Below are 57,671 nucleotides of genomic sequence, written 5' to 3' on the forward strand. Positions count from 1 at the left end.
TATATCTTTTACTAACACAGCATAATAACGGCAGTTTCTATAAAGTAAAAAGTATCATTTACCTTGTAGATAATGCATCTTAACGATTTTGAAGGTAGCTGTGAAATTCTTTAGAGGTCTAACAAATTTTAAAGCTTTTTATATTGTTAGATTTCTCTAAAGATAATAAAAACCGGCGGCCCAAACATAAATAATAACTATTTGATTTTGTTAAATATATGGTAGGCAAATAATGAAAGACTGTATATATTTAGATAATAATGCAACTACGCAAATAGACAGTGAAGTACTCACAGAAATGATGCCTTACCTAAATTTTTATTATGGTAATCCATCTAGTATGCACTCTTTCGGAGGTCAGGTTGGAAAAGCCGTCCGTACAGGAAGAGAGCAGGTTGCATCTTTATTAGGTGCTGAACCATCCGAAATCATTTTCACAAGTTGCGGTACTGAAGGAGATAATGCAGCTATCAATGCAGCATTAATAGCTCAGAAAAATAAGCGTCACATTATTACAACTGAAGTAGAGCATCCAGCTATTTTAAGCCATTGTAAACAACTTGAAAGACAAGGCTATCAAGTAACATATCTATCTGTTGATCAGCAAGGTCAGCTTGATTTGAATGAATTGAAAACGTCCTTGACTGGTAATACTGCATTAGTGTCAGTTATGTATGCTAATAATGAAACTGGTGTTATCTTCCCTATTGAAGAAATAGGTCAAATGGTTAAAGAGTATGGTGCTTTGTTTCATGTAGACGCAGTACAAGCAGTAGGAAAAATACCTTTAAACATGAAGACAAGTACCATCGATATGTTGACCATATCTGGTCATAAAATTCATGCTCCTAAAGGGATAGGTGCTCTATATGTTCGTAAAGGTGTACGCTTTCGTCCTCTTATAATCGGTGGACATCAAGAGCGGGGACGTCGAGGTGGGACAGAAAATGTATCTGGAATAGCTGCTTTAGGTAAAGCAGCAGAACTAGCCCAGTTAAACTTACCTCATATACACCTTGAACAAGAGCTAAGAGATTATCTAGAAGATAGTATCTTAAATTTAATTCCTGATACTGTTGTTAACGGTAACAAGACAAATAGATTACCAAATACAACAAATATAGGTTTTAAATACATAGAAGGGGAAGCAATACTTTTATCTATTAATAAGTATGGTATTTGCGCTTCTTCTGGATCAGCATGTACTTCAGGTTCTTTAGAGCCTTCTCATGTATTAAGAGCAATGAAAGTACCCTACAGTGTACTTCATGGATCTATTCGCTTTAGTCTTTCCCGATATACAACTAAAAGTGAAATTGATCGGGTGATAGAAATTTTACCGGATACAATTGGCCGCCTTCGTGCCATATCGCCTTTTAGTAGTGATAATTCTACTTGGTTACAGGAAATGGAGAAAGAGGCTTTAGCCAAATAGCTAAGAATTAAAGTACTGAAAAATATCTTTTCTTTTTAAAGATAACTAACAATCAATATTCAAATATATAGTAATCAATTATGTGGGAATATACAGACAAAGTAATGGACTTTTTTCATAACCCCAGAAATCAAGGGGTTATCGACGAGAAAGAAAGTGGACAAGCAATTACAACTGGAGAAGTAGGTAGTATTGCCTGTGGTGATGCATTAAAGTTACATCTTAAGATTGATGAAAAAAGTCAAACTATTCTTGAAGCTCGTTTCCAAACTTTTGGATGTGCTTCTGCTATAGCCTCTTCTTCTGCATTAACCGAATTATTAGTAGGAAAAACTTTAGATGAAGCTCTTAGTCTTACAAACAAAGAAATTGCAGATTATCTAGGAGGACTACCAGAAGAGAAAATGCATTGTTCTGTCATGGGACAAGAAGCTTTGGAAGCTGCAATTTTTAACTACAGAGGTATTCCCTTAGATAATCATGAAGACGACGAAGGAGCATTAATTTGTCGTTGTTTTGGAGTAACTAGTACAAGAATTCGCCGCATTGTTCTTGAAAATAGTTTAACTACTGCTGAGCAAGTAACCAATTATGTCAAAGCCGGTGGCGGATGTGGTTCTTGTCTAACCGATATTGACGATATTATCGTGGATGTTGCCGAAGAAGGATTCACATTAACAGAAGACTTATCTTCAGAAGCTAATATACCTGAATTAGAAGTAAAAACATTAACTAATTTACAGAAAATTACGCTCATACAACAAGTTTTAGAAGAAGAAGTTAAACCTGCTTTAGCTAAAGACGGTGGAGACGTCGAGCTATTTGACATAGAAGGTAACTTGATTAAGGTTGTCTTGAAGGGGGCATGTAGCTCCTGTAGTAGTAGCACGTTTACTTTAAAAACTGCTATCGAAGCTAGGTTACGAGAACGAATTTCTAAAGACTTAACTGTCATTGCTGTATAGATATTTAACGCAGCAAATATATTACTAACTTAACACGAGGTAAAACGTATGATTAGTCAGAAGAAAGGTGAGGAGCGATCTCCACCATGAGCATTGCTCCTCACATAGAAGAATATAGTTGTAGATAAAAAATAATTGTGTAATTAACCTTTTATTTATCTTATCTAGACTAATCATTCTTTCATTTTTTACATACTCACCTCTAATTAGGAGAATCCCAAATGCGTCAAATTGCATTCTACGGAAAAGGCGGTATCGGTAAATCTACCACATCTCAAAATACTATCGCAGCATTATCTGAAAACAACCGCATCATGATCGTTGGTTGTGACCCTAAAGCAGATTCCACACGTCTAATGTTGCATTGTAAAGCACAAACCACTGTTTTACATTTAGCTGCAGAAAGAGGAACTGTAGAAGATATTGAACTTGATGAAGTAGTAATTCCTGGCTATAACAACGTTTTATGCGTTGAGTCCGGTGGTCCTGAGCCTGGAGTTGGATGTGCTGGTCGTGGTATTATTACTGCTATCAACTTCCTTGAAGAAGAAGGTGCTTACGAAAACCTAGATTTCGTATCTTATGATGTATTAGGAGACGTTGTTTGTGGTGGTTTCGCTATGCCTATCCGTGAAGGAAAAGCACAAGAAATCTACATCGTTACTTCTGGTGAAATGATGGCAATGTACGCTGCTAACAACATTGCAAGAGGTATTCTTAAATATGCTCACACCGGTGGTGTTCGTTTAGGTGGTTTAATCTGTAACAGTCGTAATGTTAACTGTGAAGCTGAATTAATCACAGAATTAGCTCGTCGTCTTGGTACTCAAATGATTCACTTCGTACCTCGTAGTAAACAGGTACAAGAAGCTGAATTACGTCGTATGACAGTTATCGAATATACTCCTAACCATCCTCAAGCTGATGAGTATCGTACTCTAGCTAACAAAATTGAGAAAAACGAAATGTTCATCGTTCCTACTCCTATTTCCATGGAAGAACTTGAAGAACTATTAGTTGACTTCGGTATCCTTGGTGGTGAAGACGAATACGAACAAGCTATCGCTGCTGATAAAGCTAAATAGATCTAATCAAATAGATAGATCTGAAAATATTTCAGGGCAAAAGTAAATAGGAAATGGTGGATAGTTTTATTGTTAATTATTAACTGAAAGCTACACCGGTTCTTTTGCCTTCATCTTTCCTTACTAAATTGTCCTTTGTCCAAAACCTTAAAGAGGATCATTATGGCAACAGTTGAAGAAAATAAGAAACTCATCGCAGATGTTTTAGCAACTTACCCTGCAAAAGCTGCTAAAAAACGCAACAAACACCTTGGTGTTTATGAAGAAGGAGCTGATGATTGTGGTGTTAAATCCAACAAAGTATCTCTACCTGGTGTAATGACCGCTCGCGGTTGTGCTTATGCTGGTTCTAAAGGGGTAGTTTGGGGTCCTATTAAAGATATGATTCATATCTCTCATGGACCTGTTGGTTGTGGCTACTACTCTTGGTCTGGTCGTCGTAACTACTACATCGGAGTAACCGGAGTAGATAGTTTCGGTACCATGAACTTCACATCTGACTTCCAAGAACGTGATGTTGTTTTTGGTGGAGACACAAAACTAAGTCAATTAATTGATGAAGTTGAAATATTATTTCCTCTTAACGGTGGTATCTCAGTTCAATCAGAATGCCCCATTGGTTTAATTGGAGATGATATTGAAGCAGTAGCTCGTACAAAAACAAAAGAACTTGGCAAGCAAGTTATTCCTGTTCGTTGCGAAGGATTCCGTGGAGTTTCTCAATCTTTAGGACACCACATTGCTAACGATGTAATTCGTGATTGGGTTTTCCCAGTTGCTGATAAAGAAATCGCTGAGAAAGGTAACGAAGGTACTCCTTATGACGTTGCTATTATCGGTGACTACAACATTGGTGGAGATGCTTGGTCCAGTCGTATTCTTTTAGAAGAAATGGGACTACGTGTTATCGCTCAATGGTCTGGTGATGGTACTTTCACTGAAATGAAAGCAACACCTAGTGTTAAATTAAACCTAGTTCATTGCTATCGTTCTATGAACTACATTAGTCGTCACATGGAAGAAAAATACGGTATTCCTTGGTTAGAATACAACTTCTTTGGACCTAGCAAAATCATTGAATCTCTAAGAGCAATTGCTGAGCGTTTTGATGACACAATCAAACAAAAAGCTGAAGCAGTAATAGCTAAATATAAAGAGCAAGCTGATGGTATTGTAGCTAAATATCGTCCACGTCTAGAAGGCAAAACCGTCATGATGATGGTTGGTGGATTACGTCCTCGTCACGTTGTTCCTGCTTTCAAAGATTTAGGAATGGAAATCATCGGTACTGGTTATGAGTTTGCTCATGGTGATGACTACAAACGTACTACTCACTATGTTAAAGACGCTACTCTTATCTATGACGATGTTACTGGTTATGAGTTCGAAGAATTTGTTAAAGAACTTAAGCCTGATTTAGTAGCTGCAGGAATTAAAGAGAAATATGTCTTCCAAAAGATGGCTCTTCCTTTCCGCCAAATGCACTCTTGGGATTATTCAGGTCCTTACCATGGTTATGATGGCTTTGCTATCTTTGCACGTGATATGGATTTAGCCCTTAACAATCCTACCTGGGGATTAGTCGGAACCCCTTGGAATAAATAAGAAAGGCTGAATATGGAGGATGAGGAGATTTTTTATCCCCTCTCCCTTCCCCTCATTCCTTTTTCAAGGATTCTTTTTCTGAGACACACATCCATACGGAGTTACTAAAAGATGGCCCAAAACGTAAATAAAATCAAAGATCACGTCGAACTATTTCATCAGCCTGAGTATAAAGAACTGTTTGCTAACAAAAAACAGTTTGAAGGAATGCCTACTGCTGAAAAAGTTAAAGAAGTTGCTGAATGGACTAAAAGCTGGGAATACCGTGAGAAAAACTTCGCACGTGAAGCTCTTACCGTTAACCCTGCTAAAGGATGTCAGCCTCTAGGAGCTTTACTTGCTGCAGTTGGATTTGAAGGAACTTTACCTTTCGTTCACGGTTCTCAAGGTTGTGTTTCTTACTTCCGTACTCACTTAACTCGTCATTTTAAAGAGCCTGTCAGTGCTGTATCTTCTTCTATGACTGAAAACGCTGCTGTTTTCGGTGGATTAAGCAACATGGTTGATGGTCTACAAAATGCTTATGCTCTTTATAAGCCTAAAATGATTGCTGTTTGTACTACTTGTATGGCAGAAGTAATCGGAGATGACTTAGGTTCTTTTATTGGAAATGCTCGTGTTGACGGTGTAATTCCTCAAGACCTACCTATTCCTTTCGCTCATACTCCTAGTTTTGTTGGATCACATGTTAACGGTTACGACCACATGATGAAATCCATCTTAACTACTCTAGCTAACAAGAAAGATACTAGCAACGGTAAAATTAACTTCATGCCTGGATTCGAAACCTATATGGGGAATCTTCGCGAGCTTAAAAAGTTAATTGCTGCTTTAGGTGTAGATGGAACTATCTTAAGTGATACTGAAATGTACTTAGATTCTCCAAACTTAGGAGAGTTCTCTATGTATCATGAAGGAACATCTTTAGAAGATGCTGCTGATAGTTGTAATGCAAAAGCTACTATTGCTCTTCAAGCTTACACAACTACCAAAACTCTTGCTCACATGAAGAAAAAATGGAAGCAAGAAACTTTAGTTCATCGTCCTTGGGGTATTAAAGCGACTGATGAGTTCTTAATGAGCTTATCTAAAATGACCGGAAACCCCATTCCTAAAGAGCTTGAAATCGAGCGTGGACGTGCTGTAGATGCTATGACCGATACTCAAGCATGGCTTCATGGTAAGACTTCTGCTATCTTCGGTGATCCTGATACAGTAATGGGAGTATTACAGTTTATGCTAGAGATGGGTGTTGAGCCTGTTCATATCCTAGTACATAACAGTAATGACGAATTTGAAGAAGAAGCAAGAGAACTTTTAGCTTCTAGTCCTTACGGACAGCAAGCAACAGTTTGGGGCTATAAAGATTTATGGCACTTACGTTCTTTACTATTTACTGAACCTGTTGATTTCATGATCGGAAATTCTTACGGTAAGTATTTAGAAAGAGATTGTGAAATTCCTCTAATTCGTATAGGCTATCCTATCTTTGATCGTCATCATTTACATCGTTATTCAACCATTGGATACGGAGGTGCTATCAACCTTCTTAATTGGATTGCTAACGGAATTCTTGATGCACTAGATCGTAAGACAGATATTGCTGGAGAAACAGATATCTCCTTCGATTTAGTTCGTTAATTTCAAGGAAGTTTGGACATGAGGGAGACTAGGAGTAATTTAGAGAAGCGTATATATTAACACTTCTCCTCTCTCCTTTCTCCTCTCTCCTCTTCCTATTATGATTTTTTATATAAAATTATAAATTGATCGAGCTACCAAACTTTTGTAATAAGTTATTTTACTAGCTCCTCTTACAAACTAAACAATAATTTTTAAAAAATCACTAGAACTTTATCTATTTACAACTGTTACCAAGTATTGATAACAAAAACATGACTTATTAACAAAAGGTACATTTGTTATTTTTTGACAAATTATTTGTAACTTTGTTATGTCAACTAAATGATAAGTTTAAGCATTTCTGTAGTAGTTATAGGAAATTTACATGAAACTTACAAAAGCAAAAATTAATGAGCTACTGACACAACCAGAATGTGAGCATAATCTTAATAAGGGAGGGCAAGGTAAGAATAAAGCTTGTGCTCAGCAATCTCAGCCTGGCTCTGCTCAAGGAGGATGTGCTTTCGATGGAGCGTCTATTACACTTGTACCAATTACTGATGCAGCTCATTTAGTTCATGGTCCTATTGCTTGTTCCGGTAACAGCTGGAATAGTCGTGGTAGTTTATCTAGTGGTTCAACACTTTATAAAATGGGATTTACTACTGATATATCTGAAAATGATATAATTTTTGGAGGTGAAAAGAAGCTTTACAAAGCTGTTGTACAAGTTATTAATAATTTTAACCCATCTGCAGTTTTTGTTTATTCAACTTGTATTACTGCTCTTATAGGAGATGATCTAGATGCAGTGTGCAAAGCAGTAGTAGAAAAATATAAAATACCTGTTATTCCAGTTCATTCTCCAGGATTTGTGGGCAGTAAGAATTTAGGTAACCGTTTAGGTGGAGAAGCTCTTCTGCAGCATGTGATTGGAAGTAAAGAACCAAAATATACAACTAATTACGATATCAATATTGTTGGGGAATACAATATTGCCGGAGAAATGTGGGCAGTTACTACTTTACTTGAAAAGCTGGGAATTAGAGTTCTAGGAAAGATGACAGGGGATGCAAAATATGAAGATATTTGTTTTGCACATAGAGCAAAATTAAATGTAATGATTTGCTCTAAAGCTCTCATAAATGTAGCATCTTCAATGAAGGAAAAATATGACATACCTTACATTGAAGAATCTTTTTACGGGGTAGATGATATGAGTCGTTGCTTACGTAACATAGCAAAATTTTTTAATGATGCTCAGCTAATTGATCGTACTGAAAAAATTATCGAAGAAGAGATCTCTAGAATGAATATTCAGCTAGAGCCTTATAGAAAAAAATTAAAAGGGAAGCGAATGGTCCTATATACTGGAGGTGTGAAAAGCTGGTCTATCGTTTCAGCAGCACAAGATTTAGGTATGCAAGTAGTAGCTACCAGTACTAAAAAAAGTACAGAAGAAGATAAATCACGTATTAAAAAACTCTTGGGTAAAGATGGAATCATGCTTGAAAAAGGTAATCCAGAAGAGTTATTAAGAGTAATAAAACAAACAAAAGCCGATTTATTGGTAGCAGGAGGTAGAAATCAATATACTGCCCTTAAGGCAAAAATACCCTTTTTAGATATTAATCAAGAACGCCATCATCCCTATGCAGGTTATATAGGCATGGTTGAAATGGCAAGAGAACTATGTGAAGCAGTTTATAGTCCAATTTGGAGACAAGTTAGAAAAACTGCACCTTGGGATCAGTGTGAAGAACAAAAGGAATAAAGCACTATGACCTAAATCTTGCATAGAGTTCCGTAACGTTTGAATGAAAATACTAAACCCCTGGAAAAGGAGCAACAGATAGTGACTACGATTGTAAATCCAGATAAATCTTTATCAATCAACCCATTAAAGATGAGTCAACCTTTGGGAGCAGCTCTAGCTTTTTTGGGTTTAAACAAAATGATGCCATTGTTTCATGGATCGCAAGGATGTACTGCCTTTGCTAAAGTCGTACTAGTACGTCATTTTCGTGAATCTATTCCTCTTTCAACAACTGCTATGACAGAAATTAGCACAATTTTAGGCGGAGAGGATAATGTTGAGCAAGCAATTCTAACTATTATAGAAAAGTACAATCCTGAAGTAATAGGACTTTTGACTACTGGCTTAACAGAAACTAGAGGAGATGATATGAATCGTATCCTTTTAACTATTAAAGAAAAACATCCACATTTGCGTTCTTTTCCAATTATTTTAGTTTCTACTCCAGACTATAAAGGTTCATTGCAAGATGGTTATAGCGCTGCGGTTGAAAGTATTGTATCTACTAACTATGACGATTTTACTCAGAAGACATCATGTTTAACAAATGTAAAATCTCAAGTTAATGTTCTCTGTGCTTCTTATCTTTCTCCTGGTGATGTAGAAGAAATTAAATTCACTATTGAATCATTTGGTTTAACGCCGATTATGATTCCTGACTTATCTTGTTCCTTAGATGGTCATTTGGAGGATGAGTATCATACTACAACAACTGGAGGAACTACTTTACAGCAACTGCAGCAATTGCGAAACTCTTGTTATACATTTGCAATTGGTGAAAGTATGACAAAAGCCGCAATGATTTTAAAGAAACGTTTTGGTACAGAATATGAAGTTTTTCCTAGTTTAGCTGGTTTAGACGCAGTAGACTCTTTCATATGGAAGCTTTCTCAAATTGTTACAAGTGATAATGATGATCAATTGTTATCGTCAACAGTTCCTCAACGTTTTGACAAACAGCGCCGCCAATTACAGGATGTTATCCTTGATACTCATTTTTATTTTGGCGGAAAAAAGATTTCTCTTGCCTTAGAACCAGATTTGTTATACCAAACATCATGGTTGCTAACAAGTATGGGTGCAGAAATTCAAGCTGCTGTAACTACAACTGCGTCACCAATATTAAAAGAACTACCTTTTGATACTGTAACTATTGGTGATTTAAAAGACTTAGAAAATTTAGCACCTAATAGTGACTTGATAATTACAAACAGTCATGGTACTTCTTTAGCTAATCACCTTAAAGTACCTCTATATCGTATGGGATATCCTGTGTATGATCGTTTAGGCATGGGTCAACGCTGCTTGATAGGATACCGTGGTACTATGAGGTTTCTATTTGATGTCGGCAACCTTCTTATGGAAGAAGAAGCTAAACATAGTCCTATCAACTTACATTAAAATAGGAACTAGGTTCCCCTTTAATTTTATTTATCTGAGAGGAAGAATATGAAAGTCGCATTTACAACTAGTGATAATCTTCACGTTAACGCTCATTTTGGATGGGCAAAAAATATTGATTTATACGAAGTATCACCCAGTGGTTTTAGCTTTGTTAGCACATTAGACTTCGGTGGTGATTTAAAAGAAGATGGCAATGAAGATAAGTTAGTGCCAAAAATTGAAGCACTAAAAGGTTGTACTTTACTCTATGTTTCTGCTATCGGGGGTAGTGCTGCTGCTCGCCTAATAAATAGGAATGTTACACCTATTAAGGCACGGACAGATCAAGATAAAATTGACGATATCTTAAATGAATTAGTCAAAACACTAAAAGGTAATCCTCCTCCTTGGTTACGCAAAGTTCTTCGCCAAGATAGCGAACCTGTAAACTTTGAAGATGACTAATCAACATAAATGGAACAGATCATTCTTTAGGAAAAAATACTTGGAATCCCTTATCAGATAGACTTTAAGCCTTTATATATAGGTATATGTTTAACTTGTATTGGATTCGGAGTAATAGAAATACACCACTATTACTAAATAAAAAAGTAATAGAGTTTATCCAAGAGAAGAATTTATTTCTGTTAACATTTCAAAAATTATTTATTTCTTATGCAAAATTTATCAATTGATTAGCATGGAAATAAATATGCTACGTCAATTCTTGTAAGCAGATACTATAAAGATTTAACTAAACAGTTTAATAGAACTATTTAGTAATAACTTAGATTGTCGCAAAAGAGTTTCGTCTTAGAAATTTAAGAAAATGAAGTAGTTTAGAATTAAAGATGACAATCTTTAGTATTTAATTAATACATAAAATCTTAATACTTTAATTTCAATTGGCGATAATTTACAAAAAACTAGGTATAGTTTTTATCTACATCTTTACTAGTTTACTAGATTATAATTCGAGAATAAGGTAAATGTAATGTTTACTTTCAAACTTCTCATTTTAAGTAACTGGTTAATATCTTATACACTATTCTATGAGGAAAATATTGTGGTAAATGATAATCCTACCCCTACTCCTGATGAAATAGCAGACTTGAAAAAAGCAGTTCGAAAATTAAATTCAAGGGCTGGCGAAATGAAAATGGATTTACATGACCTTGCAGAAGGATTACCTGTAGATTATGAGCTTCTTGTGGAAACTGCGAAAAGAACTTACGATATATTTAATGATTTAGATCAATTAAAGAGAAAACTTACTTCTTGGGAGAAGAACCTAAAATGACTATTCCTACTAATACACCAAAAACATTGGCTAATTTTATCAAACTTACCAATACAGAAGATTTTTTACAGTTTTTTGATATTGATTATGATCCAACTTTTGTTAATGTAAATCGTCTTCATATCTTAAAACAATTCTCTATATTAGTAGCAGAGATAAATAGAGTTTTTCCAGATATAGATGACATGGAAAAATTAGCAAAATATAAGGTGGCATTCGAAGAATCTTATCAACTATTTAAGACTTCTACCCCTCTAGATACCAAGTTGTTTAAAGTTTTTAAAGATGCCCCTAATAATGTTGTTTTATTGGAAGATTTAAGTATCGATGAAACAGATTGGACAAAAGATTCTGGTATTCTCTAATTAATTAATATTTATGGAACTTACTCCTAGTGAATTAGAACGTTATTCTAGACAAATTCAAATTTCTGGTTTTGGAGAGAATGGACAAAGACTCCTGAAAAACACAGTTGCTGTTGTTACAGGTGTAGGTGGATTAGGAGGAACTGTTGCTCTATATCTAGCTATCGCTGGGGTAGGTAAAATCATTTTGGTTCGTGGAGGAAATCTGCGTGTTGATGACCTTAATCGTCAAATATTGATGACTAACAGTTGGGTGGGTCAGCCTAGGGTCTATAAAGCCAAAGAAACTATTCTAAATATTAATCCTGATATTGAAGTTGAAGTAATTCCTGAATTTGTTACCTCTGAAAATGTTGATAGTCTGGTAAAAAATTCTAATATTGCTTTTGATTGCGCTTTTGATTTTACAGAAAGGGATTTATTAAACACAGCTTGTGTTCGCTGGAGAATTCCTATGGTGGAGGCAGCAATGAGTGGTATGGAAGCTTATTTAACAACTATCATTCCTGGTGAAACATCCTGTTTGTCATGTATTTTCCCAGAAAAGCCTAAGTGGGATAAATGGGGGTTTGGAGTTTTAGGAGCAGTTTCTGGTACTTTAGCTTGCTTAGCAGCGTTGGAAGGTATTAAACTTTTAACAGGAGTTGGAGAAACTTTAAAAGGTCAATTGTTAACAATGGATCTAGGAAATACAACTTTTACTAAACGTCGTCTTTATCATGATCCTGAATGCCATACTTGTGGTGGCTTAAGTCAGGATCATCATAACGATGCGATACAATAAAAGATAGATATTGAGGATAAGTATTTATTCTCATGATAATTATTTGATTTTACTTCTTCATTACCCTTATATTCATAAAAAAATGACTGTAACCCTAACTGAAAAAGCTACTATTCGACTTCAGTCCTTTCTGAAAAAACAATCAAATAAAGTTTCCGGCATTCGTGTTGGGGTTAAAGATGGTGGTTGTAATGGTTATGAATACACCCTTAATCTAGTAGGGAAACCAAATGAAAAGGATGTATGTTTTAATCAGAACAATATCTCTATCTATGTTGACCCTAATAATATATCCTTACTAGAAGGGGTAGTTATTGATTTTGTAGATAGTCTAACTAAAAGCGGATTTATTTTTACAAATCCTAATGCAACAGGTACTTGTGACTGCGGTAAGTCTTTCTCTACAGCAAACTGCGGACAATCTACCCCTTGTAGCTAATCGATAATTAAGAGTAGCTGATAAAAAATTTGGTTATTAGATATTATTCTTTTTCCAGAATCATACCGAATAACCAATAACACACATTCAATGTATAAGGAGAAACACTGATGCCTAAAACTTATGAAGTTCGATTGATTAAAGGGAAAAAAATAAGCCTCCAGAAATGGATGTTACTCTTACACTTCCTGATAATGTTTATATAGTTGATTCTGCTGAAGACAATGGGGTTGAACTTCCTGCGACTTGTCGAACAGGTAATTGCTCTAATTGTGTTGGCCGAATGGTTGAAGGAGAAGTTGATCAACTAGATCAAGCTTTTTTAACAGATAAACAGGTAAAAGATGGTTGGGTACTTCTTTGTGTTGCTTATCCTCGTTCTAACTGCACAATTAAAACTCATCAAGAGGCTTATTTAGTCTAAAGTATTAGATAATTTATCCTCATCTATTCGCAAAGGAAGCCGTAGAATTTGCTACGGCTCCATACCCTTCATTTTTGGTCGAAACAATCTATTTAATATGATTAATAACTAGGCAATACTATTTTCATCGAGGTTTATCATGAATCTAAAATGGAAAACATTTGTTTCGAAAACAGTATTTTGGATGATGGGAGAAGTATTTTTAAATTTCTTAGGTCTAGATAATGTAGCCGATTATAGTACTTTTTTGTTTGAACATGAGCTAGAGTTGTCTAAAAAAAATCATAAAACAGTTAAATTATCTTGCTTTAACCCTAAATTTTGTCACAAGATCAATAATAAATGTCCTATTGATGAAGTTGCTCTTCAATTCTCAAAAAATCCATTAGATGATTGTATAGTTAATCATGATATTTTTTCTAATAGATGTGTAAAAGTTAAGCATAGCTGTATAAAAGCTGCTTTGTTTTCCGATTTATCATATGGTTATAAATAAAAATTATAGAATAATAAAATATGGATTTATTCACATACAGTAATAAGATTTAATGCTGTAGTATTAAATTTTACGTAAACAAAAAATTTAAAAAATTGTTAAATATTTCGCAAAAATTATTGGATTTTATGTTGTTCCTATAAAAGAAGCTTCAGTAATCTAAATTTATGTATCTCTAGTTACTGTTTATAAAAACGTTAAAAACTACACTAGTAATTACTGAAAAATATAAATTATTTAACAGTTTCTATAAATATTAAATAATCTATAAAACATTAGTCTTATTAAAAACAGTGATAGTTAATTTTTCAGTGAATTTAATATTTTTCTGCCAATTATTTAATAATTTCATAACAAAATTAAATACTAAAAAATATTAAATAGTTTTTCCTCTTACCATAAAAAGGAACATCATGGCTTTAGATTTTTCTCCTATTTGGATCTCATTAAAAATTGCAACTTTTGCTACATTTTTTGCATTTTTTTCTGGAACAATATCAGCTTATTGGATGTTTAAATATAATGGAAAATGGAAAAGCATAATTGATGGATTTTTAACAATTCCTTTAGTACTTCCTCCTACAGTAATTGGATTTTTACTATTATTATTACTAGGAAAATATGGACCTATCGGTAGACTATTGTGGTTGTTTAATGTTAATATAATATTTACGTGGTATGCAGCTGTTATAGCAGCAATAGTTGTTGCTTTTCCTTTGATGTATAAAACATCATTAGGAGCATTTCAACAAATAGACTTTAACCTAATATCTAGTGCTAAAACTCTGGGAGCCTCAGAAATAGAGCTTTTTTGGCGGATCATACTGCCTTTAGCTAGACCGGGTCTTATATCAGGATTATTGTTGTCATATGCACGGGCTCTCGGTGAATTTGGAGCAACCTTGATGCTGGCGGGTAGTATTCCTGGAAAGACTCAAACTATTCCGATAGCAATCTTTTTCGCCACAGAAAGTGGTGACATAGAAGAAGCCCGGCTATTAGTAATAATAATGGTTCTTCTATCGCTTAGCATTACCATTAGTATAAATTTTTGGAATGATAACTATTCTATTAAACGTCTAGGGAAAAAGTTCTCGAAGATTAAAACATTTAAAGTTAGTAAGACTTTGAAAAGTGAAAAAAATTCTCTACCAGTTGTTGAGGCTTCAGAGAATTTTCACCCTTCAACACTATGTGATTCTAATCAATTAGTTGTCAACATAAAGAAAAAATTAACTAACTTTGAGTTAAATGTTTCCTTCTCAATTAATCGAGGCCAAACACCATTAGGTTTGTTAGGAGCTTCTGGAGCCGGGAAAAGTTTAATCTTAAGATGTATCGCTGGGCTGGATACTCCTGATCATGGCTATATATCTTTAAATGGTAAAGTCTTATTTGATTCTCAAAAAGGTATCAATGTTCCAATTCGTGAACGTAAAGTCGGATTTTTATTTCAAAACTATGCTTTGTTTCATCATTTAACAATTTTTCAAAACATAGCTTTTGGGTTACCTAAAAATCTTCCCTCTTCTATTGTTCATCAAAAAGTTGAAAAACAGTTGGTAACAGTTCAGTTACAGGGGTTTGAACATCGTTATCCTAATACACTTTCTGGAGGACAAAAACAAAGAGTTGCATTAGCTAGAGCATTAGCTAATGAACCCGACATCTTACTGTTAGACGAACCTTTTTCTGCACTTGATACTTATCTACGAGATCAATTAGAAAAGCTTTTAAAGCTAAGCTTAAATAATTACGCAGGAATAGCATTGTTTGTTAGCCATAATTTGGAAGAAGCCTATCGTATTTGTCCTAATCTTTTAATACTAAATGAAGGTATAATACTTACAAAGGGTTTGAAACAAAAAGTTTTTGATAATCCACGCTATCTTAAAGCAGCACAAATCACAGGATGTAAAAACTTTTCTAGAGCTCTTCCATTATCGAAAAATAAAATTGCTGCTCTTGATTGGGGATGTACCTTAAAAATTAATGAATCAACTTTTCCTGATTTAACTCATGTCGGAATTCGTGCTCATCAGATATCATTTATCGATTTTGGAGTAAATCTTTTAGAATATAATCAACTTGAGAATTTCTTTAAATGCTGGTTAGCAAGTATAACTGAAACTCAACACAGGATAACGTTATATATAAAATTAAACTCTCCTCCAACCAGTTTTTTTGACTATCATCTACAAGTCGAAGTCTTCAAGGATAAATGGGATGAGCTAAAAAAACTTCCAATACCCTGGCCAGTACAACTTGAACCTTCACGCCTCATGTTACTACAGAATTCAAGCGACTCTATATCCCTTGAATATACAACTAGTGATTTTTCAAAAGTTACTAGTAAACATAACTCTAATTAATAACTTTCCTGATACATAATAGGAGAACACTTATGGCAAACTTAACTGGCTTAACTTTTGGACAAAAAGAATGGACTCCAAAGTTTGTTGAAGATATCAATAAAGAAACCTGTCTTGGTTGTGGACGTTGTTTCAAAGTCTGCGGTCACAATGTCTTAACTTTGTTAGGAGTTAATGAAGACGGTGAAGTCGTTGATGAAGATGAAGATGATGATGATGTAGAACGTCAAGTCATGGGTATTATTAATAAAGATAATTGCGTTGGTTGTGAAGCATGCGCAAAAATTTGTCCTAAAGGTTGTTATACTAACGTACCTCTAGCTATATAATTGGATTTATAAAGGAGTAGCTGCAGTTCAAGCTAAGGCGGCTACTCTTTTATAAATATGTACTCATTAAATAGTAAAAAACTGTAATAATTAAAATATTAATCGTAATAGAAAGTAATGTTATGGTTGAATCTTATCTATCTTAAGTAAGAAATAAAATGACACAATCTCGTCAAGAACAATATTACACTTTAATTGATGAACTACTTCGTTGCCCTAATGGAGAAGAGCCTGACCTTTTACATACAAATAGAGAATTACTAGATAGTAAATTCATTGAGTCACTAGTCCAGGTTTCAACTATGATGGCTCACGAAAATAATCCTGATGGAGCTAAGTTCTTGATTCATATTGCAAGACAATTGGCAAAAGAATTAGGGCTATATCCTGAAATTAAAAATGATAAATAGTTGACTCATTTTTGATTTTATAGATATGAATTAAGAACCTAGGACTTAATAGTATCAATTTCTCCAACAATTCAAACTTTATTTTTATTACTTTGATCTTAAATTGTTTTATGTCTTAGACATATATTCCTTCTGTATATGTTTGAATTTTTTTATTAAACTATGATTAGTAATATTCTAGAGGGAGATCACGGCTTTGGAGTAGTCCAGAATAATTCTAGTAGTAGAGATATAGAGAATACCAGTGTATGTGTTGAGGTAATTCTTTTTTAACGTTCTTCTGACAATTTTATGAAGCTTATAGTTCTAGGCCGAAAACGCTTTTGTGTATTGAAATACATAACAGAAAAACCTTATAAAGTAAGTTTGGTAGGATACTTAAGAGATAAATTAACTGATAAAAGTTTTTATAGATTATCTACAAAGTTAATTAACTAGCAAGTAAATTTACTAGATAAATAACCTACAATTTCCTTAGAATTATATTACTTAGTGACTAGTATCCTTTGCGATTTGGAAACAGAGCAACAGACATTTTAGATAATTAAGAAACTGAAAATTGTCTGCGAAGGAAATTAGAAATCTTAATAATTACACGTAACCATTTAGTTACTAAAGTTACCTTAAAAGATATCCTCTAGTATGAAATTTTTTATTACTAAAAACTCATTGTTAAATAGAATTGGATAATTAAATTTATATATTTTCAATTTAATCTCCAGTAATAGATAAATTATCAACCCATATCTTAGGGCAAATTCCTTTAGGTGTAATCTCTGGTTCAGATTCCACATGAATAATAGAATTTAGTAATTTTAAAAAGTCACCTGCTATTGTTGCAGAATCAATACTAACAAAATTTCCATTGTTAACTAACCATCCTTCAAAAGGTAAAGAAAAAGAACCTTGTAAACTATTCACCCCAGCATGAAGAGCTTGTAATTTATCAATAAAAACTACATTTTTCACCATGTTAAGGTTACATTCAAAATTTGCTTGTTGATTAGATATGACATGGTAATAATGAGGCCTAATATTTACTTTAGAACCAATATTTGCATGGCCGGTAGGCTTGGTATCTAAACGTTGAGCAGTTCTCTCGCTATGCAGCAGGCCTGTAAGAATACCATTATTAATTATTTCTACACGACGTGTAGGAGTTCCTTCTTCGTCAAAAGTTTCTATACCAACATTATTACAATTCCTAGCATCGTCATATAAAGAAAGAAATGGAACAGAAATTCGTTTCCCTAAAGAATTTATTGTAGAAAGACTTTGCTTATCTAAAATATTCTGAGCGTTAAATAAATTAGTAAAAGAATTAATTAGACTTAGAAATGCCGTAGGAGAAAATACTACAGTATACTTCCCTGAAGTAATACTCTGATAATTAACATGACTAAGAGTTTTTTTAATTACTTCTCGTAAACAGCCTTCAATATCTAGAGTTGAAAAATCTCGACTAGTTTTTATAGAACTTGCTCCTCTAGGTTTTTTCCCTTCTTCCTCTGTACGACTATAAAAATAAATAGCATTATATGAAAGATTTTCTTGGCGTAAAGAATAAGTGCTATTAAGATAAAATCTATTAATATTTTCTTGAGATAGGCCGTTATAAGGAACACTCTTAATAATAGAGCTTGATTCCAATAAAGTTTTTTCTGCTGCAATTAACGTATCTATCAGTATAGGAATTGGAGTTGGACTAGATATTTTAGTAGATGTGCTTTCAATTACAGTATTAGCTTCTGGACTAAAATCTGGTACATGTTCTTGAGTACCAAAGTAACTAGCATCTTTAGCTGTTTGCAAAGCTAACTTTATACCAATTTTATCTAAATCAGTAGTAGTAGTAACTCCAATATTTCCACTTTTATTCCAAACTCTAACAGTAATACTTGATCTATTAGATGCTTGAAGTTGTTTTGGTTTACCACTATCAACTTCTATACTAGTTTCTTCTATGGCAGCACCATATATATCGTACTTAGTAATGTTAAGTTCTTTTGAACTCTTTTGGGCATAATCAGCAACTTGTTCAATATGGAGCATTACTATTTACTTTATAAAGTATAAAAATATCTTTTAGATAAGTTTTCTATATTAATATTCTATCTTATTAAATTATGTTCTTAGAATTTTAATTTGTATGAAAAATATAAATTAAAAAATATAATATTACTTGATAAGTATTTTAAAATCTAAGATAAAGTCTTAAAAACAAGGTGTTAAATAAGATACAAATAAATAATTCAGCTGTAAATTATCTATATTAATAAATTAGAAGTGATATCTAATAAATTAAGAAAAAAATAAATACCATAATCTAATATTTGTTAATTATCTAATGAAATCTTTAAATTATAAATATTAACAATAAGCTTTTTAATTGTTCTCAAATATTGAAAAAAACATTTAACATATAAAAAACTTAGATATTTTTTGTAACTATAATTCTATCAATATGGAAAAATTAAACAAACTTTAGATAGAGATATTGTAAACTAGAAGGTGAGCTGATATATTCTAAAAATCATGAATCTGTTAAACATAGCATATTGGGCTTTAAGTATACTTTTAGCTATAATGACTTTCTTGTTTATTTTTCGTATTGTCTTAACTTGGTACCCTCAAGCAGAAATGAATCGATTTCCTTGGTTTTTAATTGCTTTGCCAACAGAATTTTTATTAGTCCCAATCAGAAGTTGGATATCTCCAATTGGAGGAGTAGATATTAGTCCTATTATATGGGTTGGAATTTGTAGTTTGTTAAGAGAAGTATTAGTTGGGCAACAGGGATTAATATCTATGGCACTATATAGATAAATACTGATTATCTCTTGAGAAACAATGGAAATTAGTAAATTATCAAATTTTGACAAAAAATTCTAGCATCACTCTTAATTAATAAGAATAAAAAAACAACATATAGAAACAGATATTTTTTATATACTGTGTCAGTTATTTAAAAGCTTTAGCATGAGTTGTTGCTTTGAAAAGCTATATCACCTAAATATTTTCTATTTAAATAATTTTTGGGTTTTTGTATGAAATCTTACTTAGTATTAGATGATTGTTTAAGATTTCTCTTGTTCATTTAACAACACAGTACAAAAGATTTGTAACAATGTGAGTTAAAGTGTCATTTTTATGACTTAATAAAATGATACCTCCCGCAGATACATAGATAGAAGTGTTGACTGCTTTTAACTCAACACCTATGTCCAGTAAAAGAAAAATAACCAAAAACTCTCATTTTTGTTTTTTCCATGATTAATAATTAAAGACTAAGCATTACTTTAGATGTTAAATAAGCTAATCAACCTTAATTAAGGATAAATATAAATTTCGAGCTACATCATGCCTGATTGGTAAAAAAGAGTTGGTTACCGTATCATTGCTTGTTACAATATCTTAGACATAAAGAAAATTTGAAAGAAAATATATGAGTTTGAATATTGTTAACTTAGTTGGTCGTGTCGGGAGAGATCCGGAAGTCAAATACTTTGAATCTGGAACAGTATTGTGTACGTTAACATTAGCAGTTAATCGTCGTTCTAGCAAAAGAGATGAAGCAGATTGGTTTAATTTAAAAATTTGGGGTAAAACAGCGGAAATTGCCGCTAACTATGTTAGAAAAGGAAGCTTAATTGGAGTTCATGGATCATTAGAAATAGAAACCTGGAAAGACCGCAATACAGGTGTTGACCGCTCTAGTCCGATTATTAAAGTTGATCGTTTAGATTTATTAGGTTCTAAACGCGATAATGAATCAAGCTCAACTGGAAATTATCAAGGAGGAAATGATGAATTTTAAAAAAATAAAATAGTAACTATATTAAAATAAACTTCAGTTAAAGATGCTTTATCCCAAGCTCTCTTCAGCAAATAAGGCAATTATTTCTTAGGATCCATAACTTAAAGTTATAAAAAATGTTTTTTTATAACTTTAATACTGTTTAATTTATTAGTTTTTTATTTTTATATTTATCATATAAAAATCCTAGCGCGTATATTTCTCCACTTTATTAAAGAAGTATATATCGTTAACAACACAAATCTTAACTTAAAGAGACTAGAATGCTTATTATGATTAAGATAATACAAGATAATTTTTGTAACTTTAATCTTAATTAGATCTTTGAATCAGATTAATGTGATTTGTTACATAATTAGCTTATTTTGTCTTGTGTTCTACGAACTTAGTTTTTTGTGACAAAAGGAAACAACATCTATGAAACGATTATTGTTCACATTAATTCTTATCACAACTTTGTGGTTTAATTTTACGCCTACTGCTTCAGCTTTTTATGATAATTTAACCCCTTGCAGTGATTCTGCTGCTTATCAGCAAAAATCGAAGCATTTTCTAAATACTACTGATGATCCAAAGTCTGGACAAAAACGTGCCGAACTTTATGCTGAAGCTCTATGTGGTGCAGATGGCTATCCTCATTTAGTAGTAGATGGTAACCTAGCACATGCTGGAGATTTTGCTATTCCTGGCATAATGTTTCTTTACATTGCAGGTTGGATTGGTTGGGTTGGTCGTGCCTATTTAATTGCTATTAAAGGTGATACAAGTAAAGAAATTATTATTGATATTCCTCTAGCTATTGGACAAATGTTAATGGGTTTTGCTTGGCCAGTTTTAGCTTTTTATGAGTTCATTTCTGGAGATCTAGTAGTGAAGGATAGTGAAATCACTACATCTCCGCGATAACTAAATTTACCCTAAAAATTTTTACTGCTCATTAAATTATTGGAGAATGATTCATGGAAAATCTGACAAAATTTCTCTCAACTGCCCCTATTTTAATTATGGTACTGCTAACCTTTACTGCAGGTCTCTTAATTGAATTTAACCGCTTTTTTCCCGATCTTCTTTTTCATCCTTTGGGATAAAAGATTGATTAATTGCAATATACATATATTAACCCTAAGGTAGAGATAAAGTAGTTATATAAGAGATTTGCTCAAATATAACTACTTTATCTCTACCTTAGGGTTAGTATTTTGAAAAACAGATATATGAAGTTAACTTAGATTCTATTCTAAATACTATGATAGACAACTCATAATTTGTTTATATAATTTTCTTTTATCAAGATTTTGTCCAATTAAAACTAATTTATTATTAAAATATTTATCAAAGTCTTCATCTTCTATGCTAAAGCGTTTTCCAGTCAAATGAAAAACATGACGTTTTTCACTCTCATCAAACCATAAAATACCTTTTGCTCTAAAAACGTTATCAGGTAACTGATTATTGAGGAAATATTGAAACTTTTGAATAGCAAATGGTTTGTTGCTCTCAAAAGTAAATGAAGTGAATTCATCATTTACTAAATGATGTTGATGATCATGACTTTCATGTTTAGGATATTTATCAGCATTAAATAACTCAGAATCAAGAATTAATGGCAATGGAACTTTAGAATTTTTAGTTTTTAAAATCCTAGCAAATTCTTTCATTTTATTAAGACGTTCTTCTAATTGATTCACCTCTTGTTGGCTAACCAAATCAGTTTTATTAAGTAAAATAATATCTCCATAAGTTATTTGACTATATGCAGCTTGAGAGTTGAATAAATCTAGACAAAAATTAGAGCAATCTAGCATTGTAATAATAGAATCAACGCGTGTTAGGCTTCTTAAATCAGTATTTAGAAAAGATAATGCAATTGGCAAAGGATCTGCTAAGCCAGTAGTTTCTATTACTAAGTAGTCAATTTTTTTAGAGTATCCTAAGATTTTATAAACAGCTTCAATTAAATCATTATTAATAGAACAACAAATACAACCGTTGTTGAGCTCAACAATATTATCTTCACTAGTGACAATCAACTCGTTATCAATTCCAATTTCTCCAAATTCATTAACTAAAACTCCAATATTTTTACTTTCTTGATTAAGGAGAATATGGTTTAAAAGTGTAGTTTTACCGCTACCCAAAAAACCGGTAATGATGGTTACAGGAAGAACTTTGTCTTTAACGTTCATAACTTGTAGATTGCTCATGTTTCAGCTTTAAAATATTTTAAATAATAATTATGGATATTTCTAAATATTAATAAATAGAAAGAGAGCTGTCTATTAATTCTGGAAATAAAGTATCTCAAATGATAATTTTTTTTAATTTTAAGGTTCTCTGAAAATACTTTTAAAATTTTTTTCATATAAAAAAAGAAGTTACAGCTTTATGCCTAAATCATTATTATTAATCTTGATTGGAATCTGGAAAACGTGGATGTATTTGCTCAGCTTCAGGACATTCATCAGATACAGTAATCTCAGAGTTATAGCGTGAGACAGATGCAATCTTTTGACTAATTGCCCCAATGCTTTCTAGCCTTACCATTTCTTCCCAAGAACTAATTTCATCATCTTCTTCAGTTTCATATCGAATAATGACTAAGTCTCCTTCCAAAGATAGAATGGTCGCTCCATCAATCCAACGTTGCTGATCCCGCAAGAACAGGCAAACTTCTCGACCTTCTGTACAAAGTTGATAAATCTTGCGGTGTAGCATAGATGTCTCCTTAACAGGTAACAACCTTAATAAATTTACACTAACATTAAAAATAGTCTACATGCTATATCAAATAAGCTATTTTTAGAATGGTTAATAATTGTAGTAATCGCTTCGAAAAGACTTTAAGTAGGTTGGCTTTAAAATACCCCTAGGCTAAGAGGATATTATTAATTCTAACAGGAGCTAGGCTTAACAATACCTATAGTCAAATATTAATGATGGTATTTGTATAAGTAGTTATTCTTCATCCCATGCCTCAACAAGTAAAACCTCACTTACAGGATCTTGCATTACAAAACCAAAATCTAATAATTCTTTTTTCCAATAAGACCATTCATTGTCATAAAGAAGAGCTAATTTCCATATACTATCACTTGGCTTAAGAACTTTTGACTCTACCAGCAAAGAAACTTTACGTTGAAACTTCATCATAGGATGAGTGAGTTGCTTTGTCATAAACTCAATCAATTTATGTTTACTAAATTGTACAAATGTTTTCAGATCAACTTCTTTTTTAATATTTCTATATATGATTAGAGCAATATACGTTTATCTAATACTTATATTTAGAGAAGTATTCCCATTACATTCTTTTTAACTGATATATTCAGTTTATGCAAGTTTTTTTAATTTATAGTACGGTAATTACTACTTTAGTATATAAAAGTGATTCAGGTTATGTATTTAATCACAAAAAATAAATTTTAAAGTTATTTTAGATAAACGTCTTAAGTTATTAATTTAAAAAATAATCTTTTTCAAGGTAGTTAAAACAAGAGTTATTAATTTAATTACTTTTATATTAAGAGTACTATGACATTTACAAAATCAATAGAATGGTTAGCATTAGTAATTGGTAATTCTCATTTGCACTGGGGATATTTTAAAAATGGATTTTTACATAGTTGCTGGGATACGCATTATTATAATAAGCCTATTAACAATTTAATATTACCCTCTGAAGTCTTACTTGCTAATATTCCTAATACTTTGCCACTTATAGTAGCTTCTGTTGTACCAGAGCAAACTGCTATGTGGAGAGAATATTCTAATGTTAATATTATAGAAATAAGTGATATTCCAATAAATAACCTTTATTTTAATATGGGAATAGACAGAGCTTTAGCTGTTTTTGGAGCTGGAATAACATATAGCTTTCCTTGCTTGGTAATTGATGCAGGAACTGCTTTAACTTTTACGGGAGTAGATCAACACTCTACTTTTATAGGAGGAGCAATCTTACCAGGATTAAAACTACAGTTTGATTCATTATCAAATAAAATTCAAACTCTACCTAATGTTGATTTTCCTAAAAGGCTACCATGTCAATGGTCAGGGAATACTATGGAAGCAATTAAGAGTGGAATAATATATACAATAGTTAGTGGTATTAAAACATTTATAGACAACTGGCTAATAAGTTATCCGAGGAGTCATATTATTCTGACAGGAGGCGATTCGATTATTTTATATAATTATTTTATTGAGACAGATTCAAATAATTTTAGGAAACTAAAAGTAGATAGAAATCTTATATTTTGGGGAATTAAATCTATATAACTTTAGTTTTTACAAAAACTATTAAATAGAATTTTCTACTACTCTAAAGTATTTGGATCTAAAGCATCTCTTAAACCATCTCCGAGTAAGTTAAAAGATAAAACTGTTAAAATAATTGCCAAAGCTGGAGGCCAGATTAACCAAGGTTGTAGTACTAAAATTGAGGCATTAGTGGATACTGAAAGTAAATTTCCCCAACTAGCATCGGGTTGTTGAATTCCTAGACCTATTAAACTTAAAACTGACTCTGAAACAATAAACTCAGGGATTGTTAATGTGGCAGAAATTATAATATAAGTGATTGTTTGAGGCAAGATATGGTAAAAAATAATTCTTTGATTACTTGCCCCCATAGTTTTAGCAGCTTGAACAAATTCTTGATCTTTTAAAGAAAGTACTTGTCCTCTAACAACTCTAGCAAGCCCTGCCCAACCTATAAAAGATGTTATTAAAATTATTAAAATGAATCGCTTTGTATTACTTAGACTTGGAGGAATTATTGTAGCTAAAGCAACTAATAGGTAGATTCCTGGAATTGTCATTAGAACTTCTACTAAACGCATTAAAATTGTATCAATCCATCCACCAAAGTACCCAGCAATCCCTCCAATAATTACGCCTATAGGAAAAGATATCATAATTCCTATTAAGCCAATAAACAAACTAACTCTTCCCCCAAATAATAATCGACTGAATTGATCTCTTCCTTGTTCATCAGTTCCTAGTAGGTTTAATTTACCTGCACCAATAGTTCCTATAAGATGAATATCAGTTGGGATTCCAGGAAATATTTCAATTTCTTTAAAAGAAGGAGGTAAAGGGATATTTAAGTTAAATAATTTATAACTATTCCCTTTTACAAATAAACGGATAGGAGATGGATTATGGAAATTAATACTTAAATTACGTTCTCCCGTCTCAATATTCGTAGGATTTTGACTAGTTGGATAAACATGAGGTCCAATATATTTACCCTTAAGTGGTCCATCTTGGAGTGTCAAATAAATTGGTGTAGGAGGTAGTAAAGAACCATTTAGTTGAGATGTATAAGGAGCATATGGAGCAATAAAATCTGCAGCAATAACAACCACATATAAGACAGCTAATACAGTTATTCCAAAAATTGCTAAATGATTATTTCTAAGTCTTTGCCATAGGTTCATGATGTTAGCTTTATATTTCGTTGATTAAAAGCCAGATAATTCTCAAAAGATTTGATGAATTTTATAGATATTTAGACTAATTATTATTCAATAAGTATATTGTAATGACATATGGTCAACTTTTTTATTAAAACTTATTTATTAATTTAATAATAAATAAGGATAGTAAGTAAAAAAATATTTTTTTACTTACTATCCCTATCTGTCATATTTACTTACCCATGCCTAGTTGTTGGGCTTTTTGATAAACTTTTCCCTCTGTTAAGAGAGAAGGTGCAATTACTACTTCAACTTTTTGCATTTCTTTGATGTTTTGAGCGCCTAATGTACTCATACTAGTTTTTAAAGCTCCTAATAGATTATGAGTTCCATCATCTAACTTAGCAGGCCCAATTAAAACTTCTTCTATAGTCCCTGTTGTACCAACATTTATTCTTGTACCTCTTGGCAAAACAGGAGATGGTGTAGCCATTCCCCAATGATATCCTCTACCAGGCGCTTCTACAGCACGAGCTACTGGAGAACCTATCATTACTGAATCAGCACCGCAAGCTATGCATTTACAGATATCTCCCCCAGTAATAATTCCTCCATCTGCAATGATAGGTGTATATACTCCTGTTCTCTTGTAGTACTCATCACGTGCTGCAGCACAATCAGCAATAGCTGTAGGCTGTGGAACTCCTATCCCCAAAACGCCCCTGGAAGTACAAGCAGCTCCTGGCCCAATGCCGACTAAAATTCCTGCAGCCCCAGCCTCCATAAGCTCTAAGGCAACTTCATAAGTTACACAGTTTCCAAAGACAACTGGTATTGGCATATCTTTACAAAATTGTTGTAAGTCAAGAGAAGAAATAGATTCTGGTGTTAAGTGATTAGTTGAAACTACTGTAGCTTGAACAAACAGTAAGTCTGCTCCTGAATCAGCTACAATTTTTCCATATTTAGAAGCTCCCAAAGGAGTTAAGCTTACTGCAGCAATACTTCCAGAAGATTTAATATTTTCAATTCTTTTTTTGATTAATTCGGGTTTAATCGGTTCTGCATAAAGTTTTTGCATTAATTCTACAAACTCTGTTTTTCCTACAGAAGCGATTTTTTCAATAATTGGGGTAGTATCATCGTAACGAGTTTGAATACCTTCTAGATTTAGAACTCCTATAGCTCCAAGATCCGAAAGTAAGTTAGCCATCTTAACATCTACCACTCCATCCATAGCACTTGCAAGAATAGGTATATCTCTTTTTATGCCTCCGATACTCCAACTGGTATCTATTAGAGCAGGGTCTAAAGTACATGTGCCAGGTACAAGAGCGATTTCATTCATACCGTAAGCTCTTCTGGCTTTTTTACCATAACCAATAATAATATCCACGTTTTTATATTCCATTCCCTAAGTATTAAATTAGGCTAGCAAATTTTTGGAGTTTTCGGGTATAAAAATAAAAAACTTTGCTTTAATCAGATTTACTCGGTTTAATATATCAAAATTTAATAACCTATTAAGAGGTAACATATGTCTGTCATCTTTATGTAGTTTGAAAAACTATTTAGTAAATAGTCAATATAAAATTTCTAGTATATTTTTGAACCAAAAAATTTCTTGATTCAAAAATATTGCTTATGAAAAGAGAACTACTTCTCTATATTGTTGAAGTGGAAAAAAAAATTAATTTCTAATAGCTAACTTATGTTAGCTATACTGAAATTCTGATGATATGGCACAATTTAATTAAAAATAGATAATTATTAATATTTTAAATGACTATAAACACATTTGAATTGTCAACTAAATACGATCCTAAGTTAACAGAGTCTAAATGGCAAAAAGCTTGGGAAACTCATCAAGTTTTTAAAGCTGAGGCAACAAAAAAAGAAAAAATTTTTTGCATGGTCATCCCTCCTCCTAACGTTACAGGCAGCCTTCACATGGGCCATGCATTTGAAGATTGTTTAATGGATGTATTAGTTCGCTACCACAGGATGAGCGGAAAAAACACATTATGCCTTCCTGGAACTGATCACGCTAGTATTGCGGTTCATAGTATTCTTGATAAACAATTAAAAGAAGAAGACAAGACTCGTTATGAAATTGGTCGTGAAAATTTTCTTAAAAGGGCTTGGGAATGGAAGCAATCATCAGGAGGAAAGATAGTATCTCAATTAAAACAAGTTGGCTTATCTGCTGATTGGTCAAGAGAACGTTTTACTTTAGATGAAGGATTATCTAAAGCAGTTAAAACTGCTTTTATAAAACTATATGAAGCAGAATTAATTTATAGAGGTAAATATCTAATTAATTGGTGTCCTGCTTCTTTATCTGCTGTATCAGACTTAGAGGTAGAGAATAGAGAAGTTAAAGGAAACTTATGGTATTTTCGATACCCTTTAAAGGATAATAGTGGCTATGTAGATGTTGCTACTACTAGGCCTGAAACTATTTTAGGTGACACAGGAGTAGCTGTTCACCCAAATGATGAACGATATAAAAAACTAATTGGAAAAACTTTAATATTACCTATTGTAGGCCGAGAAATTTTGATAGTTGCAGATGAATCAGTTGACTCTGATTTTGGAACTGGATCTGTAAAAATCACTCCTGCTCACGATCCTAATGACTTTGCCATAGGAACTCGTCATAATTTACCTTTTATTAATATTCTTAATAAAGATGGCAGTTTAAATGAGAATACAGGAGAGTTTCAAGGACAAGACCGATACGAAGCTCGTAAGAATATTGTTAAAAGATTAGAGCAGGATGGCTTTTTAATTAAAGTTGAAGATCATTATCACTCTGTTCCATATAGTGATCGCGGCAAAGTTCCTATTGAACCGTTACTTTCTACTCAATGGTTTGTAAAAATCGAACCGCTTTCTAAAAAAGCACTTAAATTTCTAGACGAAGATAATTCACCTCGTTTCATTCCTCAACGATGGACAAAGGTTTATAGAGATTGGTTAGTAAAGCTAAAAGACTGGTGTATTTCACGCCAGCTATGGTGGGGACATCAAATACCTGCATGGTATGTAATTAGCCAAACTGATGGATTAATAACTGATGATACGCCTTTTATTGTGGCCTATGATGAAAGCGAAGCCTTGGAGAAAGCAAGAAAAGAATATGGTAATGATATCCAGCTAAAACAGGATCCTGATGTTTTAGATACTTGGTTCTCTTCAGGTTTATGGCCTTTTTCTACACTAGGTTGGCCAGAAAATACTGAAGATTTTGCAACTTATTACCCTACAAGCACTCTTGTTACAGGATTTGATATTATTTTCTTTTGGGTAGCAAGAATGACCATGATGGCTGGATATTTTACAGATCAAATGCCTTTCAAAGATGTTTATATCCATGGATTAGTTAGGGACGAAAATGGTAAAAAAATGTCAAAATCTTCTAATAATGGAATAGATCCATTGATTTTGATAGATAAATATGGTACTGACGCACTCCGTTATACTCTAATCAAAGAAGTTGCAGGAGCAGGTCAAGATGTGACTTTACAGTACAACAGAAAAACAAATGAATCTGAATCTGTAGAGGCATCTAGAAACTTTGCGAATAAACTTTGGAATGCAGCGAGATTTGTCATAATGAATTTGAAGGAGGAAATTCGAGATGATATAGGAAATCTTAATACTGAATATTTGGATCTAGCTGATTATTGGATATTGTCAAGATTTCAAAAAGTAACTAAACAAACTATTAATCATATAGATAGCTATGGTTTAGGCGAGGCAGCAAAAGGATTATATGATTTCATTTGGAGTGATTTTTGTGATTCATATATTGAATTAGTAAAATCTCGATTATCAGAAAATACAGATTCTTCTTTAGGTGCTCAACAAACTCTAGCATATATTTTGGATGGAATATTGAAACTATTACATCCATTCATGCCTCATATTACAGAAGAAATTTGGCAAACATTAACACGAAAAAATAATGAATTTATTGCTCTACAAGCATATCCCACTTCTGACTTAAATTATATAAAAGAAGATGTAGAAACCTCATTTGACTTGTTATTTGATGTGATCAAAAGTGTTCGTAATTTGCGAGCTGAATTAGATATTAAACCTAAGACAAAAGCTTCTGTAATACTACAAACCGAAAGCCAAACAACACAAAATACATTAAAAATAGGTCATAAATATATTCAAGATCTAGGCAAGCTCAATAAAATAACGATTGTTTCTGAACTAGAAACGGAGACAGAGCAAGTTTTTACTGGGGTTGTAAGAAATATACAGGTTTTAATTCCGTTGTCAGGAATAGTTGACGTACCTCTCCTTCGTCAGAAGTTAGGAAAAAGTCTAAATAAAATAGAAAATGAAGCTAATACCCTAGCACAACGTTTAGGGAATTCTAAGTTTATTGCAAAAGCTCCTGAAGAAGTAGTTACAAAAACACACAATGCTCTTGAAGAAGCCAGACAACAGGCTAATATTTTACGAGAACGTCTTCAACACTTACATGAGTAGTTTATTGTTATCGATAATCTATCCATTATCGATAACAGTAAACTATGATAAAGTTTTAATCGGATTTTTTCTACATATTACTGACTTCAAAAACAAGAAAAAATGTGAAGAGGATAATTGTTACTATATATATAATTTGTAAAAAAATATATATATAGTACATCTCAATACATTTACACAATAAAAGAGCTAATGAGAATTGATAGGAATCAAAAGCTAAAAACACTATTAGGAAAAACGATTAGGCCTACTTCTTCTAAAGTTAAAGAAGCGTTATTTAATATTTGGCAAGGTAAAATTACAGGATGTAGTTTACTAGACTTATGCGCAGGAAGTGGAGCGATAGGATACGAAGCTCTTTATAGAGGAGCAACTTTAGTGGTTGGAATTGAAAAACATGGAAAAGCTTGCGCAGTTATTAATACAAATTGGCTAAAAATTTCAAGTTCTGAAAAAAGCTTTAAAGTTATCAAAGGTGATGCTTTAAGAATTCTGAATAGTTTAGAAGAGCAACAATTTGATTTTATTTATTTTGATCCTCCTTATAGAAGTAACTTATATCAACCTACTCTTGAATTAATTGCAATAAAAAATATCTTAGCTAAAAGCGGAGAGATTGCTGTAGAACATGATTCAAGACTATGGAAGGCAAAAGAGATAAAAAAATTAAAAATTATAAGAAAAAAATATTATGGAGACACTAATTTAACTTTCTATCAACCAAATCTAGATTCATGATAATAGGATTTTAATTAAGTTTTGTTTAAAGATAGAGTTTTTGTTCTTAAGAAACGATATACAATCAAATGAAGATTTTAATTTGCAAAAAATTATAAAAACAGAAATGATGTTATTCTTCTATTTTAATTAGCTGTAAGTGATAAGTTAATTAAAATTTTTTAGTATATATTTACCACAATAACTATTAAAACTTTATTAATAAAGTAATTTCTGGTTCAATATTAAAAATCTAAACAAAGTAAAAAGATACGAAATAGATAAGAATAAAATGAGAACAAATATTCTTTCAGCCGAAAAAATAAGACAAGTCTTAACTCGTTTAGCTTCTCAAGTAATTGAAAAATCAGGTGATTTATCCGATATTGTTCTATTAGGCATCCATACTAGAGGCGTTCCTTTAGCTTATATGCTAGCGCAACAAATAGAAGTATTAGAAAATTTTAAAGTTCCTGTAGGTTCTATAGATATTACTTTTTATAGAGATGACTTGGATAGAATTAAAACTAGAACTCCAGTTAAAGCTACATTTTCTTTTGATATAACTGGTAAAACTGTAATTTTAGTTGATGACGTTATCTACAAAGGAAGAACAATTCGTGCTGCCCTTAATGCTATTAATGAATATGGGAGACCAGAGATCATTCGATTACTAGTACTTATAGATCGAGGTCATAGAGAATTACCTATTCATCCTGACTTTATCGGGAAAAAGTTACCTACATCATCTAAGGAACAAGTAAAAGTTTATTTTCAGGAAACAGATGGGAGAGATGCTGTAGAGTTGATAAAAAATAATTATTTATGACTAAGCAACAAGCAAAAACTTTAATCACACTAAATAATGCTGATACTTCTCTACATAAATGTAGGTTTTTCAATAAAGTTTTTGTAAAAATAAAGCAAATATGTAAAGAGATTATGTCTTTTCCATTTAAATTTCTTGTATAGAGATCAAAAGACCATTTTTAGTAAAATATTACGTTGTCGCGGAATTAGTGAATTAGCTTTAAGAATAAAAGTTAATCATTTATTTACTCTAAAGCAAATTGAAGTATATTTTGATACTTTCTTAGGTGAGATATGCCTAAAAATCTGTACTAAAAAAGGTTCTAAGGAAGAAGCAATTGCAATTCTTCAGCCTATTGCTACAGAAATACGCAAAGCTACCCAGTTAGATTGCTATGGACATGATTATGATACTTTAATGAAAGTCGTTGCTAAATTGTTAGTAAGAAATAAAGATACGATCTCTGTAGCAGAATCCTGTACAGGAGGAGGATTGGGAGCATTCTTAAGTTCTTTTCCTGGTAGCTCAAATTATTTTGCAGGAGGTGTAATTGCATACAATAATCAAGTAAAAATATCCTTGTTGAAAGTATCAAAACAGACTTTAGATATTCATGGAGCAGTTAGTTCTAATACTGCAAAAGAAATGGCTTTAGGTATTAAAAATAAGTTGGGAACTTCTTGGGGTTTAAGTATCACTGGTATTGCCGGTCCAGAAGGAGGAACACTTACCAAACCTGTTGGTTTAGTATACATTGGCATTGCCGATCCCAAGAATAAAGCTAGCAGTATAAAATGTTTTTTTGGACATCACAAAAGAAACTGTATTCGCTCGTTAAGCGAATATAGCGCATTAGATCAGTTAAGACGAAGCTTATTAACAAAAGCAATAATGTATTAATAAATATTAGTTTCCCAAGACTATTTTAGGAGCGAAATATTCGTAAGTATTGATAAATACTTAAATTAATTGCACAGTGTAACTTTTATGGACATAACTGGATTCGAACCAGTGACCCCATCGATGTCAACGATGTGCTCTAACCAACTGAGCTATACGTCCCTGATAATTTAATATAGCACAGTATTTAGAAGGAAATCTATTATTTGTTTTTTAACAAACAGGATAAGGAATATTGCTTTCAAGAAATAAAGCAAAAAAATGTATCATATCAATTTTAAAAACAATTTTTTAAAAATACTATAAACATATATCAAAACTATTTCCTATAATTAGTATGTTTAAGCAATCTATACAATCCAAGTATTAAATTGTATTTTATAAATAATGACAAACGAAACTTTATTTGAAGAACATTGATTGAAAATATTATGTAACCCATAAAGTTCAAATGTTGTGATCATTATTCTTTATCTAAACCATTGGAAAACTTATTATTCCTAATAAAACTTTATTGATTCTAATTCTAGGTTTGAATATTTAAAATCATGGAAAAATTAACTGAACTCAACTCTGACTTAACAACCTATCCTATAGCTGAAACTTTCCATTCTATTCAAGGTGAAGGTGCCTGGACAGGTGTTAGTGCATTTTTTATCCGTTTAGCTGGATGCAATGTCGGCTGTCCATGGTGTGATCAAAAAGAATCATGGACAGATAAAACATTCCCAAAATATTCTTCTGAAATGTTAAGTACAAAAGCTCAACAAGCTAATGCAAGTATTGTAGTTATTACTGGTGGGGAACCTTTGATGTATAACCTTTTCCCTTTAACTGATAAATTACGAAAATTAGGAATGAAGATTCATTTAGAAACTTCTGGCTCCTACCCTTTTAGTGGTAATTTTAATTGGGTAACATTTTCACCCAAGCCTTTCAAGGCTCCTCATGAAAGTATTTATGTTAAAGCAAGCGAATTAAAAATTATAATAGCTGATCAAAAAGACTTTGAATGGGCAGAAAAGCAAAAAAGTAAAACTAATTCTCAATCAATTAATTTTTTACAACCAGAATGGAATAGTAGGACAAGCAGTTCTTTGATCTATAAATATATTTGTAAGCATCCCGAATGGCGTATGAGTTTACAAACTCACAAGTTTTTAGGAGTAAGATAAATAGATGCTGTTATAACTGTTTATGAATTATGCATAACGTATTTTTTATCCAAATTTAGAATATATTATGAAAATGGTTGTATGATTCTAACTTACTTTACAAGTGTAAGATTTAAATGACAATTAGTATGTTTAAAGATGAAAATAATTAATGTCAAATTTATACTATTGAAAATGTAGTTATGGAAAGTAAGTTGGTAACACAGCTTGTTTTTTAAAAAACTTTCTGTTAGCATATTAAAAAATGAAAGGGGCAAACCAGCATCCCAAATACCAATTCTAGCCAAAAGGCTACGCTGAAGGACTTGCTTAGTTTTCGCCCCATGGTAGATAAGGGGTAAAACCAATATACATGGTCAAGAAACCAGCTATTGCAATTTCACATCTAGGCTGTGAGAAAAACCGAATAGATTCAGAACATATTTTAGGGCTATTAGCAGCAGAAGGATATTCTGTTAGTTCAAACGAAAATCTCGCTGACTATGTTGTCGTAAATACTTGTAGCTTTATTCAACAAGCTAGAGAAGAATCAGTTCGTACTTTAGTAGAACTAGCTGAAAATAATAAAAAAATTATTATTGCTGGCTGCATGGCTCAACATTTTCAAGATCAATTGCTTGAAGAGTTACCTGAAGTTGTAGCAATTGTTGGTACAGGAAACTACCAAGAAATTGTTAAAACTGTTCAACGTGTTGAGTTAGGTGAAAGAGTAATAGATATATCTCAGAAACCTACTTTTATCGCTGACGAAACTGTTCCACGCTATCGGACTACTAACGAAGGAGTAGCTTACCTGAGAATAGCAGAAGGATGTAATTACCGTTGTACTTTTTGTATTATTCCTCATTTACGAGGAAATCAAAGATCCCGTACTATCGAGTCTATTGTTGCGGAAGCTCAACAATTGGCTAATGAAGGTGTACAAGAGATTATTATCGTTTCGCAGATTACTACAAACTATGGACTAGATCTTTATGGGAAAGTTAAATTAGCTGAACTCTTACAAGCGCTAGGGAAAGTTAATGTTCCTTGGATACGTGTTCACTATGCATACCCTACAGGATTAACGGCAGAAGTTCTTAAGGCTGTGAAAGAAGTACCAAATGTCATTCCTTACCTGGATCTACCATTACAACATTCTCATCCTAAAATTCTAAAAGCTATGAATCGGCCTTGGAAAGAAGCAATAAATGATGAAATTATTAAATCTATTAGAGCATCTATTCCAGATGTCGTTTTACGTACGACTTTCATCGTTGGTTTTCCTGGCGAAACAGATGAATATTTTGAACATTTAGTAAAATTTATCAAGAGGCATCATTTTGATCATGTTGGAGTTTTTGTATTTTCTCCAGAAGAAGGAACTCCTTCTTACAAAATGCCTGATCAAGTACCATTGGAAATAGCTCAAGAAAGACGAGACTATCTGATGGAAATACAGCAGCCTATTTCTAACAGGAAGAACCAACAATATGTTGGGAAAATAGTAAAAGTATTGATTGAACAGGAAAATACAAAAACTCACCAATATATAGGGCGTTCAATTAAGTCTTCTCCTGATGTAGATGGAGTCGTTTTTGTTAAAGGCAAAGCTCAATTAAATTCAATTATTCCAGTTGAAATTACTAAAGCTGATGCTTATGATCTCTATGGAAAAGTTGTTCAAACTTAAATATTTATTTTTACATTTATTAAAATGAGAATAAAAAAACTCAGTAATAACACTCGTTAAAACAAAAAATAGTTTGAAAACTACTATTAAAACCTGACCATACCCTATTAAATTTTCAACTTACAGTAAACCTATTAACCATAAAGAACTTATGACTATTTCTTTCGAGAACTTAGGACTATCCGAAACTCGCGTAAATAAATTAAAAGAGCTCGGATTTGAAAATCCTACAGAAATTCAGGAAAAAGCAATTCCTTTAATGTTAGAGGGACATGATGTATTAGGACAATCACAAACAGGAACAGGTAAAACTGCAGCCTATTCTCTTCCCATACTTGAAAAAGTTGATATACAAGATCCTAGTGTTCAAGTCTTAATTTTAACGCCTACTCGTGAACTTGCTCAACAAGTTGCTGAAGCTTTGAAAGATTTCACAGTCAGAAGGCGCCTCTATATACTAACTGTCTATGGTGGTCAATCTATAGACAGACAAATTCGAAGCTTAGAAAGAGGAGTACAAATTGTAGTAGGAACTCCAGGAAGGGTTATTGATCTTATAGAACGGAAGAAATTAATTTTAGATTCTTTACGTTGGGCTGTTCTCGATGAAGCTGATGAAATGCTTAGTATGGGTTTTATTGATGATGTAAAAACCATACTCAAAAAAACGCCTGAAAGTCGTAGCACTGCTTGCTTTTCTGCAACAATGCCAAGAGAGATAAGAGAACTTGTCAATCAGTTTCTAAAATCTCCAGTAACTATATCTGTTGAAAGAACTCAAGCTGCTCCTACTCGAATAGAGCAAAACATATACATGGTTCCCAGAGGGTGGTCGAAGCGTAAAGCATTGCAACCTGTCTTAGAGATAGAAGATCCGGAATCAGCCATTATTTTTGTACGTACTAAGCAAACAGCTTCAGATTTAACTACAAGACTACAAGAAATTGGCCATTGTGTAGATGAATATCATGGTAACCTCAGTCAATCACAAAGAGAAAGGTTGGTGCATCGTTTTAGAGACGGCAGAATAAAACTGGTCGTAGCTACAGATATTGCTGCAAGAGGTTTGGATGTAGAAGGTTTAAGTCATGTAATCAACTATGACTTACCAGATAATAGCGAAACTTATATCCATCGTATTGGTCGTACTGGAAGAGCTGGTAAAACTGGAAAAGCAATTTCTATTGTAGAATCTGCTGATCGTAGAATGATTAGACAGATTGAGCGAAAACTTCGTCAAAAAATAGATATCTGCAAAATACCTAATCGCTCAGAAGTCGAAGCAAAGCGGCTAGGGAAATTACAGAATTTAATTAAAGAGTCATTGATAGGAGAAAGAATGGCTTCTTTTTTACCTTTAGTAAGCGAATTAAGTACGGAATACGACTCCCAAGCAATTGCTGCTGCAGCCCTTCAGATGATTTATGATCAAGACTGTCCTGATTGGATGAAAACTGACTGGGAAGTTCCTGAAGCGGCTACGCCAAAACCAGTTATTGGTCGTAAGTCTAATAAATATAACTCTAAAAATAGTAAGCATAATCGTAATACTGGTAAAGTTATCCGTAAAACAGTAAGCCATTAAAAATAATTCTCACTATTTATACTTTCTTGATGTAGTGTGATTTAATTTATTCCCCCTGTTAAAACTTTAGTTATGACAAGGGGTATTTTGTTTTGATAGTTTTTCATTTTCATAAATATCAATAATAGGAATTAAATTTTAATTAATTATTGAAAGTCCTTCTACTAATAAAGATGGAGTATGAATTGAATTAATCCAGCATGGATCATTAGCTATTCCAATAATGTTTTCTAATACTTTATAAACATTACCTGTTACTACAGTATTTTTCACTCTTCCACTTATCAAACCATCTTGGACAAAATATCCTAGTTCTATATTGATAGAAAAATCACCTGATATGTCAATCTTTTTTCCTAGGGCTAAGTCTATAATTATGCATTGGTCTAGTTTTTTGATTAAATTACTAAAACTTTCTTCTCCAGGTTCTACTATTAAATTAATTAATGTAGGTGTTGGATAACTTTTTAAATTAGGTCGAAAACCGTTGCCTGTACTTTTCATTCCTAGCATTTTTGCGTTGGCAAGATTATTGTAAAATTGTTGCAAATTACCTTTTTTAATCAGAGATAATTTTTGAGTACTTGTTCCTTCATCGTCAAAAGGAACAATATAAGGTTTATATTTTGGATTTTGAGATAAAGTTAGAGAGTTTGACATAACTTGTTTTTGTAATTTATCACTCCAAGGAGATGTCTTATCCAAAGCGAATTTACTATTAAGCGCTTCAGATACCGTATTCCACAACATAGAAGAGCCATTAGGCGTAAACAATACTGGTATGTAGCCTTTTGGAGCTAAAGTAGTTTTTTTTGCCCATTCCAACCGTTGTAAGATAGTTTTTACTGTCTGCTGAATTTCATTTTTTCCTTGTCCCTGAGCAAGTTTATTATCATAAACACTAAGGAAATCTTCTTCCGTAGGTAATTCTAGTTCTAAATAATAATTGACTAACGATTGATTGCGTTCACAATGGAGTCCTAAAGAATTTACTAAACATGTAAAATAGTCTGAATGAATAAATTCTCCATTACAAACAGCTTCTCCATGAATGTCTCGTAATTGGTTAATTGCGTTTTTCCCTGACTCGATCAATTGTTCAATAGATATAGAATCTTTTTTGTTGGGTTGAAAATTTGTATATGAATGATTAAGCTCGATACTTTCAGTATTATTAAGAGCCGATAAAGCGATCGCTTTATCGGCTAACTCATCACTATCAAACTCTCCATAAGCAACAGCTAATCCTGGCGCACCCTCTTTCCATAGTCGTAAAGCTATTCCTTGTGAGTCAGAGCTTTCTAAGCTTTTTAAATTATTGGTTTCAAATAAAACAGAGCTAGATTTAAACTTAGATTGGTAAACTTCGGCATGAGAAGCTCCTCTACGAAGAGCTAAATCTATTAATTTTTGAGGTTTAATATCCATAACTTTAGTATGATAAGATTTTAAATATGTAAAATTAAACTTAAATAAATATCTATTAGTAAACTTATTACTAAGCAGTAAAAAAGCTACTAAGTAATTAAAAACTAGTATTTGGAGATTTTATGACCAGTAAATCTACATCCAATAAACACGATACATTAGAAAATCAAAATATCGAACCAGATGCTAGTTATGTTAAACTAGCCATGCGTAATATGGTTCGTAAAAAGGTCACTTCTCTAAAACATTTTTTTGTAACCACCATAGGGTTGTTAGCTTTCTTAATTGGTCTTGCTTATTTAACTCGTTAATACTTTTTTAAACAATTGCTTGTAAGATGTCATATAAGAAATGAGGGTTAGTGAATGTAACTCATCTCTAGTTAAGTTACATTAATGACAATGTTTTATGAATAAGAAACTTTGTTAATTGTTATTGGTCTTTAGTAAAAGTTTTAACTTAGAATATATGCCAAGTTAATAGCTTTTACAAAAAACAAATTACTCTTTATACAACTTAGTGAAGTTAAAGATTATGAAAGCTGATTTTAAAATGAACCGTTTTTCTTCTACTGGATTATTTCCAGATACTGCTAATCTAAAACCAAATCATATTTCACAACTAGTAAAAGAGAAATATCCTTTAGAAAGCAGAAGAAAATCAGCTTGGCATATTTCACCTAATATATTTCTAAGCTTTCAGTATGCTTGGACAGGAATTTGCTACACTTTTGCGACACAACGTAATTTTCGTATTCATACTATTATGACAGCTGTTGCAATTAGTGTTTCTGGATTTTTGAAAGTTAGTCCAGTTAGTATGGCTATTATTACTCTTACTTGCGCGCTAGTACTGATTTTAGAACTACTAAATACAGCTCTAGAATCAATTGTTGATTTAACTGTTGGTCAGTCGTACCACGAACTAGCAAAAGTTGCCAAGGATTGTGCCGCTGGTTCTGTTATGGTTTCAGCAATTGCAGCTTTATTAGTCGCATTTTTTGTTATTACTCCATCTATTTTAGATATAATTTTCAACTCATAATATTTATAAATTACTTTTATTTGTAAAGTAAAAATAATTATGATATCTCTTACTGTCTAATTTTTTATTAACAGAAACTAAATAAAATCCAACTTAGGGTTAAGTAATTAAACATTTTAGCAATATATATTTTATTTTTTAATATTCATAATGAAAAGACGACAGTTCATAACTTACTCTGGCATCAGTGCTTTGCTTGCTTCACAAATAATTCCGTACTCTCAATCTCAAACAAGTGCTCAAGCGAAAGCTTTAAGCTCTTTATCAATTAAATATTTAGGTCATACATCCTTCTTATTTAGTGGTGGTGGCTTAAAAGTTTTAGTTAATCCTTTTAGAACTATTGGATGTACTGCAGGTTACCGCTTACCAAAAGTAGAAGCAGATCTAGTCATTGTTAGTAGCCAAATGTGGGATGAAGGAGCTACTGAAGGTTTACCGGGTAACCCTCGGATACTATATCAACCAGGAGTATATAAAATTAATGGATTAGGATTTCAAGGCATTAGTATTGATCATGACAAAAAAGGTGGAAAACAATTTGGAAATAATGTTGCTTGGCGTTGGTCACAAGCAGGTATTCGTATAGTGCATTTAGGTGGAGCAGCAGCACCAATTGATCTAGAACAAAAAATCTTGTTAGGTAATCCTGATATTGCCTGTATTCCAGTTGGTGGTGGACCAAAAACTTATAATGCGGTAGAAGGAGTACAAGCAATGAAGGTCTTAAACCCTAAAGTTATGATTCCTACTCATTATCGAACTTCTGCTGCTGATGAAGAAAATTGTGATATTGATCCATTAAGTGGTTTTTTACAATTGACGAATAATCTAAATACTAAAAAAATAAACAGTGATCAGCTTTCCTTGAGTCATAAAGACCTACCCCAACAAAAAGATACACATATATATATATTTGATCACAAATCATCGTTAACACATTAAAAAAATAATATATTTGGACTAAGTATTTTTATGTGCTAATTTAATTTTCTCCTAAAACTTCATGAAAATTAAATTCTGGCGCAGCCAAAACAAATATTATGGTAGGTAATGCCTTAGTCCATTGCTGTAGTTTTTCATAGTTAGGAACAAATGATTTGTCAGGGGAAGGCATTCCCAAAAACACGAAATCTGCTCCAATTGAAGACTGTTCTAAAATAGTCGTGAAACTACGTCCGTTGGAGAGAATCACTTCTGATGTTGCACCAATTCGTAGATCTTGAACTAATTTACTTAAATTATGTTGAGCTTCTTTAACAGCGCTTTCTTCGGTTACTACTAACTTTAAATGAATTTTTCCCTTTCTCCATTGAGGATTTGAACATAGTAAGTAAGCTAGAACTAGCATTAAGCTACCATTTCCTTGTCTACCTCCACTCCACCATACGTCTATATGACAGCGCCGATTTTTTGACTCTTTCCATGGATTATATAATAGGTCAGGATTTTCTCTTAAGACAATTACATTTCTTTGTGCTTTGTGAAAATTCGCGATCATTTGACAATAGCGCTCACGGTGGCTTGTTTGTTGAGAATCACCCAATAAAATTGTATTTGGTACAATTGATCCCAAGCCGTAAGTTTCTACTAATCTTTCTGCTCCATCAAATGGATCAGGAGCTGTCACCAATCTAACTAGAGCTTTTACTCCTCTTCTCTGCAAGTAGTCTCTAATACGCTTCTCTAAAATTGCTTGTCTCGCTACATCTCGTGAACCTACAGGTAAAACACTAGAAACAGTTATCAAACCACGATTATAAGTCAAAGCCTGCGCTAGCTGAATTAAAGGCCAACGTTTAGTAGGTGCTCCAGATAATACTAAAAATTGAGGTCTCCAGTTTTTAGTATCGTTAGTATGATCGGTTTGCAAGATAGCCATGCGTAAGATTGCCATCCAAACACCCCTTCTTACATCTCCCCAAGTTGCTGATAATTCTCTCTGACGTACCCAAAAATAAATACTGATTACTACTACTCCTGCAACACAGGTAGCTATTGTATCAATCAGAAACATTACTCCTAGACAACCTATCGCACCTAACCATGAAAATATCCAATGTACTTTAAAAGAGGGACGGAAAGAAGGACTATTTAATACACCTTCTACTCCAGCAGAAATGTTTAAAACTAAGTAGGTGGTTAGGAAAAACATAGTTAATATTGGAGCTATTAAATTTAAATCTCCAATACAAACTGCCGCAAGAGCTATTACAAAGGTTACTAAAGTTCCTATCTTTGGTTCATCATCAGGACCACTGCCTTGGCCAAGGAACCTCATCCATGAAGGTAAAATACCATCTCTAGCTAAAGCCTGAAGAATACGAGGGGCTCCCAATATGCTACCAATTGCACTACTTAAAGTCGCTCCCCAAACTCCAACGGAAATAGCTGGTCCCCAGAGTGCCATTCTTTGCATTATCAAGGGTTCTGCTATCAAGGTACTACCATTAGCGCGCATTGCTAGAAATATTGGTAACGTAATATAAATTAAAAATCCTGTACCTACAGCAGCTAAAGTACCAATAGGTAGTGACCTAATTGGATCACGCAAGTCTCCTGACATATTTACACCAGCCATAATGCCTGTTACAGCTGGAAAAAAAACTGCAAAAACAGCCCAAAAGGGTTCTTTATCAGTTACCCACATTTCCATATTAACTTCTTCAACTGGATAACCAAAGTAAAAAGACAGCAAGGATAATGCGATAGCGGCCATAATAAAGTATTGCGCTTTTATTGCAATTTTTGCTGATGTTATACTTATTATCCCAACTCCAACTGTTACAACTAAAGCAATATAAAGTTGATTAAGATTTAACAAAGGAAAAGCGGCTACAACACTTTCAGCAAAACCAATAGTATAAAGAGCTACAGAAAGAGCCTGAGCAAAATATAATGGAATACCTACTGCACCACCAGTTTCAATACCAAGAGAGCGACTAATCATGTAGTAAGCTCCTCCAGTTCTGATGACGCGATCTGTAGCTATAGCACATACAGAAAGAGCTGTAAAAAAAGTTATAGAATTGGCTAAAATAACGATTAGAAAAGCTCCCATCAATCCTGCATTACCAACTACCCAGCCAAAGCGAAGATACATGATCACACCAAGGATGGTAAGAGTAGAAGGAGTGTAAACACCTCCGAAAGTTTCTAATCCTTTTTTCTTATTAGTTTGTTTGGCGGGGGGAGAAAATTGAAAGAGCGATTTCACAGGTTATTAAAGATAAATCTAATTAATCAAAAACATTATGTCAGATTTTTTGATGCTGCTTAATGTCTAACCAATATTTAACTAAATTATTAGTTAAATATATGATAGTTAAGGCATGATACTATTCTTCTTTTAATTCATTATCATTTGTCTTAAGAGTATCTTCTTCTTGCTGAGAAATACGCTTTTTACGACCAAATTCTAATGAATCTTCAATAGCTATTAGTAGCTGTTGCATCTTTTCTAAGTTACTACAGTATAGTTCAATATCTTTTTGTATTCTTTCTGATGAAAGCCCTAAATCATTAGCTATTTGTTCTATTGCTTTATTATACTCTTCTTTACTCTCTACTAAATCAGAGCTAATCTTTTCTAGTAAAGAATATAAACCAATAGCTAATAAGCGGCTATATTTAAATTTAGGATTTTGAGCTATAGAATAATAAGATTTCCAAAGTAACTTGTCATTAACTTTTTCTTGAGCTGATTTTGTGAAATCTTCTTTGAAATTTGATATGGATAATGTCTCGGCTTCATTCAGTATGGTATTTGATTCTTGTCGGTATTGTTTAGTATCTCCTCCAGTTGATTTACATAATGCATCAAATATTAGATCTTGATGATCATCTGGTTGATATCTATACATGAACTTTTCAAATAAAGTAACAACTCCTAAAGCATAAATAGGGCTGTATTGATAATCTGCATTTACTGATAGTAAATGCATTTCTACTAGGAGCTCTTCTATAAATCTTCTATAAATTGAGCTAATTGGCTTAGTAAAAAAATTATAGAACTCACGTTTTGTCTCAGAAACGGTACGAATGTTATCCACGAAATAGATTATAAATTATTTTTTAATAATGGTCTTTAGTTATTCTCTCTTGTAAAGTACTATTTTGCAAAGTAAGTAATATAAAAATTTAAATGTAAATTATTTAGATTATTTTTTCAAGAGAATATGAAGTTTTATAATTATGATATTTAAGAATAAATTTTTAATTCACATTGACAAAATAACTTACCATTATCCAAAGAAATTTGATTAATATTAATATCTTGCCCTAAATCTATTAATATTTCTTCATTTAAGCAGACAATCTCTTCAGATAAGCTTTTGATTTCTACTTCTTTTAGGCTAAGTATTTGAGGAGAAACTATATTAGGCTTCATCTTAATCGTAATAGATTGCACAGCATCTTTATATAAAAATGCTATTTGTATGGTTATATGAGAATAATCAATATAAATCTCTTCTAACTGAGAATCCATAATATTTATTTTTTGAAAAAACTCTGTAAATTCTTGATTTTTTAATAGAGTATTTAACAGATATTTAATACCATCCTGAAGTATATTTGAAGAAATAGATACTTTTAGACTTTCATTACTAATAGCGACTTTCCCAGATATTCTAATATCTTCTAATAATTTTAAAGATTGTCCTCTTAAAATTTGACCTATATTTATACGAACATCATTTACTTTTAATTTAATTTCTTCTAGAGATAATCCCTTATAAATTAGTCTATAACTACTTAATGTTACTTCAGGTAAATAACCGTTTAAAATTTGATAATCATTACCTTCAATAAATAGATTTAAAGCTTCTAGTTTTTCAACCTGTGAATTTAACCAAAGCTTTAAAGCAGGAGTTAATATTGTTTTAATGATTTTGCTCATATCAAATATTTTAGTTAAACAATAAATTTATTATTTCGTGAATCTTCGTTATGTTAACCTTAGTTAGATTTTTCTTGTAAAATTTTGAGTTTAATCATTTAGCTTTTAATTAATGTTTTATTTTGATTATTCTTTACAAGCTGTATAAAAGCGTCGGATCATTTAAAGTCTTGCTATAAATTAATATATGTACTTAATAGTTGTAATACTCCCTATTCGAACATTTGAAAGAGAATAATAAATTTATTGTTTAAGTAAATTATGAAAAAATATCAATCGTAAAATTAATTATATGAAAAATAATAAAGAAAATTTTTTAAGTGTTGCACCGATGATGGATAGAACTGATCGTCATTTCCGTTATTTTATAAGACAAATTACTAAACATACTTTGCTGTACACAGAAATGATCTCTGCAACAGCTGTTCAAAATGGTAATAAATCAAAACTTTTAGATTTTTCATCTGATGAAAAACCCTTATCACTACAATTAGGAGGCAATGATCCTTATACATTAGCTGAATGTGCAATTATTGCAGAAGACTGGGGATATGATGAGGTAAATTTAAATATTGGATGTCCTAGTGATCGAGTCCAAAATGGACGTTTTGGAGCCTGCTTAATGGCTGAGCCTGAATTGGTAGCTAAATCAGTTGAAAAAATGCAGGAATCAGTTGATATACCAATCACAGTTAAACATAGAATTGGTATTGATGAATGTGATGATTATGAAAGCCTAAAATATTTTGTACGAATAGTTTCAGAATCTGGATGTAAAAAATTTATTGTGCATGCACGTAAAGCATGGTTACAAGGATTAAGTCCAAAGGAAAATCGTAATATTCCTCCATTAAGATATCAAGATGTTTATTCTTTAAAAAAAGATTTTCCTCATCTTACTATTGAAATTAATGGAGGAATAACTAATTTAGAACAAATCAGTCATCACTTACAATTTATTGACTCAGTGATGCTAGGCAGAATAGCTTACAACAATCCCTACTTACTTGCTACAGTAGATAAAGATTTTTATAAAAGCAGCACTACACCATTAACTCGCTATCAAATTATAGAAAATATCCTACCGTATGTAGAATATTGGGCAAGTCATGGTTTAAAATTGCACAGTATTACTAGGCATCTTTTATCTTTATTTATAGGCATATCTGGAACAAAAGAATGGAAAAGGTATATTACTGAAAATTCCCATTTTATCGGTCAAGATTCTAAAGCTATTATTAATGCATTGAGTAAGATAAAAAGTTAAAATTTGTGGCTGGTTAAGTACTTAATTTTAGGATAAAACAAAATATTTGTTTTTTATTATTAAAATCTCCAACAAAATAAATATTAATTTTTTTCTAATCTAAGATTAAAGAGATTCATATATTCTTGTTAAAACTTTGGTTGATGACGTACTGAATTAAGAAACTCTTCTCGTGTTTTTTGTTCTTCATTAAATTTACCCAACATGGTACTAGTCAAGGTCCAAGATCCAGGCTTTTGCACTCCTCTCATCACCATACACATATGAGTTGCTTCCATGACAACTGCAACACCTAGAGGTTTCAAAACTTCTTGCATAGCATTAGCAATTTGACGAGTCAAACGTTCTTGTACTTGTAAGCGGCGTGAATACATTTCTACAATTCTGGCTATTTTACTCAATCCAATTACCTTTCCATCCGGTATATAGGCAACGTGAGCGCGTCCCATAAATGGCAACATATGATGTTCACATAAACTGAAAAAGTTAATATCTCTTATTAAAACCATTTCATTATGTCCTTCATCAAAAATAGCTTCATTAACTAATTGAGTCAAGGATTGATTATAACCTTCTGTTAGGAACTTCATAGAAGTTGCAACACGATATGGAGTCTTTAATAAACCTTCACGATTAGGATCCTCACCTAATGCTTCAAGAATAGAATGGACTCCATCTTCTATTTTTTTTATGTCTACATTCTCTGTATTTTGATCTGTAGAACATTTGTCATCCCTACCATTTGATGTACTAATTTGATCAATTAGATCAGAGTTAGGTATATCAGAACTATTCGATTTAGAAGATTTGAATTCGTCAGAAAGAAGTTCTTTTCATAGTTAAATGTTAATCTTATTATTAAAAGTTTCCACTACTAGGTAAGATTGTTATTTCTTCAATATTAGCTTCTATTGGTAGTAGTGCTACTTGAAGAATAGTCTGTGCAACTAAGTCAGGAGAAAGCATGGCAGTACGTTCAAAATCTTCTTGAACAGTAATTGTATCCCATATTGGTGTGTTAACTGCTCCAGGTATAATTGTTGTTACACGAATACCTTTGCTTCTCTCCTCTTCCGCTAATATTTTAGAGAAAGATAAAAGAGCAGCTTTGCTTACAGAATATGCTCCCCAATTAGAAAAAACATTTGTTGCTGCAATAGAAGATATATTAACAATAGTTCCTTTCATGTGCTTTCGCATGTAAGGTAAAACTCCTTGAACACATTGAAAGACACTAGTTAAATTTAAATCAAGCACTCTTTGCCAATCTGTTAAAGATGTTTCTCTTAAAAGATTGGTATATCCCATTCCAGCATTGTTAACAATAATGTCAATACCATTGAAATCACTAACTATTTTTTGGATTTGTATTGATACCATATCTAACTGATCTAAATCTATTACATATGGTTTCACTTTAATTCCTTCTTTTGCCGACTCTTTAGCTACATCTTCTAGAGATTTTAAGGAACGACCAACTAAGGCAATGTTAATACCTGCACGAGCAAAAGCTAAGCTAGTTGCTCGGCCAATACCGCTACCTGCTCCAGTAATAATTGCATTTGGTCTAGTTGGAATTGCATTTGGTCTAGTTGGAGAAGAATTCATAATATAATGAAAAACTTTTACTAATTTCTCAAGATGAATACATAAGTTAGCCAAGAATTGTCTAAGCAACAAAATTCAAGATTAAGCATGTCTTATTGTTAACTAAATATTGATTAGTTTTAAAACTTCAATATCACAAGAGAGAAAAGGCTTTTACGATTTTAAAGATAATTATTGCTCATGTGAGTCTAGGGAATTGCCCTAAGTTTCCCATCCTACTATAATAGCATTTTCTAGGAAATTCTGTTAGCAAGTTTAACAAAACAATTTACAAAATTTACTAATAGTCTAAATATTCTGATTCTGAATCAAAGAAAATACCTATTTTTCGAAATTTTTCATATCGTAATTCTTTTCGTTTTTTTGCACTTAAGCTAGATAACTCGTTAAGATTTTGAAGCAACGTTTTCTTTAAAATGATTGCAGCTTCTAATGGTTTTACATGAGCACCTCCAGAAGGTTCTGGAATAATAGAATCAATAATATTCAATCTTTTGAGATCATTTGCCGTAATTTTAAGAGCAGTTGCAGCTTGTGATGACTTTTTAGCATCTTTCCAAAGAATAGCAGCACAAGCTTCAGGAGTTGCTACGGTATATACTGAGTTTTCAAGCATTAGAATTTTATCTCCGACTCCAATACCTAGTGCACCTCCTGATCCCCCTTCTCCGATAACAGTACAGATAATAGGTACATCAAAACTAAACATCTGGCGAAGATTAAAGGCGATTGCCTCTCCTTGACCGAGTTTTTCCGCTTCTACGCCAGCCCAAGCTCCCGGTGTATCTATAAAAGTTACAATTGGCATGGAAAAATGATTTGCATGTTCCATTAAACGAATAGCTTTACGATAACCTCCAGGAGCTGGCATACCAAAATTTCTGGCTACATTATCCTTGGTATCTCTTCCTTTCTGATGACCAAGAATAACCATAGGACGACCTCCTATACGAGCAATTCCACCTACTAAAGCAGGATCATCATAACCTCCACGATCTCCATGCAATTCTATCCATTCATCAGCAATTGATTGAATATAGTCTAGGGTGCTTGGACGACGAGGATGACGAGCAAGTTGTAGGCGTTGAGATGGAGTTAAACCATTAAAAATTTCTCTTCTTAAATTTTCTGCACGATTTCCAAGTTGAGTGATTTGCTTAGTAACATCTACATTGTTTTCTTTTGCCAATCTTCGAATTTGCTCAATTCGAGCTTCTAACTCCCATAATGGCTTTTCAAAATCTAGTAAAAAGACGCGGCGTTCATTTTTATTCATCAGTCATCATGATAAATTAATAGTCTGTAATAGATTGAAATAATAAAAGTAAGAAATAACTATAACTTTTTAAAAATCAATTGGTTTAATAAAATTGTTACTTTTTAGTAATTAGGGATTTTAATTTAGTTGAAAACTATTTAGCATTTCTAATGTTTCCTGGTAACAAACTTTGTTTTTTTGCTGATAGCATAAAATCTTTGCAGTTTTTAGGTCAGTAATAGCCTCTCCTAACTTTCCTAGTTTATAGTATACTTTTGCTCTTGCTATATATATATCTACCATATTGTTATTAAGACTGATAGCTTCATTAAAATCAGCAATAGCATCTATATTGTAGTCAATTTTTCCATAAGCAATTCCACGATTATAATAAGCCTCTATTTCATAAGGGCTCAAACGAATAACCTTTGTAAAATTAATAATAGATTTTTGATAATCTCCTTGAATACCTTTTTCCATACCTTGTATCAGAAGTTTATTTAAAAAAGAATTTGAAAGATAATTTTGAGAAATTAAAGTAGGATTTGGTGTTGCCATTATAGCTATAGGATAAATAAAGCTAGATATGTACAAAGAATATATTAGATAAGAGCGTAAAAATAAATTTTTTCTTCTAAATAAATGTAACATTACGTTAGTAATTAGTAATTTATCTACTGGTATAGCAAAATTTTTAATTAATCAGCAAACTTTTTATTTTTTGTTTATTTTGACTGTAAAGAAAAAGTTTTATGATAAAAAAGAATAAATCATAGATATTCTTACTTATATGATTTTCTTATATGAGTAGGATATAAAGAGCTTAGTCTTATGTCTATTATTTACTTAAATTAATGTTTCATTGTTTTATTTAATAGGAGATATAACGATCGTTGTTAATTTTTAAATTTTCATGGTTATTTGAAATGATTAGTTCTAATAATATTTTTTTTCCAATAAAGCAAAATTTTTTAATCTTTTTTATGATGCAAATTTCATTGTTTAGGCAGTTTCGTTGGATATCACTAATTTTAATTACTGTTTTATTAATTGTTTTCATTCTTCGATTACCTGCGACAGCTGAAATTCCAAAAAATTATAAAGAATTAGAATTTCCTTCTTTATCTAGTATTTCCTTACCAGATTATGAACGTTATGAATTAAAGAATGGGATGGTAGTATATCTCATAGAAGACCATCAATTACCTTTGATTAAAGGTAATGCATTAATTAAAGTAGGATCACGTATTGAGCCACGAGAAAAAATTGGCTTGGCAGAAATTACTGGATCTATGATGCGTTTGGGAGGAACAACACAACATCCTGCTAGTGAATTAAATGAACTATTAGAACAGAGAGCTGCAAAAGTCGAAGTTAGTATTAATACACATTCAGGAAATGCAGCCTTCAATTCTTTAAGTAAGGATATTGAAATTGTATTTGATCTCTTTTCTCAAGTTTTAAAAGAACCAGCCTTCGATTCCCAACAGTTAGTCTTAACCAAAACTCAATTACAAGGACAAATAGCTCGTCGTAATGACAATCCAGGAGATATTGCTAATAGAGAATTGTATAAGCTTGTTTATGGTCAAGATAGCCCTTATGCTCGAACTATAGAGCATACTATGTTAAATAATATTGATCTTGATGATGTTATTTCTTTTCATAAACAATATATTCGTCCAGAAAATCTCATTTTGGGGATAGTAGGAGATTTTGATTCTAAAGTGATGAAACAATTGATTAAAAATGGTTTTGAAGATTGGGAATCTTCAACTATAAAACCAGAAATAACTATTCCTCAAGCGAATCAAATTAAAAAGAATGAACTATTTTTTATTGACCAGCCTCACTTAAACCAGAGCAACGTTTTACTAGGACATTTAGGAGGCAAGCTAGATAGTCCAGACTATCCAGCTTTAAGTGTCATTAACGGTTTACTTAATGGCTTTGGAGGACGTCTATTTAATAACCTGAGATCTGACCAAGGATTAGCTTATACTGTATATGGGTATTGGAATGCAGCTTATGACTATCCTGGAGTTTTTCTAGCTGGAGGTCAAACTTCTTCTGAAACAACAACACAGTTTATAGAATCTCTGATAGCAGAAATAGAATTGCTTAGAAATCAGCCTATAAATAATGATGAATTAGCATATGCAAAAGAGTCTATTCTCAATTCTTTTGTCTTTAAATTTGAGAATCCTAGTCAAACTCTATCTCGTTTATTAACTTACGAGTATTATGGATATCCAGAAAACTTTATTTTTAAATATCAGGAAGGAATCAAAAAAACTACGGTTGAAGATATTCAAAGAGTTGCTCAGCAATACTTAAAAACAGAAGATATAGTTACTTTAGTAGTAGGTAGTAAGGAAAATATCTATTCCTCCCTTTCTAAACTGAAGAAGAATATACACAATATCAATATTAATACTTCTCCTCAAATGGATAACTGATAACAAGATAAAACCGTATTGCCATTATATTAATAATGGCAATACGGTTTTATTTAGTAACTATATATTTAAAATCTATAGTTACTAAATAGATACACGATGTTTGGTCTTGAATAGTTTCTTTGCTTTAATAAAAAGCGTGTTTTTAATAGGTATATGATTAGTCTTTCAATCAAAAATTTAAAAAGCAAAAAAGGAGGAAACCTTTTTTGCTTTCAAAATATTGAAATCAAATTATTTTCAAGTAGTACTAGAGACAATTACAAATCCTAATACTGCTCCAAAAAGAACTAGTGCATAGAATTGAACTCGTCCACTCTCAAAATACTTTAAACCTTCTCCACTTACTAAAGTTGTTAATCCTGTCAAATTTACAACTCCATCAATAACTCGATAATCGACCTCCATGATTTGACGAGCTAACCGACGACATCCTATTACAAAAACTTGATTATATACATCATCAAAATACCATTTATTTAGAGAAAATTTATATAAGGTAGGATATCTTTCTGCAATAGTATTTGGATCGATTTTATGTTGTAAATACATTAAGAATGCTATTACAATACCAATAGTCGCTATTCCGACTGAAGCTCCAGCCATAATATCAAATTCAACCCAATCAAAATGAGATACCTTCTCGACGATCTCTCCAGGGGCATGAATAAAATCTTCAAAGTTATTATTCCAAGGTCTTCCTAGTAAACCAATAATTGTTGACGGAATAGCTAAAATTAACAACGGTAGAGTCATTGTTAGAGGAGATTCATGAGGTAAACTATTACCATGATGATTTGTAGAATGATCTTCTGACTTACTATCATCGGTTCCTTTCGGTCCTGAGTTAGCCACAGATAATAGTTTTGTACGAATTGCCATATCATTTCCTTTGAAATTACCTTCAAAAGTCATGAAATACATTCTAAACATATAGAAAGCTGTTATTCCTGCTGTTATCCACCCGACTAACCATAGAAGAGGGTTTGATTGGTAAGCTAATCCTAATATTTCATCCTTAGACCAAAAACCAGCAAATGGCGGAATACCGCAAATAGCAAGAGTACCTACTAAGAACGCTAAAGATGTTAGAGGCATATACTTTCTAAGACCTCCCATTAGACGCATATCTTGAGCTAATACAGCATTATGGCCAACCACATTTTCCATACCATGGATAACAGATCCAGAGCATAAAAATAACATAGCTTTGAAGTAAGCATGAGTCATTAGATGAAATAATCCAGCACTATAAGCACCAATACCCATTGCCATAACCATATATCCTAATTGAGACATGGTTGAATAAGCCAATCCCTTTTTAATATCATTTTGAGTAATTGCAATTGTCGCTCCTATAAAAGAGGTTATGGCTCCTGTCCAAGCAATTATCGTCATCAATGTAGGAATGTGCTCAAAAACTGGATACATCCTGGCTACTAAAAATACTCCTGCTGCTACCATAGTTGCTGCATGGATAAGAGCAGATATTGGGGTAGGTCCCTCCATAGCATCAGGCAACCAAACATGAAGTGGAAATTGAGCTGATTTTGCTACTGGTCCTAAAAATATAAGTATTCCAAATATTGTAACTAGGATTGGGGAAATCATGTTTGAAGATATTAGTTCTTCTAAACGTTGTCCCATTAAATCAAATTCAAAAGTTCTTGTTGCCCAATATAGGCCTAGCATACCTAGAAGTAATCCAAAATCTCCGACACGGTTGGTTACAAAAGCTTTCTGGCAAGCGTTGGCAGCTCCTGGACGGCTAAACCAAAAACCAATTAGTAAATAAGATGACATACCTACTAATTCCCAGAAAACATAAACTTGTACTAAGTTAGGACTAATAACTAATCCCAACATAGATGCGCTAAAAATACTCAAATAAGCATAAAAGCGTACATAACCTGAGTCATGAGCCATGTAACCATCTGTATAAATCATAACCAAGAAGGCCACAGTAGTTACGATGACACACATTAAAGAGCTGAGATGGTCAAGCGTATAACCCATTTCTAAGTGAAAATTTCCGGATGCAGCCCATTCAAACATCTGGACATATTCTTCGTGACCTTGAATTTGACTCCATAAAAGAGCAAATGATAAGACCATAGATGTGCCTATCAGAGAAATAATGATCGCTGCATTGATCTGCCTAAGGCTATTGGTAACTTGATTGAAGGTAATTAAACCCAAGCCAACTATCATTGCCCCTAGAAGAGGTAAAGTAGGAATCAGCCAGGCGTATTGATAAAGGGGTTCCATGCCGTAATGCCTAAGTTATTTGTTTTCGTATTTAGTTAATAACGTTAGCTTTTTAGTTAAAGACTTCTTCTAGAAATTTATAACCCCTTTGTACTGAATAAATAGTATCAAATTCAAGACGATATCGAAAGAGATAACTTTTATTTCTCTTTCTATGAGTCTTTTTGATTTAAATTTCTATTAATTGGCCGATAACCTATAAGATAACAAACTTAATTAAGGTACCTCTTTACATACTGTTCAATTTAAAATGAGGCATTGAACCATATAAATGTATGAGGAAACTATAATTTTATGATCTTAGCAAAAATGTGTAGAACTCATCAAATCTTAAATGATCTGGTAAATGCAAAAACAAAGAGTTTTTCATTTATTCTATAAATATTATACCTTTAAGTTGATATGAATAAGCTAATATAAAATTATTTTATAATTGATATTATCGTCTTCTTTTATTCAGGCATGGTTTGCGAAAGTATAGTAGTAGAACAATAATCTAAAAAAGAATAAACAAGCTTTTTTAGAATTTTAGATAAAATAATCCTGGCAATGGTTAAGCATCTGTTAATATATTCACTGTATTCCTAAAATTCACAAACAATAATTTAGTTTTTTATTCATACTTTTAAGCACAGCATAATAATATGGCATCTATTCGTGAACTTCATCAACAATTGATTAATAAAGATAAAACTGCAGTTGAAATTACTACAGAAGCACTAGAAAGAATTGAAGCGGTTGATTCGAAGGTTAAAAGTTTTTTGCAAGTAACAGCTGATCACGCCTTGTCAAAAGCTAGACAAATTGATCATAAAATTGCTAATAAAGAAGAAATAGGTTTTCTGTCAGGTATTCCTATTGGAATCAAAGATAATATGGTTACTTCTGGAATTACTACAACTTGTGGTTCTAAGATTTTAAAAAACTTTGTTCCTTCTTATGAGTCTACTGTTACCCAAAAACTTCAAGATGCTGGAGCTGTTATGGTAGGCAAGACTAATTTAGATGAGTTTGCCATGGGAAGTTCTACTGAAAACTCAGGTTACCAAACTACTGCTAATCCTTGGGATTTATCTAGAGTTCCCGGCGGATCATCTGGTGGTTCCGCAGCAGCTGTAGCGGCTAAAGAATGCTCGGTCTCTATAGGTTCAGATACTGGAGGTTCTATTCGCCAACCTGCTGCTTTATGTGGTGTGGTTGGACTCAAACCAACTTACGGCCTAGTCTCTAGATTTGGATTGGTAGCTTATGCGTCGTCTTTAGATCAAGTTGGACCATTTGCTCGTAGTGTAGAGGATGCTGCAATAGTATTAGGAGCGATTGCTGGTCATGATCCTAAAGACTCTACTAGTATTAAGTTTAAAGTTCCAGATTATACTAAATTTCTTAAACTATCACTAAAAGGATTAACAATTGGAGTTATTGAAGAAACTTTTATGGACGGAGTAGAACAAGAAGTTAGTAATACTGTTCAAAATGCAATTGACCACTTAAAAACATTAGGTGCAAAAGTTGTAAATGTTTCTTGTCCTAGTTTCCGCTATGGTCTTCCTGCCTACTACGTAATAGCTCCAGCCGAGGCCTCGTCGAATTTAGCACGTTATGATGCTGTTAAATATGGTTTAAGAGAACAATCTGATACTTTGCTGGATATGTATACTAATACTAGAACTGAAGGGCTTGGTGCAGAAGTAAAAAGACGTATTATGCTAGGCACTTACACTTTATCTACAGGTTATTACGATGCATATTATCTTAAAGCACAAAAAGTAAGAACTCTAATAAAAGAGGATTTTAATACTAGTTTTGAAAAAGTAGATATTTTAGTATCCCCAACATCTCCGACAACAGCTTTTAAGGCTGGTGAGAAGATATCTAAGCCTTTAAATATGTACTTATCTGATTTAATGACTATTCCTGTAAATCTCGCTGGATTGCCTGGAATGAGCATTCCTTGCGGTTTTGATAAAAAAGGTTTACCTGTTGGATTGCAATTGATTGGTAATATTCTTGAAGAAGGAAAACTCTTTCAAGTAGGTTATGCTTATGAACAATCTACACCATGGAATAATCTATCACCTCAATTATAAAAGTTTTAGATAGTATCTCTCTTAAATTAGATGAATTTATCGATAAACAGGTAACGTAAAATGAAAACAGCTTCCTTGCTTAAGCATACTATCTACCCAGATCTGACCATAATGAACACGAATTATTTTACGACATAAAGATAGCCCTAATCCATACCCCTCTTTTTTCAGATCTCTCTGTAGTCGAAAATGTCCTTCAAAAATTCTTTCTTTTTTTTCTTTAGGAATACCTGGTCCAGTATCAGAAATACTTACTTGTATTTTTTGGCTAGTGCGATGAAGAATTGACAAAGTGATTGTCCCATTTTTTGGTGTATATTTAACTGCATTATCTAATAAATTAATAATAACTTGGCGAATTAATTCTTCATCTGCGTAAACAGCGGGTATGTCTTCAGGAATATCTTCTATAAAATTTATAGATTTTTCTTTAAGCGAGTTTATATATTGTTTAAAAATTTCTTTAAACAAACGAGATAAGAAAACTTCTGTACGTTCTACTTTTAATTCACCATTCATGCTTTTTGATGCCTGCAAAATATCAGTTATTAAGCGATTCATTATTTGTAACTGATTGTATGTCTGGAAGAATAATTGTTTTTTAAGCTTTGTACAGCTTTCATTAACTTCTTTGTCTTGAACAATCGCCAAAGTATCTATAGCTATTGAGGTGGCTGTAAGAGGACTACGTAAATCATGAGCTAACATGGCTAAGACCTGATCCTTGAAGTTTAGCTGATCTAGTAAATTCTTTTTTTCTTTTTTTAAACGAAAAACTTCATCGGATAGACGTATAAGTTCTGCTGAATATTTAATTAAACCAATTGTAGTAGTATCTTCCTTTGTTTCACAATCACTGTACTTTTCTTCTAGTAATATTTTCCATTGAGGCCACCATCTTTCTAATTGATTAATTAAATTACTTCCAGCTAGAGTTTGTTTTGGCCCTGGTGAAACCTTTATAAGCGTGGGAGTAGCAACTAAACGAAAATGTTCTACGAGATGAGGTTGTTCATGAATTTCAATTACTTCTAACTGACATGGACAACTCTTTTTTATAAATTCGATATAGTCTTGTATTAATTTTACGCACTTATTAGAGCGAGGACGTTCATCTATAAACAATAACAATTCGATAGACATAGGGATGAAGTATCATTTTCAATATTTGTTTTATTTTTTAATGTCTCCACTGTTGAAATTCAAGATCACACATGTGTTAATTGAGAACAAAAGTAAGCAATAACTAGTAAAAAAATTTATTAGATAATTTATATTTCATGCTTCAAAATAATTGATTATTTTTTGTATTAGATATCGATAGCAGAAATTTCATTAATGAATTACTCGTATTATAGTAAATTTATCAATGACTATTTTTCATACTCATTAATATTTGTATGACTTTATGGAAATAAAATTTTTTCATAGGAGTTGGGTCTAGTCTTAATATATAAAATGATATGAATTATTTGACTAATAAAAAATAGTGCAGAAAACTATTTATTTCTGCACTATAGTATTGAAAAACAATGAAGTGTTTACTTATAAAAAAGACATGTTTAATTTATTTAGAGAGAAAGTTAACATGAGTCGACAAGAAAATTCACTAAAACCTAAAACCAGTAGATACTTTTCAAAGTGGTAAATATTTAATTAATGGCTTTAATTAAATAACTGATAATAACGATTTATTATTTATTCTTGTTGATTCACGTTAGTTACTACCGCTAAATGTTACTTCTAAGAATTTAGCTTGCGCTTCCTTCATAGTAATACTCTTGCCCTGATTACGAAGGTCTTGCCAATAATTAATAACTTCCGTTGCCTTGTTTAAGACTTCAATTCTTTCTGTTTCTAGTATCCAATGCTTTGCTTCCAGTTCATTTTTTAACTCTTGCCAAGCGTTATT

The 57,671-nt window shown here is 32.3% G+C and carries 52 protein-coding genes and 1 tRNA gene (1 of these 53 running past the window's edge); 35 read left to right on the forward strand and 18 right to left on the reverse strand.

Going from position 1 to position 57,671, the window contains the following annotated elements:
• Positions 1–232 precede the first annotated feature (232 nt).
• The 17 genes from nifS to UCYN_RS02960 all read left to right on the forward strand — a co-directional run bounded on the left by nifS (position 233) and on the right by UCYN_RS02960 (position 16,831).
• Positions 233–1,435 carry a cysteine desulfurase NifS gene (gene nifS, locus UCYN_RS02880; RefSeq protein WP_012954000.1) on the forward strand — a complete coding sequence of 401 codons (1,203 nt, stop codon included), beginning with the start codon at positions 233–235 and terminating at the stop codon, positions 1,433–1,435.
• Between the two features lie 80 nt (positions 1,436–1,515).
• Complete coding sequence (gene nifU, locus UCYN_RS02885; RefSeq protein ID WP_012954001.1) at positions 1,516–2,400, forward strand: Fe-S cluster assembly protein NifU; 885 nt, start codon at positions 1,516–1,518, stop codon at positions 2,398–2,400.
• A gap of 221 nt (positions 2,401–2,621) precedes the next feature.
• Entirely contained in the window at positions 2,622–3,485 is an 864-nt protein-coding gene (gene nifH / locus UCYN_RS02890) for a nitrogenase iron protein (protein WP_012954002.1), read from the forward strand.
• Positions 3,486–3,647: 162 nt separating this feature from the next.
• A complete protein-coding gene (nifD, locus tag UCYN_RS02895; RefSeq protein ID WP_012954003.1) occupies positions 3,648–5,090 on the forward strand; it encodes a nitrogenase molybdenum-iron protein alpha chain in 1,443 nt (480 codons plus the stop codon).
• Positions 5,091–5,201: 111 nt separating this feature from the next.
• Entirely contained in the window at positions 5,202–6,731 is a 1,530-nt protein-coding gene (gene nifK / locus UCYN_RS02900) for a nitrogenase molybdenum-iron protein subunit beta (RefSeq protein ID WP_012954004.1), read from the forward strand.
• Positions 6,732–7,098: 367 nt separating this feature from the next.
• A complete protein-coding gene (gene nifE / locus UCYN_RS02905; RefSeq protein ID WP_012954005.1) occupies positions 7,099–8,487 on the forward strand; it encodes a nitrogenase iron-molybdenum cofactor biosynthesis protein NifE in 1,389 nt (462 codons plus the stop codon).
• 81 nt (positions 8,488–8,568) lie between these two features.
• Complete coding sequence (nifN, locus tag UCYN_RS02910; protein WP_041487741.1) at positions 8,569–9,930, forward strand: nitrogenase iron-molybdenum cofactor biosynthesis protein NifN; 1,362 nt, start codon at positions 8,569–8,571, stop codon at positions 9,928–9,930.
• A 48-nt stretch (positions 9,931–9,978) separates the two neighbouring features.
• Positions 9,979–10,377, forward strand: coding sequence for a nitrogen fixation protein NifX (nifX, locus tag UCYN_RS02915; protein WP_012954007.1), 399 nt, complete (start codon positions 9,979–9,981; stop codon positions 10,375–10,377).
• A gap of 598 nt (positions 10,378–10,975) precedes the next feature.
• The gene (locus tag UCYN_RS02920; protein WP_041487842.1) at positions 10,976–11,212 is read left to right on the forward strand and encodes a CCE_0567 family metalloprotein; all 237 of its coding nucleotides are present in this window, start codon (positions 10,976–10,978) and stop codon (positions 11,210–11,212) included.
• Positions 11,209–11,577, forward strand: a complete 369-nt coding sequence (gene nifW, locus UCYN_RS02925; protein WP_041487742.1) for a nitrogenase-stabilizing/protective protein NifW — start codon at positions 11,209–11,211, stop codon at positions 11,575–11,577. The genes UCYN_RS02920 and nifW overlap by 4 nt, the downstream gene beginning before the upstream one ends.
• Before the next feature lie 13 nt (positions 11,578–11,590).
• Entirely contained in the window at positions 11,591–12,361 is a 771-nt protein-coding gene (locus UCYN_RS02930) for a HesA/MoeB/ThiF family protein (RefSeq protein ID WP_012954010.1), read from the forward strand.
• Between the two features lie 82 nt (positions 12,362–12,443).
• Positions 12,444–12,800 (forward strand): HesB/IscA family protein, encoded by a 357-nt coding sequence (locus UCYN_RS02935; protein WP_012954011.1) that lies wholly within the window; start codon positions 12,444–12,446, stop codon positions 12,798–12,800.
• Positions 12,801–12,966: 166 nt separating this feature from the next.
• Positions 12,967–13,224: a 2Fe-2S iron-sulfur cluster-binding protein gene (locus UCYN_RS02940; RefSeq protein WP_012954012.1), complete on the forward strand. Its 258-nt coding sequence runs from the start codon at positions 12,967–12,969 to the stop codon at positions 13,222–13,224.
• 139 nt (positions 13,225–13,363) lie between these two features.
• Positions 13,364–13,720 carry a hypothetical protein gene (locus tag UCYN_RS02945; protein ID WP_012954013.1) on the forward strand — a complete coding sequence of 119 codons (357 nt, stop codon included), beginning with the start codon at positions 13,364–13,366 and terminating at the stop codon, positions 13,718–13,720.
• Positions 13,721–14,133: 413 nt separating this feature from the next.
• A complete protein-coding gene (gene modB / locus UCYN_RS02950) occupies positions 14,134–16,092 on the forward strand; it encodes a molybdate ABC transporter permease subunit (RefSeq protein ID WP_012954014.1) in 1,959 nt (652 codons plus the stop codon).
• A gap of 32 nt (positions 16,093–16,124) precedes the next feature.
• A complete protein-coding gene (fdxB, locus tag UCYN_RS02955) occupies positions 16,125–16,421 on the forward strand; it encodes a ferredoxin III, nif-specific (protein ID WP_012954015.1) in 297 nt (98 codons plus the stop codon).
• Positions 16,422–16,579: 158 nt separating this feature from the next.
• Positions 16,580–16,831, forward strand: a complete 252-nt coding sequence (locus UCYN_RS02960) for a hypothetical protein (RefSeq protein WP_012954016.1) — start codon at positions 16,580–16,582, stop codon at positions 16,829–16,831.
• A gap of 711 nt (positions 16,832–17,542) precedes the next feature.
• On the opposite strand, the gene UCYN_RS02965 is transcribed toward UCYN_RS02960, so the two are convergent.
• Positions 17,543–18,883, reverse strand: a complete 1,341-nt coding sequence (locus tag UCYN_RS02965) for a TldD/PmbA family protein (protein ID WP_012954017.1) — start codon at positions 18,881–18,883, stop codon at positions 17,543–17,545.
• Between the two features lie 483 nt (positions 18,884–19,366).
• Between UCYN_RS02965 and UCYN_RS02970 the strand changes: the two genes are divergently transcribed.
• The 4 genes from UCYN_RS02970 to psaJ all read left to right on the forward strand — a co-directional run bounded on the left by UCYN_RS02970 (position 19,367) and on the right by psaJ (position 21,736).
• Positions 19,367–19,657: a YggT family protein gene (locus UCYN_RS02970; RefSeq protein ID WP_012954018.1), complete on the forward strand. Its 291-nt coding sequence runs from the start codon at positions 19,367–19,369 to the stop codon at positions 19,655–19,657.
• A 619-nt stretch (positions 19,658–20,276) separates the two neighbouring features.
• Positions 20,277–20,648, forward strand: coding sequence for a single-stranded DNA-binding protein (locus UCYN_RS02975; protein WP_012954019.1), 372 nt, complete (start codon positions 20,277–20,279; stop codon positions 20,646–20,648).
• A 417-nt stretch (positions 20,649–21,065) separates the two neighbouring features.
• Positions 21,066–21,554 carry a photosystem I subunit III precursor, plastocyanin (cyt c553) docking protein (PsaF) gene (locus UCYN_RS02980; RefSeq protein ID WP_012954020.1) on the forward strand — a complete coding sequence of 163 codons (489 nt, stop codon included), beginning with the start codon at positions 21,066–21,068 and terminating at the stop codon, positions 21,552–21,554.
• A gap of 53 nt (positions 21,555–21,607) precedes the next feature.
• Positions 21,608–21,736 (forward strand): photosystem I reaction center subunit IX, encoded by a 129-nt coding sequence (gene psaJ, locus UCYN_RS06105; protein WP_040054926.1) that lies wholly within the window; start codon positions 21,608–21,610, stop codon positions 21,734–21,736.
• A 156-nt stretch (positions 21,737–21,892) separates the two neighbouring features.
• Here the strand turns inward: psaJ and UCYN_RS02985 are convergent, their stop codons facing one another.
• From UCYN_RS02985 to UCYN_RS02995, 3 genes are all read right to left on the reverse strand, one after another.
• Positions 21,893–22,852, reverse strand: coding sequence for a CobW family GTP-binding protein (locus tag UCYN_RS02985; RefSeq protein ID WP_012954021.1), 960 nt, complete (start codon positions 22,850–22,852; stop codon positions 21,893–21,895).
• Between the two features lie 199 nt (positions 22,853–23,051).
• Complete coding sequence (locus UCYN_RS02990; protein WP_012954022.1) at positions 23,052–23,363, reverse strand: DUF6679 family protein; 312 nt, start codon at positions 23,361–23,363, stop codon at positions 23,052–23,054.
• Positions 23,364–23,603: 240 nt separating this feature from the next.
• Positions 23,604–23,822 carry a DUF4327 family protein gene (locus UCYN_RS02995; protein ID WP_012954023.1) on the reverse strand — a complete coding sequence of 73 codons (219 nt, stop codon included), beginning with the start codon at positions 23,820–23,822 and terminating at the stop codon, positions 23,604–23,606.
• Positions 23,823–24,179: 357 nt separating this feature from the next.
• On the opposite strand from UCYN_RS02995, the gene UCYN_RS03000 reads away from it, so the two are divergent.
• Complete coding sequence (locus UCYN_RS03000) at positions 24,180–24,926, forward strand: pantothenate kinase (RefSeq protein ID WP_012954024.1); 747 nt, start codon at positions 24,180–24,182, stop codon at positions 24,924–24,926.
• A gap of 38 nt (positions 24,927–24,964) precedes the next feature.
• On the opposite strand, the gene UCYN_RS03005 is transcribed toward UCYN_RS03000, so the two are convergent.
• Positions 24,965–26,089 (reverse strand): ABC transporter permease, encoded by a 1,125-nt coding sequence (locus tag UCYN_RS03005; protein WP_012954025.1) that lies wholly within the window; start codon positions 26,087–26,089, stop codon positions 24,965–24,967.
• A gap of 211 nt (positions 26,090–26,300) precedes the next feature.
• A complete protein-coding gene (locus tag UCYN_RS03010; RefSeq protein ID WP_041487843.1) occupies positions 26,301–27,464 on the reverse strand; it encodes a GuaB3 family IMP dehydrogenase-related protein in 1,164 nt (387 codons plus the stop codon).
• Between the two features lie 386 nt (positions 27,465–27,850).
• Here UCYN_RS03010 and UCYN_RS03015 point away from each other — a divergent pair, with 386 nt between their 5' ends.
• The 4 genes from UCYN_RS03015 (at position 27,851) to UCYN_RS03030 (ending at position 33,005) form a co-directional block, all read left to right on the forward strand.
• A complete protein-coding gene (locus UCYN_RS03015; protein ID WP_012954027.1) occupies positions 27,851–30,577 on the forward strand; it encodes a valine--tRNA ligase in 2,727 nt (908 codons plus the stop codon).
• Positions 30,578–30,769: 192 nt separating this feature from the next.
• Positions 30,770–31,315 (forward strand): 16S rRNA (guanine(966)-N(2))-methyltransferase RsmD, encoded by a 546-nt coding sequence (gene rsmD, locus UCYN_RS03020; protein WP_012954028.1) that lies wholly within the window; start codon positions 30,770–30,772, stop codon positions 31,313–31,315.
• A gap of 271 nt (positions 31,316–31,586) precedes the next feature.
• Positions 31,587–32,123: a bifunctional pyr operon transcriptional regulator/uracil phosphoribosyltransferase PyrR gene (gene pyrR / locus UCYN_RS03025; protein ID WP_012954029.1), complete on the forward strand. Its 537-nt coding sequence runs from the start codon at positions 31,587–31,589 to the stop codon at positions 32,121–32,123.
• 135 nt (positions 32,124–32,258) lie between these two features.
• On the forward strand, positions 32,259–33,005 hold the full coding sequence (locus tag UCYN_RS03030) for a nicotinamide-nucleotide amidohydrolase family protein (protein WP_012954031.1): 747 nt from the start codon (positions 32,259–32,261) through the stop codon (positions 33,003–33,005).
• 88 nt (positions 33,006–33,093) lie between these two features.
• Here UCYN_RS03030 and UCYN_RS03035 read toward each other — a convergent pair.
• Positions 33,094–33,167: transfer RNA gene (locus tag UCYN_RS03035), tRNA-Val, on the reverse strand.
• Between the two features lie 386 nt (positions 33,168–33,553).
• Between UCYN_RS03035 and UCYN_RS03040 the strand changes: the two genes are divergently transcribed.
• The 3 genes from UCYN_RS03040 to UCYN_RS03050 all read left to right on the forward strand — a co-directional run bounded on the left by UCYN_RS03040 (position 33,554) and on the right by UCYN_RS03050 (position 37,437).
• Entirely contained in the window at positions 33,554–34,180 is a 627-nt protein-coding gene (locus tag UCYN_RS03040; protein ID WP_012954032.1) for a 7-carboxy-7-deazaguanine synthase QueE, read from the forward strand.
• A 352-nt stretch (positions 34,181–34,532) separates the two neighbouring features.
• Positions 34,533–35,852 carry a 30S ribosomal protein S12 methylthiotransferase RimO gene (gene rimO / locus UCYN_RS03045; RefSeq protein ID WP_012954033.1) on the forward strand — a complete coding sequence of 440 codons (1,320 nt, stop codon included), beginning with the start codon at positions 34,533–34,535 and terminating at the stop codon, positions 35,850–35,852.
• A gap of 151 nt (positions 35,853–36,003) precedes the next feature.
• On the forward strand, positions 36,004–37,437 hold the full coding sequence (locus UCYN_RS03050; RefSeq protein ID WP_012954034.1) for a DEAD/DEAH box helicase: 1,434 nt from the start codon (positions 36,004–36,006) through the stop codon (positions 37,435–37,437).
• A gap of 138 nt (positions 37,438–37,575) precedes the next feature.
• Here the strand turns inward: UCYN_RS03050 and UCYN_RS03055 are convergent, their stop codons facing one another.
• On the reverse strand, positions 37,576–38,865 hold the full coding sequence (locus tag UCYN_RS03055) for a TldD/PmbA family protein (protein ID WP_012954035.1): 1,290 nt from the start codon (positions 38,863–38,865) through the stop codon (positions 37,576–37,578).
• 122 nt (positions 38,866–38,987) lie between these two features.
• Here UCYN_RS03055 and UCYN_RS03060 point away from each other — a divergent pair, with 122 nt between their 5' ends.
• The 3 genes from UCYN_RS03060 to UCYN_RS03070 all read left to right on the forward strand — a co-directional run bounded on the left by UCYN_RS03060 (position 38,988) and on the right by UCYN_RS03070 (position 40,854).
• Positions 38,988–39,176 carry a DUF3285 domain-containing protein gene (locus UCYN_RS03060; protein ID WP_012954036.1) on the forward strand — a complete coding sequence of 63 codons (189 nt, stop codon included), beginning with the start codon at positions 38,988–38,990 and terminating at the stop codon, positions 39,174–39,176.
• Between the two features lie 223 nt (positions 39,177–39,399).
• Entirely contained in the window at positions 39,400–39,909 is a 510-nt protein-coding gene (locus UCYN_RS03065) for a diacylglycerol kinase (protein ID WP_012954037.1), read from the forward strand.
• Positions 39,910–40,059: 150 nt separating this feature from the next.
• Positions 40,060–40,854 (forward strand): MBL fold metallo-hydrolase, encoded by a 795-nt coding sequence (locus UCYN_RS03070; RefSeq protein WP_012954038.1) that lies wholly within the window; start codon positions 40,060–40,062, stop codon positions 40,852–40,854.
• 40 nt (positions 40,855–40,894) lie between these two features.
• On the opposite strand, the gene UCYN_RS03075 is transcribed toward UCYN_RS03070, so the two are convergent.
• The 3 genes from UCYN_RS03075 to UCYN_RS03085 all read right to left on the reverse strand — a co-directional run bounded on the left by UCYN_RS03075 (position 40,895) and on the right by UCYN_RS03085 (position 44,809).
• A complete protein-coding gene (locus UCYN_RS03075) occupies positions 40,895–43,012 on the reverse strand; it encodes an amino acid permease (protein ID WP_320408523.1) in 2,118 nt (705 codons plus the stop codon).
• 235 nt (positions 43,013–43,247) lie between these two features.
• Entirely contained in the window at positions 43,248–43,961 is a 714-nt protein-coding gene (gene psb29, locus UCYN_RS03080) for a photosystem II biogenesis protein Psp29 (protein ID WP_012954040.1), read from the reverse strand.
• A 149-nt stretch (positions 43,962–44,110) separates the two neighbouring features.
• Positions 44,111–44,809: an LmeA family phospholipid-binding protein gene (locus UCYN_RS03085; protein WP_012954041.1), complete on the reverse strand. Its 699-nt coding sequence runs from the start codon at positions 44,807–44,809 to the stop codon at positions 44,111–44,113.
• 292 nt (positions 44,810–45,101) lie between these two features.
• Here UCYN_RS03085 and dusA point away from each other — a divergent pair, with 292 nt between their 5' ends.
• The gene (gene dusA / locus UCYN_RS03090; RefSeq protein WP_012954042.1) at positions 45,102–46,076 is read left to right on the forward strand and encodes a tRNA dihydrouridine(20/20a) synthase DusA; all 975 of its coding nucleotides are present in this window, start codon (positions 45,102–45,104) and stop codon (positions 46,074–46,076) included.
• A 128-nt stretch (positions 46,077–46,204) separates the two neighbouring features.
• Here dusA and folE read toward each other — a convergent pair whose 3' ends face one another.
• The 4 genes from folE to UCYN_RS03110 all read right to left on the reverse strand — a co-directional run bounded on the left by folE (position 46,205) and on the right by UCYN_RS03110 (position 49,500).
• A complete protein-coding gene (folE, locus tag UCYN_RS03095; RefSeq protein WP_041487743.1) occupies positions 46,205–46,858 on the reverse strand; it encodes a GTP cyclohydrolase I FolE in 654 nt (217 codons plus the stop codon).
• Positions 46,859–46,934: 76 nt separating this feature from the next.
• Complete coding sequence (locus UCYN_RS03100) at positions 46,935–47,684, reverse strand: SDR family oxidoreductase (RefSeq protein ID WP_012954044.1); 750 nt, start codon at positions 47,682–47,684, stop codon at positions 46,935–46,937.
• Positions 47,685–47,964: 280 nt separating this feature from the next.
• Entirely contained in the window at positions 47,965–48,960 is a 996-nt protein-coding gene (accA, locus tag UCYN_RS03105; RefSeq protein WP_012954045.1) for an acetyl-CoA carboxylase carboxyl transferase subunit alpha, read from the reverse strand.
• Positions 48,961–49,080: 120 nt separating this feature from the next.
• Entirely contained in the window at positions 49,081–49,500 is a 420-nt protein-coding gene (locus UCYN_RS03110) for a tetratricopeptide repeat protein (RefSeq protein ID WP_148207764.1), read from the reverse strand.
• A gap of 425 nt (positions 49,501–49,925) precedes the next feature.
• Between UCYN_RS03110 and UCYN_RS03115 the strand changes: the two genes are divergently transcribed.
• The gene (locus tag UCYN_RS03115) at positions 49,926–51,401 is read left to right on the forward strand and encodes a M16 family metallopeptidase (RefSeq protein WP_041487847.1); all 1,476 of its coding nucleotides are present in this window, start codon (positions 49,926–49,928) and stop codon (positions 51,399–51,401) included.
• A 240-nt stretch (positions 51,402–51,641) separates the two neighbouring features.
• On the opposite strand, the gene UCYN_RS03120 is transcribed toward UCYN_RS03115, so the two are convergent.
• The gene (locus tag UCYN_RS03120; protein WP_012954048.1) at positions 51,642–53,669 is read right to left on the reverse strand and encodes an NAD(P)H-quinone oxidoreductase subunit 5; all 2,028 of its coding nucleotides are present in this window, start codon (positions 53,667–53,669) and stop codon (positions 51,642–51,644) included.
• Between the two features lie 644 nt (positions 53,670–54,313).
• Here UCYN_RS03120 and gatA point away from each other — a divergent pair.
• On the forward strand, positions 54,314–55,759 hold the full coding sequence (gene gatA, locus UCYN_RS03125) for an Asp-tRNA(Asn)/Glu-tRNA(Gln) amidotransferase subunit GatA (protein WP_012954049.1): 1,446 nt from the start codon (positions 54,314–54,316) through the stop codon (positions 55,757–55,759).
• Between the two features lie 36 nt (positions 55,760–55,795).
• Here gatA and UCYN_RS03130 read toward each other — a convergent pair whose 3' ends face one another.
• Both UCYN_RS03130 and UCYN_RS03135 read right to left on the reverse strand, forming a co-directional pair.
• Positions 55,796–56,902 (reverse strand): histidine kinase, encoded by a 1,107-nt coding sequence (locus UCYN_RS03130; protein WP_012954050.1) that lies wholly within the window; start codon positions 56,900–56,902, stop codon positions 55,796–55,798.
• A 574-nt stretch (positions 56,903–57,476) separates the two neighbouring features.
• On the reverse strand, positions 57,477–57,671 hold the 3' portion of the coding sequence (locus UCYN_RS03135; RefSeq protein WP_012954051.1) for a 30S ribosomal protein PSRP-3. It continues 117 nt past the right edge of the window; 195 of the gene's 312 nt are visible here — the last part of the coding sequence; its start codon lies beyond the right edge, outside the window — the gene reads right to left on this strand; the stop codon is at positions 57,477–57,479.

Source organism: Candidatus Atelocyanobacterium thalassa isolate ALOHA, from assembly GCF_000025125.1.
Taxonomy (GTDB): domain Bacteria; phylum Cyanobacteriota; class Cyanobacteriia; order Cyanobacteriales; family Microcystaceae; genus Atelocyanobacterium; species Atelocyanobacterium thalassae.

Coding starts and splice junctions, on each gene's coding strand:
- gatA (WP_012954049.1), top strand. CDS start 54,314: ATGGCATCTATTCGTGAACTTCATCAACAATTGATTAATAAAGATAAA.
- UCYN_RS02970 (WP_012954018.1), top strand. CDS start 19,367: ATGAATCTGTTAAACATAGCATATTGGGCTTTAAGTATACTTTTAGCT.
- UCYN_RS03050 (WP_012954034.1), top strand. CDS start 36,004: ATGACTATTTCTTTCGAGAACTTAGGACTATCCGAAACTCGCGTAAAT.
- UCYN_RS02960 (WP_012954016.1), top strand. CDS start 16,580: ATGACACAATCTCGTCAAGAACAATATTACACTTTAATTGATGAACTA.
- UCYN_RS03130 (WP_012954050.1), bottom strand. CDS start 56,902: ATGTCTATCGAATTGTTATTGTTTATAGATGAACGTCCTCGCTCTAAT.
- UCYN_RS02975 (WP_012954019.1), top strand. CDS start 20,277: ATGAGTTTGAATATTGTTAACTTAGTTGGTCGTGTCGGGAGAGATCCG.
- rimO (WP_012954033.1), top strand. CDS start 34,533: ATGGTCAAGAAACCAGCTATTGCAATTTCACATCTAGGCTGTGAGAAA.
- pyrR (WP_012954029.1), top strand. CDS start 31,587: ATGAGAACAAATATTCTTTCAGCCGAAAAAATAAGACAAGTCTTAACT.
- UCYN_RS03055 (WP_012954035.1), bottom strand. CDS start 38,865: ATGGATATTAAACCTCAAAAATTAATAGATTTAGCTCTTCGTAGAGGA.
- nifS (WP_012954000.1), top strand. CDS start 233: ATGAAAGACTGTATATATTTAGATAATAATGCAACTACGCAAATAGAC.
- UCYN_RS03040 (WP_012954032.1), top strand. CDS start 33,554: ATGGAAAAATTAACTGAACTCAACTCTGACTTAACAACCTATCCTATA.
- dusA (WP_012954042.1), top strand. CDS start 45,102: ATGAAAAATAATAAAGAAAATTTTTTAAGTGTTGCACCGATGATGGAT.
- UCYN_RS03115 (WP_041487847.1), top strand. CDS start 49,926: ATGATGCAAATTTCATTGTTTAGGCAGTTTCGTTGGATATCACTAATT.
- nifK (WP_012954004.1), top strand. CDS start 5,202: ATGGCCCAAAACGTAAATAAAATCAAAGATCACGTCGAACTATTTCAT.
- UCYN_RS03070 (WP_012954038.1), top strand. CDS start 40,060: ATGAAAAGACGACAGTTCATAACTTACTCTGGCATCAGTGCTTTGCTT.
- nifH (WP_012954002.1), top strand. CDS start 2,622: ATGCGTCAAATTGCATTCTACGGAAAAGGCGGTATCGGTAAATCTACC.
- accA (WP_012954045.1), bottom strand. CDS start 48,960: ATGAATAAAAATGAACGCCGCGTCTTTTTACTAGATTTTGAAAAGCCA.
- UCYN_RS03100 (WP_012954044.1), bottom strand. CDS start 47,684: ATGAATTCTTCTCCAACTAGACCAAATGCAATTCCAACTAGACCAAAT.
- UCYN_RS03065 (WP_012954037.1), top strand. CDS start 39,400: ATGAAAGCTGATTTTAAAATGAACCGTTTTTCTTCTACTGGATTATTT.
- UCYN_RS02980 (WP_012954020.1), top strand. CDS start 21,066: ATGAAACGATTATTGTTCACATTAATTCTTATCACAACTTTGTGGTTT.
- psaJ (WP_040054926.1), top strand. CDS start 21,608: ATGGAAAATCTGACAAAATTTCTCTCAACTGCCCCTATTTTAATTATG.
- UCYN_RS02990 (WP_012954022.1), bottom strand. CDS start 23,363: ATGCTACACCGCAAGATTTATCAACTTTGTACAGAAGGTCGAGAAGTT.
- nifD (WP_012954003.1), top strand. CDS start 3,648: ATGGCAACAGTTGAAGAAAATAAGAAACTCATCGCAGATGTTTTAGCA.
- UCYN_RS02935 (WP_012954011.1), top strand. CDS start 12,444: ATGACTGTAACCCTAACTGAAAAAGCTACTATTCGACTTCAGTCCTTT.
- UCYN_RS02940 (WP_012954012.1), top strand. CDS start 12,967: ATGGATGTTACTCTTACACTTCCTGATAATGTTTATATAGTTGATTCT.
- UCYN_RS03110 (WP_148207764.1), bottom strand. CDS start 49,500: ATGGCAACACCAAATCCTACTTTAATTTCTCAAAATTATCTTTCAAAT.
- modB (WP_012954014.1), top strand. CDS start 14,134: ATGGCTTTAGATTTTTCTCCTATTTGGATCTCATTAAAAATTGCAACT.
- nifE (WP_012954005.1), top strand. CDS start 7,099: ATGAAACTTACAAAAGCAAAAATTAATGAGCTACTGACACAACCAGAA.
- UCYN_RS03075 (WP_320408523.1), bottom strand. CDS start 43,012: ATGTATCTTCGCTTTGGCTGGGTAGTTGGTAATGCAGGATTGATGGGA.
- UCYN_RS02995 (WP_012954023.1), bottom strand. CDS start 23,822: ATGACAAAGCAACTCACTCATCCTATGATGAAGTTTCAACGTAAAGTT.
- UCYN_RS03015 (WP_012954027.1), top strand. CDS start 27,851: ATGACTATAAACACATTTGAATTGTCAACTAAATACGATCCTAAGTTA.
- UCYN_RS02930 (WP_012954010.1), top strand. CDS start 11,591: ATGGAACTTACTCCTAGTGAATTAGAACGTTATTCTAGACAAATTCAA.
- nifW (WP_041487742.1), top strand. CDS start 11,209: ATGACTATTCCTACTAATACACCAAAAACATTGGCTAATTTTATCAAA.
- UCYN_RS02945 (WP_012954013.1), top strand. CDS start 13,364: ATGAATCTAAAATGGAAAACATTTGTTTCGAAAACAGTATTTTGGATG.
- UCYN_RS03120 (WP_012954048.1), bottom strand. CDS start 53,669: ATGGAACCCCTTTATCAATACGCCTGGCTGATTCCTACTTTACCTCTT.
- UCYN_RS03060 (WP_012954036.1), top strand. CDS start 38,988: ATGACCAGTAAATCTACATCCAATAAACACGATACATTAGAAAATCAA.
- UCYN_RS02965 (WP_012954017.1), bottom strand. CDS start 18,883: ATGCTCCATATTGAACAAGTTGCTGATTATGCCCAAAAGAGTTCAAAA.
- fdxB (WP_012954015.1), top strand. CDS start 16,125: ATGGCAAACTTAACTGGCTTAACTTTTGGACAAAAAGAATGGACTCCA.
- UCYN_RS03000 (WP_012954024.1), top strand. CDS start 24,180: ATGACATTTACAAAATCAATAGAATGGTTAGCATTAGTAATTGGTAAT.
- rsmD (WP_012954028.1), top strand. CDS start 30,770: ATGAGAATTGATAGGAATCAAAAGCTAAAAACACTATTAGGAAAAACG.
- UCYN_RS03085 (WP_012954041.1), bottom strand. CDS start 44,809: ATGAGCAAAATCATTAAAACAATATTAACTCCTGCTTTAAAGCTTTGG.
- nifU (WP_012954001.1), top strand. CDS start 1,516: ATGTGGGAATATACAGACAAAGTAATGGACTTTTTTCATAACCCCAGA.
- nifX (WP_012954007.1), top strand. CDS start 9,979: ATGAAAGTCGCATTTACAACTAGTGATAATCTTCACGTTAACGCTCAT.
- UCYN_RS03005 (WP_012954025.1), bottom strand. CDS start 26,089: ATGAACCTATGGCAAAGACTTAGAAATAATCATTTAGCAATTTTTGGA.
- UCYN_RS02985 (WP_012954021.1), bottom strand. CDS start 22,852: ATGAGCAATCTACAAGTTATGAACGTTAAAGACAAAGTTCTTCCTGTA.